Origin of the sequence: Streptomyces sp. NPDC102467 (assembly GCF_044765445.1) — a bacterium.
GTDB lineage: Bacteria > Actinomycetota > Actinomycetes > Streptomycetales > Streptomycetaceae > Streptomyces.
The window spans coordinates 310,138-366,325 of sequence record NZ_JBIWKA010000007.1 but is presented as its reverse complement, the minus strand read 5'-3'; the positions used below and the strand labels follow the sequence as shown (position 1 = coordinate 366,325).

The 56,188-nt window shown below is 69.7% G+C and carries 53 protein-coding genes and 1 pseudogene (1 of these 54 cut by a window edge); 18 read left to right on the top strand and 36 right to left on the bottom strand.

The genetic code is table 11. From position 1 onward, the window contains the following. The 13 genes from ACIREE_RS17030 to ACIREE_RS16970 form a co-directional block, all read right to left on the bottom strand. Positions 1-550 carry the 5' portion of a SigE family RNA polymerase sigma factor gene (locus ACIREE_RS17030; protein WP_404151994.1) on the bottom strand. The gene continues 26 nt to the left of window position 1, outside the view, so only the first 550 of its 576 coding nucleotides appear in the window; the start codon lies at positions 548-550; its stop codon lies off the left edge, out of view. Positions 551-719: 169 nt separating this feature from the next. Next, the gene (gene dapD / locus ACIREE_RS17025; protein WP_404151992.1) at positions 720-1,709 is read right to left on the bottom strand and encodes a 2,3,4,5-tetrahydropyridine-2,6-dicarboxylate N-succinyltransferase; all 990 of its coding nucleotides are present in this window, start codon (positions 1,707-1,709) and stop codon (positions 720-722) included. Positions 1,710-1,794: 85 nt separating this feature from the next. Then, on the bottom strand, positions 1,795-2,331 hold the full coding sequence (locus ACIREE_RS17020; RefSeq protein WP_404151989.1) for a TetR/AcrR family transcriptional regulator: 537 nt from the start codon (positions 2,329-2,331) through the stop codon (positions 1,795-1,797). After that, positions 2,331-2,651 carry a DMT family transporter gene (locus tag ACIREE_RS17015; protein WP_404151986.1) on the bottom strand — a complete coding sequence of 107 codons (321 nt, stop codon included), beginning with the start codon at positions 2,649-2,651 and terminating at the stop codon, positions 2,331-2,333. The genes ACIREE_RS17020 and ACIREE_RS17015 overlap by 1 nt, the downstream gene beginning before the upstream one ends. Before the next feature lie 64 nt (positions 2,652-2,715). Next, on the bottom strand, positions 2,716-4,110 hold the full coding sequence (locus tag ACIREE_RS17010) for a hypothetical protein (RefSeq protein ID WP_404151983.1): 1,395 nt from the start codon (positions 4,108-4,110) through the stop codon (positions 2,716-2,718). 181 nt (positions 4,111-4,291) lie between these two features. Beyond that, complete coding sequence (locus ACIREE_RS17005) at positions 4,292-4,630, bottom strand: metal-sulfur cluster assembly factor (RefSeq protein WP_266720908.1); 339 nt, start codon at positions 4,628-4,630, stop codon at positions 4,292-4,294. Further along, complete coding sequence (sufU, locus tag ACIREE_RS17000; protein WP_404151979.1) at positions 4,627-5,097, bottom strand: Fe-S cluster assembly sulfur transfer protein SufU; 471 nt, start codon at positions 5,095-5,097, stop codon at positions 4,627-4,629. The genes ACIREE_RS17005 and sufU overlap by 4 nt, the downstream gene beginning before the upstream one ends. A gap of 19 nt (positions 5,098-5,116) precedes the next feature. Next, the gene (locus ACIREE_RS16995) at positions 5,117-6,385 is read right to left on the bottom strand and encodes a cysteine desulfurase (protein WP_404151976.1); all 1,269 of its coding nucleotides are present in this window, start codon (positions 6,383-6,385) and stop codon (positions 5,117-5,119) included. After that, on the bottom strand, positions 6,382-7,146 hold the full coding sequence (gene sufC, locus ACIREE_RS16990) for a Fe-S cluster assembly ATPase SufC (protein WP_363194106.1): 765 nt from the start codon (positions 7,144-7,146) through the stop codon (positions 6,382-6,384). Before sufC ends, ACIREE_RS16995 begins: the two co-directional genes overlap by 4 nt. Before the next feature lie 8 nt (positions 7,147-7,154). Then, on the bottom strand, positions 7,155-7,496 hold the full coding sequence (locus tag ACIREE_RS16985; protein WP_404151972.1) for a bifunctional 3-phenylpropionate/cinnamic acid dioxygenase ferredoxin subunit: 342 nt from the start codon (positions 7,494-7,496) through the stop codon (positions 7,155-7,157). Next, positions 7,496-8,677: a Fe-S cluster assembly protein SufD gene (sufD, locus tag ACIREE_RS16980; RefSeq protein ID WP_404151969.1), complete on the bottom strand. Its 1,182-nt coding sequence runs from the start codon at positions 8,675-8,677 to the stop codon at positions 7,496-7,498. Before sufD ends, ACIREE_RS16985 begins: the two co-directional genes overlap by 1 nt. Positions 8,678-8,734: 57 nt before the next feature. Then, a complete protein-coding gene (gene sufB, locus ACIREE_RS16975) occupies positions 8,735-10,159 on the bottom strand; it encodes a Fe-S cluster assembly protein SufB (protein ID WP_404151966.1) in 1,425 nt (474 codons plus the stop codon). Then, positions 10,156-10,932, bottom strand: a complete 777-nt coding sequence (locus ACIREE_RS16970) for a helix-turn-helix transcriptional regulator (RefSeq protein WP_404151963.1) — start codon at positions 10,930-10,932, stop codon at positions 10,156-10,158. The genes sufB and ACIREE_RS16970 overlap by 4 nt, the downstream gene beginning before the upstream one ends. Before the next feature lie 195 nt (positions 10,933-11,127). On the opposite strand from ACIREE_RS16970, the gene ACIREE_RS16965 reads away from it, so the two are divergent. The 4 genes from ACIREE_RS16965 to ACIREE_RS16950 all read left to right on the top strand — a co-directional run bounded on the left by ACIREE_RS16965 (position 11,128) and on the right by ACIREE_RS16950 (position 14,908). Continuing rightward, positions 11,128-11,916 (top strand): aminoglycoside N(3)-acetyltransferase, encoded by a 789-nt coding sequence (locus ACIREE_RS16965; RefSeq protein WP_404151960.1) that lies wholly within the window; start codon positions 11,128-11,130, stop codon positions 11,914-11,916. A 101-nt stretch (positions 11,917-12,017) separates the two neighbouring features. Next, a complete protein-coding gene (locus ACIREE_RS16960; protein ID WP_404151957.1) occupies positions 12,018-12,941 on the top strand; it encodes an ABC transporter ATP-binding protein in 924 nt (307 codons plus the stop codon). Positions 12,942-13,027: 86 nt separating this feature from the next. Continuing rightward, the gene (locus tag ACIREE_RS16955) at positions 13,028-13,825 is read left to right on the top strand and encodes an ABC transporter permease (RefSeq protein ID WP_404151955.1); all 798 of its coding nucleotides are present in this window, start codon (positions 13,028-13,030) and stop codon (positions 13,823-13,825) included. Between the two features lie 75 nt (positions 13,826-13,900). Next, positions 13,901-14,908, top strand: coding sequence for a heme A synthase (locus ACIREE_RS16950; RefSeq protein WP_404151953.1), 1,008 nt, complete (start codon positions 13,901-13,903; stop codon positions 14,906-14,908). A 25-nt stretch (positions 14,909-14,933) separates the two neighbouring features. On the opposite strand, the gene ACIREE_RS16945 is transcribed toward ACIREE_RS16950, so the two are convergent. The 3 genes from ACIREE_RS16945 to ACIREE_RS16935 form a co-directional block, all read right to left on the bottom strand. Further along, on the bottom strand, positions 14,934-16,049 hold the full coding sequence (locus ACIREE_RS16945; RefSeq protein WP_404151950.1) for an amidohydrolase family protein: 1,116 nt from the start codon (positions 16,047-16,049) through the stop codon (positions 14,934-14,936). Positions 16,050-16,161: 112 nt separating this feature from the next. Further along, positions 16,162-16,497, bottom strand: coding sequence for a hypothetical protein (locus tag ACIREE_RS16940; RefSeq protein ID WP_404151947.1), 336 nt, complete (start codon positions 16,495-16,497; stop codon positions 16,162-16,164). Between the two features lie 240 nt (positions 16,498-16,737). Continuing rightward, on the bottom strand, positions 16,738-17,595 hold the full coding sequence (locus ACIREE_RS16935) for a heme o synthase (RefSeq protein WP_404152327.1): 858 nt from the start codon (positions 17,593-17,595) through the stop codon (positions 16,738-16,740). A 461-nt stretch (positions 17,596-18,056) separates the two neighbouring features. Here ACIREE_RS16935 and tkt point away from each other — a divergent pair, with 461 nt between their 5' ends. The 5 genes from tkt to pgl are packed head-to-tail and all read left to right on the top strand — an operon-like array spanning position 18,057 to position 24,689. Further along, positions 18,057-20,144: a transketolase gene (gene tkt / locus ACIREE_RS16930; RefSeq protein WP_404151944.1), complete on the top strand. Its 2,088-nt coding sequence runs from the start codon at positions 18,057-18,059 to the stop codon at positions 20,142-20,144. A 34-nt stretch (positions 20,145-20,178) separates the two neighbouring features. Then, entirely contained in the window at positions 20,179-21,297 is a 1,119-nt protein-coding gene (gene tal / locus ACIREE_RS16925; RefSeq protein ID WP_404151942.1) for a transaldolase, read from the top strand. Between the two features lie 4 nt (positions 21,298-21,301). After that, positions 21,302-22,831 (top strand): glucose-6-phosphate dehydrogenase, encoded by a 1,530-nt coding sequence (gene zwf / locus ACIREE_RS16920; RefSeq protein ID WP_404151940.1) that lies wholly within the window; start codon positions 21,302-21,304, stop codon positions 22,829-22,831. Next, complete coding sequence (gene opcA, locus ACIREE_RS16915) at positions 22,828-23,913, top strand: glucose-6-phosphate dehydrogenase assembly protein OpcA (RefSeq protein ID WP_404151937.1); 1,086 nt, start codon at positions 22,828-22,830, stop codon at positions 23,911-23,913. The genes zwf and opcA overlap by 4 nt, the downstream gene beginning before the upstream one ends. Beyond that, on the top strand, positions 23,910-24,689 hold the full coding sequence (gene pgl / locus ACIREE_RS16910; RefSeq protein ID WP_404151934.1) for a 6-phosphogluconolactonase: 780 nt from the start codon (positions 23,910-23,912) through the stop codon (positions 24,687-24,689). The genes opcA and pgl overlap by 4 nt, the downstream gene beginning before the upstream one ends. Positions 24,690-24,766: 77 nt before the next feature. Here pgl and ACIREE_RS16905 read toward each other — a convergent pair whose 3' ends face one another. The 4 genes from ACIREE_RS16905 to ACIREE_RS16890 form a co-directional block, all read right to left on the bottom strand. Next, entirely contained in the window at positions 24,767-25,237 is a 471-nt protein-coding gene (locus ACIREE_RS16905; protein WP_404151932.1) for a DUF2087 domain-containing protein, read from the bottom strand. 92 nt (positions 25,238-25,329) lie between these two features. Further along, positions 25,330-27,003 carry a glucose-6-phosphate isomerase gene (pgi, locus tag ACIREE_RS16900; protein WP_404151929.1) on the bottom strand — a complete coding sequence of 558 codons (1,674 nt, stop codon included), beginning with the start codon at positions 27,001-27,003 and terminating at the stop codon, positions 25,330-25,332. 141 nt (positions 27,004-27,144) lie between these two features. Next, positions 27,145-27,909, bottom strand: coding sequence for a sugar isomerase domain-containing protein (locus ACIREE_RS16895; protein ID WP_404151926.1), 765 nt, complete (start codon positions 27,907-27,909; stop codon positions 27,145-27,147). A 76-nt stretch (positions 27,910-27,985) separates the two neighbouring features. After that, the gene (locus ACIREE_RS16890) at positions 27,986-28,987 is read right to left on the bottom strand and encodes a BadF/BadG/BcrA/BcrD ATPase family protein (protein WP_404151924.1); all 1,002 of its coding nucleotides are present in this window, start codon (positions 28,985-28,987) and stop codon (positions 27,986-27,988) included. 69 nt (positions 28,988-29,056) lie between these two features. Here ACIREE_RS16890 and ACIREE_RS16885 point away from each other — a divergent pair, with 69 nt between their 5' ends. Further along, positions 29,057-29,926 carry a MurR/RpiR family transcriptional regulator gene (locus tag ACIREE_RS16885; protein ID WP_404151922.1) on the top strand — a complete coding sequence of 290 codons (870 nt, stop codon included), beginning with the start codon at positions 29,057-29,059 and terminating at the stop codon, positions 29,924-29,926. 60 nt (positions 29,927-29,986) lie between these two features. On the opposite strand, the gene ACIREE_RS16880 is transcribed toward ACIREE_RS16885, so the two are convergent. The 10 genes from ACIREE_RS16880 to uvrC form a co-directional block, all read right to left on the bottom strand. Beyond that, the gene (locus tag ACIREE_RS16880) at positions 29,987-30,322 is read right to left on the bottom strand and encodes an RNA polymerase-binding protein RbpA (protein ID WP_003976875.1); all 336 of its coding nucleotides are present in this window, start codon (positions 30,320-30,322) and stop codon (positions 29,987-29,989) included. A 231-nt stretch (positions 30,323-30,553) separates the two neighbouring features. Continuing rightward, positions 30,554-30,784, bottom strand: a complete 231-nt coding sequence (gene secG, locus ACIREE_RS16875; protein ID WP_324766249.1) for a preprotein translocase subunit SecG — start codon at positions 30,782-30,784, stop codon at positions 30,554-30,556. 130 nt (positions 30,785-30,914) lie between these two features. Further along, on the bottom strand, positions 30,915-31,703 hold the full coding sequence (gene tpiA, locus ACIREE_RS16870; RefSeq protein ID WP_404151919.1) for a triose-phosphate isomerase: 789 nt from the start codon (positions 31,701-31,703) through the stop codon (positions 30,915-30,917). Between the two features lie 6 nt (positions 31,704-31,709). Next, on the bottom strand, positions 31,710-32,921 hold the full coding sequence (locus ACIREE_RS16865) for a phosphoglycerate kinase (RefSeq protein ID WP_404151916.1): 1,212 nt from the start codon (positions 32,919-32,921) through the stop codon (positions 31,710-31,712). 115 nt (positions 32,922-33,036) lie between these two features. Then, positions 33,037-34,047 carry a type I glyceraldehyde-3-phosphate dehydrogenase gene (gap, locus tag ACIREE_RS16860; RefSeq protein WP_404151913.1) on the bottom strand — a complete coding sequence of 337 codons (1,011 nt, stop codon included), beginning with the start codon at positions 34,045-34,047 and terminating at the stop codon, positions 33,037-33,039. Between the two features lie 235 nt (positions 34,048-34,282). Beyond that, positions 34,283-37,216, bottom strand: coding sequence for a M14 family zinc carboxypeptidase (locus tag ACIREE_RS16855; protein ID WP_404151910.1), 2,934 nt, complete (start codon positions 37,214-37,216; stop codon positions 34,283-34,285). 252 nt (positions 37,217-37,468) lie between these two features. Continuing rightward, complete coding sequence (whiA, locus tag ACIREE_RS16850) at positions 37,469-38,494, bottom strand: DNA-binding protein WhiA (RefSeq protein WP_404151907.1); 1,026 nt, start codon at positions 38,492-38,494, stop codon at positions 37,469-37,471. Further along, the gene (yvcK, locus tag ACIREE_RS16845) at positions 38,485-39,522 is read right to left on the bottom strand and encodes a uridine diphosphate-N-acetylglucosamine-binding protein YvcK (protein ID WP_404151904.1); all 1,038 of its coding nucleotides are present in this window, start codon (positions 39,520-39,522) and stop codon (positions 38,485-38,487) included. The genes whiA and yvcK overlap by 10 nt, the downstream gene beginning before the upstream one ends. After that, the gene (gene rapZ / locus ACIREE_RS16840; RefSeq protein ID WP_404151901.1) at positions 39,519-40,511 is read right to left on the bottom strand and encodes an RNase adapter RapZ; all 993 of its coding nucleotides are present in this window, start codon (positions 40,509-40,511) and stop codon (positions 39,519-39,521) included. Before rapZ ends, yvcK begins: the two co-directional genes overlap by 4 nt. After that, a complete protein-coding gene (gene uvrC / locus ACIREE_RS16835; RefSeq protein ID WP_404151898.1) occupies positions 40,508-42,703 on the bottom strand; it encodes an excinuclease ABC subunit UvrC in 2,196 nt (731 codons plus the stop codon). Before uvrC ends, rapZ begins: the two co-directional genes overlap by 4 nt. A 278-nt stretch (positions 42,704-42,981) precedes the next feature. Here uvrC and ACIREE_RS16830 point away from each other — a divergent pair, with 278 nt between their 5' ends. Continuing rightward, a complete protein-coding gene (locus ACIREE_RS16830) occupies positions 42,982-43,932 on the top strand; it encodes a hypothetical protein (RefSeq protein WP_404151895.1) in 951 nt (316 codons plus the stop codon). Positions 43,933-43,966: 34 nt separating this feature from the next. Here the strand turns inward: ACIREE_RS16830 and ACIREE_RS16825 are convergent, their stop codons facing one another. Continuing rightward, positions 43,967-44,398 (bottom strand): Rieske (2Fe-2S) protein, encoded by a 432-nt coding sequence (locus ACIREE_RS16825; protein WP_404151892.1) that lies wholly within the window; start codon positions 44,396-44,398, stop codon positions 43,967-43,969. A 374-nt stretch (positions 44,399-44,772) separates the two neighbouring features. Here ACIREE_RS16825 and ACIREE_RS16820 point away from each other — a divergent pair, with 374 nt between their 5' ends. Next, a complete protein-coding gene (locus tag ACIREE_RS16820; RefSeq protein ID WP_404151889.1) occupies positions 44,773-45,705 on the top strand; it encodes a carbohydrate kinase in 933 nt (310 codons plus the stop codon). A gap of 15 nt (positions 45,706-45,720) precedes the next feature. Here the strand turns inward: ACIREE_RS16820 and ACIREE_RS16815 are convergent, their stop codons facing one another. Next, on the bottom strand, positions 45,721-46,578 hold the full coding sequence (locus ACIREE_RS16815; RefSeq protein ID WP_404151886.1) for a helix-turn-helix domain-containing protein: 858 nt from the start codon (positions 46,576-46,578) through the stop codon (positions 45,721-45,723). Between the two features lie 101 nt (positions 46,579-46,679). Here ACIREE_RS16815 and ACIREE_RS16810 point away from each other — a divergent pair, with 101 nt between their 5' ends. Continuing rightward, positions 46,680-47,288 carry a YceI family protein gene (locus tag ACIREE_RS16810; RefSeq protein WP_404151882.1) on the top strand — a complete coding sequence of 203 codons (609 nt, stop codon included), beginning with the start codon at positions 46,680-46,682 and terminating at the stop codon, positions 47,286-47,288. 84 nt (positions 47,289-47,372) lie between these two features. Here ACIREE_RS16810 and uvrA read toward each other — a convergent pair whose 3' ends face one another. Continuing rightward, the gene (uvrA, locus tag ACIREE_RS16805) at positions 47,373-50,453 is read right to left on the bottom strand and encodes an excinuclease ABC subunit UvrA (RefSeq protein WP_404151880.1); all 3,081 of its coding nucleotides are present in this window, start codon (positions 50,451-50,453) and stop codon (positions 47,373-47,375) included. Positions 50,454-50,754: 301 nt separating this feature from the next. Here uvrA and ACIREE_RS16800 point away from each other — a divergent pair, with 301 nt between their 5' ends. The 5 genes from ACIREE_RS16800 (at position 50,755) to ACIREE_RS16780 (ending at position 54,790) form a co-directional block, all read left to right on the top strand. Further along, positions 50,755-51,480 carry a maleylpyruvate isomerase family mycothiol-dependent enzyme gene (locus ACIREE_RS16800; protein ID WP_404151877.1) on the top strand — a complete coding sequence of 242 codons (726 nt, stop codon included), beginning with the start codon at positions 50,755-50,757 and terminating at the stop codon, positions 51,478-51,480. A gap of 9 nt (positions 51,481-51,489) precedes the next feature. Continuing rightward, positions 51,490-52,146: an MBL fold metallo-hydrolase gene (locus tag ACIREE_RS16795; RefSeq protein WP_404151875.1), complete on the top strand. Its 657-nt coding sequence runs from the start codon at positions 51,490-51,492 to the stop codon at positions 52,144-52,146. 132 nt (positions 52,147-52,278) lie between these two features. After that, positions 52,279-53,148 carry an ABC transporter substrate-binding protein gene (locus tag ACIREE_RS16790; protein ID WP_404151872.1) on the top strand — a complete coding sequence of 290 codons (870 nt, stop codon included), beginning with the start codon at positions 52,279-52,281 and terminating at the stop codon, positions 53,146-53,148. Positions 53,149-53,204: 56 nt separating this feature from the next. Beyond that, complete coding sequence (locus ACIREE_RS16785; protein WP_404152324.1) at positions 53,205-54,026, top strand: amino acid ABC transporter permease; 822 nt, start codon at positions 53,205-53,207, stop codon at positions 54,024-54,026. Continuing rightward, complete coding sequence (locus ACIREE_RS16780) at positions 54,023-54,790, top strand: amino acid ABC transporter ATP-binding protein (RefSeq protein WP_404151869.1); 768 nt, start codon at positions 54,023-54,025, stop codon at positions 54,788-54,790. Before ACIREE_RS16785 ends, ACIREE_RS16780 begins: the two co-directional genes overlap by 4 nt. Positions 54,791-54,847: 57 nt before the next feature. On the opposite strand, the gene aroQ is transcribed toward ACIREE_RS16780, so the two are convergent. The 3 genes and pseudogenes from aroQ to ACIREE_RS16765 all read right to left on the bottom strand — a co-directional run bounded on the left by aroQ (position 54,848) and on the right by ACIREE_RS16765 (position 56,070). Then, entirely contained in the window at positions 54,848-55,321 is a 474-nt protein-coding gene (gene aroQ / locus ACIREE_RS16775; protein ID WP_404151867.1) for a type II 3-dehydroquinate dehydratase, read from the bottom strand. A 103-nt stretch (positions 55,322-55,424) separates the two neighbouring features. Then, positions 55,425-55,697 (bottom strand): annotated as a pseudogene (locus ACIREE_RS16770) (ionic transporter y4hA); the annotation flags it as partial. Between the two features lie 64 nt (positions 55,698-55,761). After that, a complete protein-coding gene (locus tag ACIREE_RS16765) occupies positions 55,762-56,070 on the bottom strand; it encodes a hypothetical protein (protein ID WP_404151864.1) in 309 nt (102 codons plus the stop codon). Positions 56,071-56,188 lie beyond the last annotated feature (118 nt).

Genomic DNA, 56,188 nt, shown 5'->3' with positions numbered 1-56,188 from the left:
AGTCACGGGACGGCGGCTGCTCGCCGTCGGCAGGGCCGAGCGCGGCCAGTTCGGGCGCGAGCCCTCGCAGCCGGGCCAGGGAGCGGTGGGTGGTGGAGCGCACGGTGCCGACGGAGCAGCCGAGCAGGCGGGCCACGTCGGCCTCGGGCAGGTCCTCGAAGTAGCGCAGCACCAGCACGGTGCGCTGGCGCGCCGTCAGCCGGGCGAGCGCCGCGAACAGCACGACGCGCAGTTCCGCGGACGAGGTCCCCCCGTCACCCGCGGCGGCGTCGGGCACCTCCCCGTAACTCACCTCGCGGCGCGGCCACTTCAGCCGCCACCGGCTGACCTGTTGCCGGTAGAGGACCTGGCGCACGTACGCCTCCGGGTCCTCGACGCGGTTCCACCGCCCCGCGACCTTGATCAACGCGTTCTGCAGCAGATCCTCACCGGCGTGCCGGTCACCGCCGCAGAGCAGTACGGCCGTCTTCAGCAGCGCCGACGACCGGTTCGCCACGAACTCCCGGAAACCGTCCGCGCTCTCGCCGCGTGCACCACGTACCGCATCCATCGCCACCTTCACTTCCCCGTCGTTGTCATGCACCCTCTGCCTTTGATGACGCGCACGACGTGCCCCCGCTATGCCACCCCGGCGAGAAAAATCTTCTTGCCCACGAGAAAGCGGTCCGCCCCGGGTCACCCCGGCGCGGACCGCTCTCGCCTGCTGACGTGCGGCAGCCCTAGTTGTGGCTGTGCAGCACCTCGTTGAGGCCGCCCCACACCGCGTTGTTCGGGCGGGCCTCGACGGTGCCGGTCACCGAGTTGCGGCGGAAGAGGATGTTCGAGGCGCCGGACAGCTCGCGGGCCTTGACGATCTGCCCGTCGGGCATGGTGACGCGGGTGCCCGCGGTGACGTACAGACCGGCCTCGACCACGCATTCGTCGCCGAGCGCGATGCCGACACCCGCCTCGGCGCCGACGAGGCAGCGCTCGCCGATGACGATGCGGACGTTGCCGCCGCCGGACAGCGTGCCCATGGTGGAGGCGCCGCCGCCGATGTCCGAGCCGTCGCCGACCACGACACCGGCGGAGATGCGGCCCTCGACCATGGAGGTGCCGAGCGTGCCCGCGTTGAAGTTCACGAATCCCTCGTGCATGACCGTGGTGCCCGCGGCGAGGTGCGCGCCGAGCCGGACGCGGTCGGCGTCGGCGATGCGCACGCCCTTGGGGGCGACGTAGTCCGTCAGGCGCGGGAACTTGTCGATGGAGGTGACCTGGAGGTGCAGGCCCTCGGCGCGGGCGTTCAGCCGCACCGTCTCGACGTCGTCGACGGCGACCGGGCCGAGCGAGGTCCAGGCCACGTTGGCGAGCAGGCCGAACAGGCCGTCCAGGTTCTGGCCGTGCGGCTGGACCAGGCGGTGGCTGAGCAGGTGCAGCCGCAGGTACGCGTCGTGCGCGTCCAGCGGCTTGTCGTCGAGGGAGGCGATGACCGTACGTACGGCGATGATCTCCACGCCGCGGCGGGCATCCGGGCCGATGGCCTTGGCGGCGCCTTCGCCGAGCAGTTCCACGGCCCGGTCCGCGGAGAGCTTCTCCGTGCCGGCCGGGCCGGGCTCGCCCTCAAGGGCGGGCGCGGGGAACCAGGTGTCGAGAACAGTGCCGTCGGCAGTGACAGTGGCAAGGCCTGCGGCGACGGCGCCGGTGGAACGAGTAGCAGTCGTATCGGTCATGTGGGCAACCTAACCGGCCCGGGGTCACCGAGGCCAACCAGCCGCGGCCCCGTCTCAGGTGGCGGGCCTGTGCCATAGGACCCTTCTACGGAATCAGCCGCGCCAGCATCTCCCGCGCGTACCCGGCGTCGTACTCCCCGCCGGTGAGCAGCACCTGCAGACAGATGCCGTCCATCAGCGCGACCAGCGCGCAGGCGGTGACCGGGTCGGTGCGTTCGGCGAGGGGGCCGGCGAGTTCCTGGCACCATTCGTCGGCGACGGCGCGCAGCGCGGGGCGGCGCAGCGCGGCGAGGTACAGCTCGTACTCCAGCTCCACGCCGACCCGGTCGCCGGCCAGCCACTCGCCGAGCAGTCCTGCCAGTTCGCCCGCGAGGTCGACGGCCGGGTCCTGGAAGGCGCCGCGCGCCGCGACGACCTTGGCGAACCCCTCGTTGGCCTGCCGCAGCGCGGCCACCATCAGCTCGTCGAGCGTCTTGAAGTGGTACGTCGTCGAGCCCAGCGGCACATCCGCCTCGGCGGCGACGCTGCGGTGGCTGAGTCCGGCGATTCCCTTCTCGCCCACCACTCGGATCGCCGCGTCGATGATCCGCTGGCGCCGCTCGGGGTCGTAGCGCCGCGGCATCAGTGCGCCCCGCCCAGGTTCAGCAGCACGACGCCGCCGATGACGAAAACGATTCCGGCGACCTTCGTGAAGCTGAGCCCCTCGCCGAGGAAGAGCATGCCGATCGCGGCGATGACGGCCGTGCCGGCACCGGCCCAGATCGCGTACGCGGTACCGATCTGCACGGTCTTCAGGGTCTGCGCGAGCAGCGCGAACGCGATCACGTAACCGGTGACGGTGACCAGCGAGGGCCAGAGCCTGCTGAACCCCTCGCTGTACTTCATGGCCGTGGTGGCGGCCACCTCCGCGGCGATGGCGCCGGCCAGCAGGACATATCCCATGCGTACGAGTGTACATATCGTTGCGTACGCCTGTACACAGAGCCGCCCGCCGACCGGTGCCGCGTCAGCCCACCGTGAACAGGGCCGCGCGCGACTTCTTCCACTCGTCGTGGTCGAGGTCCTTGGCCTCGGTGCCGTCGCCGTACAGGTCGGCGGAGCCGTCATCGGTGATCAGCTGCACCCGGCCGCCGGACGTGGCCAGATCGGGCACGGAGACGACCGACTCCCAGCCGCCCGGGTCGCTGGCCGGCAGGTCGAGGCGCTTGACCGGGGCGTGCCCGGCGACGCCGTCCCACTGGTAGAGCGCGTACGGGTCGGAGTTGTCGTCGGCGGCCCAGCTGCCGGCCAGGATCAGGTACTGGTTCGCGGCGTTCTTACGGATGTCACGTACGGCGAGACCGCCCAGATCGAGCTCGATGGGCGTTCCGAACACCGGGGCCGAGCCGCTCGCCAGCACCTTGTCGAAGTTGGTGACGGGCACGATCAGCCCCTTGCCGCCGTCCTTCGGCGGCACGAGCGGGGCCCGGAAACCGAGGTACGCGGTGGTCGTGGAGCCGGGCGCGAACTCCAGCCCTTCCACGTTGAACCCGTCGATCTGCTTGGGGGCCTGGCCGTCCTCGGTCCCGGCGGCGAATCCGTACCGGTCCCCGTTGCCCTCGTCCCAGTCGACGAGCTTGTCGCGCAGCTTCTTGTAGGCGTGCGCGTACGTCAGCGTGGTGGAGGCGCCGGAGCCACCGACCGTCGTGGTGAAGACCGTGTTGCGGTCCGCCTTGTACTCGCCGTCCTTGTTGTTGCCGAGCGAGCCGGTCCAGTAGATGAGGTTGCCGACACGCGTGGCGCCCTCGATGTCGATCTCCTTGTCGGCGTCGACCTTGGAGGACATGTCCCAGGTCTTCACCGGCGCCCCGGACACCGAACCGTTGTACAGGCGCAGCACGTTGGACTCGTCGTCGGCGACGACGACATAGCCGCCGCCCACGTCCACGGCGGCGGACGCGTCGCTGGAGCCGGTGAAGTACCGCGCGCCGGCGGAGTCCTGCACGGCGGCCGACGCGGCGAAGTGCAGCGTGGTGGTCGCCGAGGCTCCGCCGCTGCCCGCCACCTTCAGCGTCAGGTCGGTGTAGCCCCGGCCGCGCGCGGCGACGGAGACGGTGCGGGTCGCGCCGGTGCCGCTGACGGTCACGTCCCCGGCCTGGGCCACCGACGTCTTGCTGCTGGCCGAAGCCGTCACGGTGAGCGCCGAGGCGTCGGCTCCGCTCTGCGCGACGCTCACGGTCACCGTCGGGTCGCCGGTCGCGCCGACGGCCCCGCTGAGGTAGGCGGCCGAGAGCTTGATCGTCGGGGTGGCCGAACCGGCCGCGCCCGCCGGGAAGTTGCTGCCCAAAGCGGCCAGGGTCAGCAGACCACCGGCAGCGGCGGTGACGGCCGCGCGACGCGAACGCGGTATGTGGAGCGGCACTGGGTCCCCTTCGACGACGTGGTGTCGACCGGAACGTTCCGCTCGCCGCACCAACGCCGGGTGTCGGGCGCATGTACGCGAACCGAACACCGTCGGGCACGACGAAGGGCCCCGGCGGAAACCGGGACCCTTCACCACACCTGAGACGTGCGTACCCAGGCTTACTGCTCAGACGTTCCGCTCAGACGTTGAAGCCGAGCGCCCGCAGCTGCTCGCGCCCGTCGTCCGTGATCTTGTCCGGGCCCCACGGCGGCATCCAGACCCAGTTGATCCGCAGCTCGTTGACGATGCCGTCGGTGGCGGACTTGGCCTGGTCCTCGATGACGTCGGTCAGCGGGCACGCCGCCGACGTCAGCGTCATGTCGATCGTCGCGATGTTCGCGTCGTCGACGTGGATGCCGTAGATCAGGCCCAGGTTCACGACGTCGATGCCCAGCTCGGGGTCGACGACGTCGTACAGCGCCTCGCGGACCTCCTCCTCGGAGGCCGGCTTCATCTCCACTGCTGTGCTGTCACTCATGCGGTCTTCGCCTCCTCCGCGAAGGCTTGAGCCGTCGCGTCCTTCCACGCCATCCAGCTCAGGAGGGCGCATTTCACTCGGGCCGGGTACTTGGAGACTCCGGCGAACGCGACGGCGTCCTCCAGAAGCTCCTCCATCGAGTCGTCCGGCTCGATCTGTCCCCTGGACTGCATCAGCTCCAGGAAGGTCTCCTGGACCTTCTGCGCGTCCGACAGCTCCTTGCCGACGAGCAGGTCGTTCAGCACGGAGGCCGAAGCCTGGCTGATGGAACAGCCCTGGCCCTCGTAGCTGATGTCCTCAATGGTCGCGGTGTCGTCGCCGAAGGCGTACTTCACACGCAGCGTGATCTCGTCGCCGCACGTCGGATTGACGTGATGCACTTCGGCGTCGCCGTCCCGCAAGCCCCGCCCGTGGGGGTGCTTGTAGTGGTCCAGGATGACTTCCTGGTACATGGAATCCAGCTTCATCAGTGACCCGTCCTGCCCGCTACCCGAAGAAGTTCCGTACGTGCTCCAGGCCGTCGACCAGAGCGTCGATCTCGCCGGGCGTGGAGTACAGATAGAACGACGCTCGCGTGGTCGCAGGAATTCCGTACCGCAGGCAGACCGGCCGAGCGCAGTGGTGTCCGACCCGGACCGCGATGCCCTCTTCGTCGAGCACCTGGCCCACGTCGTGGGGGTGGATGTCGCCGAGTGTGAAGGAGATCGCGGCGCCTCGGTCCTCGGCCGTGGTCGGGCCGATGATCTTGAGGTCCGGGACTTCGTGGAACCGCTTCACGGCATATTCGGTGAGCGCCTGCTCGTGCCGCAGGACGTTCTCCATGCCGATGGCGCTCAGGTAGTCGATCGCCGCCCCGAGGCCGATGGCCTGCGAGATCGGCGGCGTACCCGCCTCGAACTTGTGCGGCGCCGGAGCGTACGTCGACGAGTGCATCGACACGGTCTCGATCATCTCGCCGCCGCCGAGGAACGGCGGCAGGTCCTCCAGGAGCTCCTGGCGTCCCCACAGCACGCCGATGCCCGTCGGGCCGCACATCTTGTGGCCGGTGAAGGCCACGAAGTCGGCCTGCAGCGCCTGCACGTCGAGCGGCATGTGCGGCGCGGCCTGCGAGGCGTCGATGAGGACGAGCGCGCCCACCTCCTGGGCGCGGCGCACGATGGCCTCGACCGGGTTGTGGGTACCGAGGATGTTCGACACGAGGACGAACGAGACGATCTTCGTCTTCTCGGTGATGACCTCGTTGATGTTGCTCAGGTCGAGGCGGCCGTCGTCGGTCAGGCCGAACCACTTCAGCTTCGCGCCGGTGCGCTGCGAGAGCAGCTGCCACGGAACGATGTTGGAGTGGTGCTCCATCTCCGTGATGACGATCTCGGTCTCGTGATCGACCTTGTACGGCTCGTCGGCCCAGCCCAGCATGTTGGCGACCAGGTTGAGCGACTCCGAGGCGTTCTTCGTGAAGATGACCTCGTCGCGGCTCGGCGCGTTGATGAACGCGGCGACCTTGTCGCGCGCGCCCTCGTAGAGCGCCGTGGCCTCCTCGGCGAGGACGTGCACGCCACGGTGGACGTTGGCGTTGTGCTGCTCGTAGTACTCGTTGAGCACGTCGAGCACCTGGCGCGGCGTCTGCGAGGTCGCCGCGTTGTCCAGGTACACGAGCTTCTTGCCGTCGTGGATCGTGCGATCCAGGATCGGGAAGTCCTTGCGGATCGCCTCGGTGTCGAGGAGGCCGGTAAGCCCCTGGTGGGCCACTGTCACGCGGATACGCCACCCTTCGTGTACTTCTCGTAGCCCTCGGCCTCGAGGGTGTCGGCCAGCTCGGGGCCGCCGGACTCGACGATCCTGCCCGCCGAGAAGACGTGCACGAAGTCCGGCTTGATGTAGCGCAGGATGCGCGTGTAGTGCGTGATCAGCAGGGTGCCGACCTCACCGGTCTCACGGACGCGGTTGACACCGTCCGAGACCTGGCGGAGGGCGTCGACGTCGAGACCGGAGTCGGTCTCGTCGAGGATCGCGATCTTCGGCTTGAGGAGCTCCATCTGGAGGATCTCGTGGCGCTTCTTCTCACCGCCGGAGAAGCCCTCGTTCACGTTGCGCTCGGCGAAGGCCGGGTCCATCTGGAGCGTCTCCATCGCGGACTTGACCTCCTTCACCCAGGTACGCAGCTTGGGCGCCTCGCCGCGGATCGCGGTGGCCGAGGAGCGGAGGAAGTTGGACACCGAGACGCCGGGGACCTCGACCGGGTACTGCATGGCCAGGAACATGCCGGCGCGGGCGCGCTCGTCGACGGACATCTCGAGGACGTCCTCGCCGTCGAGGGTGACGGTGCCCTGCGTGATCGTGTACTTGGGGTGACCCGCGATGGAGTAGGCGAGGGTCGACTTGCCGGAGCCGTTCGGGCCCATGATGGCGTGCGTCTCGCCCTGCTTCACGGTGAGGTCGACACCCTTGAGGATCTCCTTCGTGGCGTTGTCGGCCTCGACGGTGACGTGCAGGTCTCGGATTTCAAGCGTTGCCATGGGTTGCCTCAGGACTCCTGGGTGAGGGGGGCGCGTACGTCGACGAAGACGCTGCCCCCTTCGATGTGTACGGGGTATACGGGGACCGGACGCGTCGCGGGAAGGCCGGACGGCTTGCCGGTGCGGAGGTCGAAGGCGGAGCCGTGCAGCCAGCACTCGATCTGACAGTCCTCCACCTCGCCCTCGGAGAGCGACACGTTCGCGTGGCTGCAGATGTCGTTGATCGCGAACACCTCGCCCTCGGTACGGACGACCGAGACCGGCGTGCCGTCGAGTTCCACCCGCTTGGGGGTGTCCTCCTCCAGCTCGCTCAGCCCGCAGGCGCGCACGAACGTTGCAGGGTCAGTCATCAGACCGACGCCTCCAGCTCGGTCGCGATCTTGGCGAGCAGGCGCTCCTCGATGTCCGGGACACCGATCTGCTGGACCAGCTCGGCGAAGAAGCCGCGCACGACGAGGCGGCGCGCCTCGTCGGCGGGGATGCCGCGGGCCATCAGGTAGAAGAGCTGCTCGTCGTCGAAGCGGCCGGTGGCGGAGGCGTGACCGGCGCCGACGATCTCGCCGGTCTCGATCTCCAGGTTCGGCACCGAGTCGACACGGGCACCGTCGGTCAGAACCAGGTTCCGGTTCATCTCGTACGTGTCCGTGCCTTCGGCGGCGGCCTCGATGAGGACGTCACCGATCCACACGGCGTGCGCGCCGTCGCCCTGGAGCGCGCCCTTGTAGACGACGTTCGACTTGCAGTGCGGCATGTTGTGGTCGACCAGGAGGCGGTGCTCCTGGTGCTGGCCCGCGTCGGTGAAGTACAGGCCGAACAGCTCGGCCTCGCCGCCGGTGGCGGCGTACGTGACGCGCGGGTTCAGCCGGACGACGTCACCGCCGAAGGTGACGACGACGGACTTGAACGAGGCGTCGCGGCCCACCAGCGCGTTGTGCTGCGCCACGTGGACGGCCTTGTCGTCCCAGTCCTGGACGGAGACGACGGTCAGCTTGGCACCGTCCCCGAGCAGGTAGTCGACGTTGGCGGCGAGCACCGCGTCACCGGTGTGGTCGAGGATGACCACGGCCTCGGCGAACGCGCCCAGCTCGATGACCTGGTGCCCGTAGGCCACGCCGCCCTCGCCGTGCACCCGGATCCGGATCGGCTCGGTGAGCACCGTCTCCTTGGGCACGGAGACGACGGACGCCTGCTCGAACGACGAGTACGCCTGTGCGGCGACGCGGTCGACGGGCTTGCCGGCCTTGCCGATCCGCGCGTCGTCCCGGCCGACGGCCGCGACGGAGACGCCGGCCGGCGCCTCCACGTCGACCTTGACGCCGGTGCCGGTGGCGGTGGCGGTGCCGTCGTGCAGCCCGCGCAGCCGCTCCAGCGGCGTGAACCGCCACTCCTCCTCGCGGCCGTGCGGGACCGGGAAGGCCTCGACGTCGTAGGAGGGGGGCGCGCTCATGCGCGTGGCGACGGTCGACTCGGCGGCCACCGCGATCGTTCCGGCGGTCGTGGAGCCCACCGGGATGTTCTGAGCCTCAGCCATGGCTGTCGTAGCGCTCGCTTTCTTACGTAAGTGGCTTGATGGAGGGGGCGGAGGGGCTCAGCCCACCGAGCCTTCCATCTGCAGCTCGATCAGCCGGTTGAGCTCGAGCGCGTACTCCATGGGCAGCTCCTTGGCGATCGGCTCGACGAAGCCGCGCACGATCATCGCCATGGCCTCGAACTCGCTCAGGCCGCGGCTCATCAGGTAGAAGAGCTGGTCCTCGGAGACCTTGGAGACGGTCGCCTCGTGGCCCATGGAGACGTCGTCCTCGCGGACGTCGACGTACGGGTACGTGTCGGAGCGGGAGATGGTGTCGACGAGCAGCGCGTCGCACAGCACGTTCGACTTCGATCCGGCGGCGCCCTCACCGATCTCGACGAGACCGCGATAGGACGTACGGCCGCCACCACGTGCCACGGACTTCGACACGATGTTGGACGACGTGTTCGGCGCCATGTGGACCATCTTGGAGCCGGCGTCCTGGTGCTGGCCCTCGCCCGCGAAGGCGATGGACAGGGTCTCGCCCTTGGCGTGCTCGCCCATCAGGTAGACCGCCGGGTACTTCATGGTGACCTTGGAACCGATGTTGCCGTCGATCCACTCCATGGTCGCGCCCTCGTACGCCACGGCGCGCTTGGTGACCAGGTTGTAGACGTTGTTCGACCAGTTCTGGATGGTCGTGTAACGGCAGCGGGCGCCCTTCTTGACGATGATCTCGACGACCGCGCTGTGCAGGGAGTCGCTCTTGTAGATCGGCGCGGTGCAGCCCTCGACGTAGTGGACGTAGGCGTCCTCGTCGACGATGATCAGCGTCCGCTCGAACTGGCCCATGTTCTCCGTGTTGATACGGAAGTAGGCCTGGAGCGGGATCTCGACGTGCACACCCTTCGGCACGTAGATGAAGGAGCCACCCGACCACACGGCGGTGTTCAGCGCGGCGAACTTGTTGTCGCCGGCCGGGATGACGGTCCCGAAGTACTCCTTGAAGAGCTCCGGGTGCTCCTTCAGAGCGGTGTCGGTGTCGAGGAAGATGACGCCCTGCTCCTCCAGGTCCTCGCGGATCTGGTGGTAGACGACCTCAGACTCGTACTGGGCCGCGACACCGGCGACGAGACGCTGCTTCTCCGCCTCGGGGATGCCGAGCCTGTCGTACGTGTTCTTGATGTCCTCGGGCAGGTCCTCCCAGGACTCCGCCTGCTTCTCCGTGGAGCGCACGAAGTACTTGATGTTGTCGAAGTCGATCCCGGAGAGGTCCGAGCCCCAGTTCGGCATGGGCTTCTTGCCGAAGAGCTTGAGGCCCTTGAGGCGGAGCTTGGTCATCCACTCCGGCTCGGACTTCTTGGAGGAGATGTCCTTGACGACGTCCTCGTTGATACCGCGCTTGGCAGAGGCACCGGCCTTGTCAGAGTCTGCCCAGCCGTATTCGTACTTGCCCAGGCCCTCGAGCTCGGGGTGGGCAGTCTCCTCGATGGGGAGAGTCATGCGGGGTTCCTCCCGGCGGTGCGTGCAGATGCGTTGGTAACGGTCTTCGGGGTGTTCTTCGGCGCGCTCTTGGGGATGAACGTCGTGCAGACGCCGTCGCCATGAGCGATCGTGGCCAGCCGCTGCACGTGCGTGCCGAGGAGCTGCGAGAACATCTCCGTCTCGGCCTCGCACAGCTGCGGGAACTGCTCGGCGACGTGGGCGACCGGGCAGTGGTGCTGGCAGAGCTGCTCGCCCTGCTGCGGGATGGGCGCGCTGCGCGCCGTAGCAGCGTACCCGTCCGCGCTCAGCGCTTTGGCCAGGGCTTCGGTCCGCCCGCCGGCCGGTGCGCCCTCCACCGCCGCGCGGTAGGCCTCGGCCTGCGCGGCGAGCCGGGCGCGGGCGAAGGCGACGACCGCCTCGTCCCCGCCAGGCTGCTTCTGGATCCAGCGGATCGCGTCCGCGGCCAGCTTGTCGTAGGACTGGTCGAAGGCGTCACGGCCGCAGTCGGTCAGCGCGAACACCTTGGCGGGACGGCCGCGCGTACGCGCTCCGTAGACCCGCTGCTCGCGCGCCACGACCACGTCATCGGCCACGAGGGCGTCGAGGTGGCGGCGGACCGCGGCCTGGGTGAGGCCGAGGCGCTGCGCCAGATCGGCGACCGTGGACGGGCCGTGGTCCAGGATGGAACGCGCGACCCGGTTGCGCGTCGAGCGGTCCGAGCGCAGCCCTGTCGCGAGCTCTTCCTGAGGGGCCCCCATGGGTGCCTCCTGAGCCTCGCCGACGTTTTTCACAACGCCATTGTTGCGTAATTCCTCAGACCCTGACAAGCGGACGGATGATCGACCCCCGGTGCCGTACATCACTTAGGTGAACCTAAGTAGGCATACGGCGTGACCTGCGGAAACGATCTCTGATCGATCAGGGTGCCCTTACCGCGGACCGTAAATACGTGGCGCCCGAACAGCTCCGCCGGGACACTGCCGACCATGCCCGCACCCCTTCCGACCGGCCCACTCGTCACCCGCGCCTCGCTCGCGTGGGACCTTCGCGCACTCGGTGTCAAGACCGGCGAGACCCTGCTCGTGCACTCCTCGCTCAGCAGCCTCGGCTGGGTCAACGGCGGGCAGGTCGCCGTCGTCCAGGCCCTCCTCGACGCGCTCGGCGAAAACGGCACATTGGTGGTGCCCGCGGAGTCCGGGGACCTCTCCGATCCCGCGATGTGGAGCGACCCTCCGGTGCCGGAGGAGTGGTGGGAGACGGTCCGGGCGACCATGCCCGTCTACGACCCGCCGACCACGCCCACCCGCTCCGTAGGGGTGATTCCCGAGGCCGTACGCACCTGGCCCGGCGCCCTGCGCAGCGCGCATCCCCAGACATCGTTCGCCGCGCTGGGCCCGCGCGCCGCGGAGATCGTCGAGGGCCACGCCGCGGACTGCCGGCTCGGCGAGCGCAGCCCGCTGGGCCGTCTGGAGGAACGGGGCGCGCGCGTGCTGATGCTCGGCACCGGCTACGGCGCGTGCACCGGCTTCCATCTGGCCGAGTACCGCGTCCCGCACCGCATGGAGGACGCGGGGCGGCCGGGCCCCGCCGGCTGGGAGCACGTCACCGAGGTGGCGATCAGCGCCGACCGCTTCGACGAGCTCGGCGCGGCCTTCGAACGGGACATCCCCGTCGTGCTCGGCCGGGTCGGCGCCGCGCAGACCCGCCTGTTCCCGCTGTCGGACGCGGTGGCGTACGCGGAGAAATGGCTACCCGTGCACCGCCCGCGCCTTTAGGGCCGCGCTGAGCCCGGTCACCCCGGTCACCCCGGTCACCCCGGTCACCCCGGCCGACCCGGCCGCCCGGGGCTCGCGGTCCGTCCCTAGACTTGCTCACCATGCGAAGCGAGCCCGTCGTCCGGATCACGAGTCTGGTGAAGCGGTACGGAAACAAGACCGCGGTCGACGGCCTCGACCTGGAGACCGGCCCCGGCATCACGGCCGTCCTCGGCCCGAACGGTGCGGGCAAGACCACCACGATCGAGACCTGCGAGGGCTATCGCAGGCCGGACTCCGGCACCGTCCGTGTCCTCGGCCTCGACCCGGTCAAACAGGCCGCCGAGCTGCGCCCCCGGATCGGCGTGATGCTGCAGTCCGGCGGCGTCTACTCGGGCGCCCGCGCCGACGAGATGCTGCGCCACATCGCGAAGCTGCACGCCCACCCGCTCGACGTGGACGCCCTCATCGAGCGCCTGGGGCTCGGCAGTTGCGGCCGCACCACGTACCGGCGCCTGTCCGGCGGTCAGCAGCAGCGCCTCGCCCTCGCGATGGCCGTGGTCGGCCGGCCCGAACTGGTCTTCCTCGACGAGCCGACCGCGGGCCTCGACCCGCAGGCCCGCCGCGCCACCTGGGAACTGGTCGGGGACCTGCGCGCCGACGGCGTCTCCGTCATCCTCACCACGCACTACATGGACGAGGCCGAGCAACTCGCCGACGGCGTCGCGATCGTCGACGCCGGCCGGGTCATCGCCCAGGGCTCCCCCGAGCAGCTGTGCCGCGGCGGCGCCGAGAACACGCTGCGCTTCACCGGCCGCCCGGGACTCGACGTGGCCTCGCTGCTCAAGGCCCTGCCCACCGACTCCGCGGCCGCCGAACTCACCCCGGGTTCCTACCGCGTGTCCGGCAAGATCGACCCCCAGCTCCTCGCGACGGTCACCTCCTGGTGCGCCCAGCACGGGGTGATGCCGGACAAGATCTCCGTCGAGCGGCACACCCTCGAAGACGTCTTCCTCGAACTGACCGGCAAGGAGCTGCGCGGATGAGCACGGATCCGACCTCACCGGCCGGGGGTCCGGGGGTTGCCCCCGGGAAGACACAGCCTCGAACTGACCGGCAAGGAGCTGCGCGGATGAGCACGACCGATCCGACCGCCGCGCGGACGGGCGCCGGTACGTACGCCCCCCGCCCCGGAGCGGCACCGCTGCCCCGCATGATCGCCACGCAGGCCGCGCTCGAGACGAAGATGCTGCTCCGCAACGGCGAACAGCTCCTTCTCACGGTCGTCATCCCCACCCTCCTGCTGGTCCTGTTCTCCGCGGTCGACATCGTCGACACCGGCTCCGGGAAAGCGGTCGACTTCCTGACGCCGGGCATCCTCGCGCTCGCCGTGATGTCGACGGCCTTCACCGGCCAGGCCATCGCGACGGGCTTCGAGCGCCGCTACGGCGTCCTCAAGCGGCTCGGCGCCTCACCGCTCCCCCGCTGGGCCCTGATGGCCGCCAAGACCCTCTCGGTCCTGGTCACCGAGATCCTTCAGGTCATCCTCCTCACCGCCATCGCGCTCGCCCTGGGCTGGTCCCCGCACGGCAACCCCTTCGCCGTGTTCCTCCTCCTGGTCCTCGGCACCGCTGCCTTCTCCGGTCTCGGTCTGCTCATGGCCGGCACGCTCAAGGCGGAGGCGACGCTCGCCGCGGCCAACCTGGTCTTCCTGCTCCTTCTGGTCGGCGGCGGCGTCATCGTGCCGCTCGACAAGTTCCCCGACGCCGCCCAGTCGGTACTCGGCCTGCTGCCCATCTCCGCGCTCTCCGACGGCCTGCGCGACGTCCTCCAGCACGGCGCCGCGATGCCCTGGGGCGACCTGGGCATCCTCGCCGTCTGGGCGGTCGTGGGGCTTGGCGCTGCGGGGCGCTTCTTCCGCTGGGAGTGAGAGGTCGCGTAACGGACGTCACAGATGGCCCACTTACGTCCCCCTCGTGAAGGCGTGCACAAGCGGCCCCCTACGATGGGGCCCGTGCCCAACGTGACCCGCGCCGACGCCGTCCAGGCGATCCGTAATCCGCTCGCCTTCATCGCCGAGCGCTGGACTCCCACGCAGCGGACCGTCCAGCGAGCGGCCCTCTCCGCCGTCGTCATGACGGTGGTCATCGTCGTGACCGGCGGCGCGGTGCGTCTGACCGGGTCGGGCCTCGGCTGCCCGACCTGGCCCAAGTGCACCGACCAGTCGCTGACCGCGACGAGCGAGATGGGCTTCCACGGAGCCATCGAGTTCGGCAACCGCATGCTTACGTACGTCCTGTGCGCCGCGGTCGGCTGGGCGATCATCGCGGCCCGCTCCCAGAAGCCGTGGCGGCGCTCGCTGACCCGGCTCGGCTGGACCCAGTTCTGGGTGGTCATGGGCAACGCGGTGCTCGGTGGCATCGTCGTCCTGGTCGGCCTCAACCCGTACACGGTCGCGGCCCACTTCATCCTCACCACCGCCCTGCTCACGATCGCCGTGCTGATGTGGCAGCGCACCCGCGAGGGGGACACGGAGCCGCGCCCGCTGGTCGGCGCGGCGATCAAGCAGCTCGTCTGGTTCCTGGTCGTGGCGTCGGCTCTGCTCATCGCGGTCGGCACGGTCGTGACCGGCGCGGGCCCGCATGCCGGTGACTCCAGCGACGTCCACCGGATGCCGCTGGACTGGGAGACGGTCGCCAAGGGACACGCGGTCCTGGCCTGGATCGTGGTGACGCTGACCTTCGCCCTCTGGTTCGTCCTGAAGGCCGTCGACGCCCCCAAGGGCCCGCTGCACCGCACGCGCGACCTGTTCCTGATCCTGCTCGCCCAAGGCGTCATCGGGTACGTCCAGTACTTCACGGACCTGCCCGAGATCCTGGTCGGCCTGCACATGCTCGGCTCTGCGCTGGTGTGGATCGGCGTCCTGCGCGTCGTCCTGTCGCTGCGTGAGCGCCCGCACGCGGCGGTGGGCCTCCCGGCTCAGGCGGACCCGGAACTCTCCACCGTCGTCTGACCCGCCTCGCCGTGACCGCCCTGCTTCACACCCTGACCTCGACCCCGTAGACCCGCTGGGCCGTTCCCGCGGCGATCATCGACGCCACCCGCTGCGCGTCCCCGAGGGACCACGCCCCTTCCGCGACCCAGCCCCCGAGCACCCGGCCCAGCGCGTCGCGGAACAACCGGGCGCCGACCACGTGCAGTTCCGGGATGCCGCGGGCCCCGCTGGAGAAGAGCAGCTTGCCGAACGGGGCCAGTTCGAGGATCTCCGCGAGGACCGCGGCGGCCCGGGCGCCGGTGCGGGCGAGGGCCGGGCCCAGATCGGCGTAGACATGAGGGAAGATCCCGGCCAGATGAGCGGCGTGCCGGTGGTACGGGTAGCCGTGCAGCAGGATCAGGTCGGTGCCGAGTCCGGCCGTGGCCCGCGCGAAGTCCGTCAGCAGCACCGGGTCCGTGCGGTCGATCCGCAGCCCCGGTTCGCCGAGCCCGGCGTGCAGTTGGAGCGGTCGGCCCGACGCCACCGCGATCCAGAGCAGATGGCGCAGCAGCACCGGATCCGTCAGGGGCCCGCCCACCGTACGCCCGGCGAGCCAACGGCCTGCCGCGCCCCGCACCTCTCCGGGACCCGGCGGCTGCGGCGCGAGGGCGAGTCCGTGCCGTACGCCCGCGACCGAGGTGAAGGCGACCGCGCCGGCGGCCGCGGCGTGCACCGATTCGGCGAGGTTCGCGAGGAAGGACTCGACGGTCCCGGATGTGTCGGCGACCTGCTCGGCGAGGAGTTCGAGGCGGACGATCTCGTGCGCGTCCGCCTCTCCCGCCCGGGCCATCTCGTCGGGCCCGGTCAGGTCACCGGGCAGCCCCGTGTCCACGAGGTACGTGGTGATGCCGCTGCCGCGCAGGAGCCGCCGGCCCGCTTCCATGACCCCGAGTTCACGGCGCCTGGCCAGGTAACGGGCGGGCGCGCAGTGGGGTTCCAGGCCGAGGAGCGGCGGACACCAGCGGCGTACCGCGAACCCGGTCTGGGTGTCGAAGAAGGTGGTGCCGGCGGCGGGCGGCCCCTCGCCGCGGCCGAGGTGGGCCTCGAACGTGCCGAGGCCCAGTTCCGTACGCAGCACCCCGTGGCAGTACTGATCCACCAGGGACGGCGTTTCGATCATCCGGGGCTCCCGTTGACGGACCTGCTCCTACTGTCCTAACGGGTGAACGGGCGCCGGGTGTTGCTCCACCGCGGCTCGTACACCTGCGCCCATGGCCACCGAATGCCCGCTGTCAGCCGCCGAGCTGGATGCCCGCCATGCGCTTCCACTCGTACGGGCCGGTCTCCACCTTCGCGGCGAAGTCGCCGTCGAAGTCCTCGTGGATCGTGATGCCGGCCTTCTCGACGGCCTTCTGCGCGACCTCGTACGTGGTGGCCACCAGGTCACCCCAGCCGCCGTCCTCGCCGACGAGGACGATGCGGGTGCCGCGCTCGCCGATGTACGCCAACTGCCCCTCGGCGCCGCCGTGCGCCTTGGCGAACGCGCCGATCTCCTTGGCCAGCCTGGCCGCCCGGCGCTCGTCCTTCGCCGCCCCGCGGGGCGCCTCAACCGCTTGAGTCTCTGCCATGGACAGGATGCTACCGACGAGTAGCGAAACAAGCGATGGGTGGGGGGGGGGGGGGGGGGGCCCCCCCCCCCCCCACCCCCCCCCCCCCCCCGGGGGGCCCCCCCGGGGGGGGGCCCCCCCCCCCCCCCCCACAAACCCACGGCCCCCCCCCCGCCCCCCCCCCCCCCCCCCCCGCGGGGGGGGGGGGGGGCGGCGGCCCCCCCCCCCCCCCCCCACCCATCGGAGACGCCCGCGGGGGCCTCAGCGCAGGAAGGGGTCCACCGCCACCGCTACGAAGAGCAGCGAGACATACGTGATGGACCAGTGGAACAGCCGCATCTCCTTGAGCTTCCCGCCCGTGATCTCGGCCTTGGCGCGGTTCTGCAGCCCGTGCGCCTCCCACAGCCAGAAGCCGCCCGACAGGAGCGCGACCGCCGTGTAGAACCAGCCGGTGTAGCCGAGCGGCGTCAGGAGCAGGGAGACCCCGACCATCAGCCAGCTGTAGACGACGATCTGCCGCGCGACCACCTTGTTGGAGGCCACGACCGGAAGCATCGGAACGCCCACGCGCGCGTAGTCGTCCTTCACCTTCATGGACAGCGGCCAGTAGTGCGGCGGCGTCCAGAAGAACATGACCAGGAACAGGATGACCGGCGCCCACGACATGGAGTCGGTGACCGACGACCAGCCGATCAGGACCGGCAGGCAGCCGGCGATGCCGCCCCACACGATGTTCTGCGACGTACGCCGCTTCAGGATCATCGTGTAGACGACCACATAGAAGAGCAGCGCGCCCAGCGACAGCCAGGCCGACAGCCAGTTGACCGCGAAGCCGAACAGCAGCGTGGAGATCACCGCGAGGGAGATGCCGAAGACCAGGCACTCCTTCGGGCTCACCATGCCGGTGACCAGCGGCCGCTGCGACGTGCGGTCCATGAGGGCGTCGATGTCGCGGTCGTACCACATGTTCAGCGCGTTGGCGCCGCCCGCGGAGAGGTAGCCGCCGAGGCAGGTGATCAGCACCAGCTTCAGGTTCGGCACGCCCTGCTCGGCGAGGAACATCACCGGAACGGTGGTGATGAGCAGAAGTTCGATGATCCGTGGCTTGGTCAGCGCCACGAATGCCTTGACGCGGGCCCCGAACGGCCGCTGGCCCCGGCTGCTGCTCGTGCTGCTCGTCCCGAGCGCTCCCGGTGGACGGGATTCGACGGCCGTCACGCACACCCCTGACAAAGACTCCAGCGAGCCCCAAGCAGTCCACTTGGATGTGAAGTACCGGTAAAGGCCCGCGCGTACCACGCCACTGTAGACGTTGCCTATACCTCGCCCTTCGTGGGGGTGGGGTCGTGTTGAGGGCCTCCTCCAGATGAGCTTTCACGCTCCCGGATGAGCCCCCGGATGAGCGGCTCCGTATTCACGTGAGGAACAGCGTCGATCCTTGTCAGGAGGCGGATCGAGCGGAGTCCCGGCAGTCTGGAATGACTCGAAAGAATGCTTGTTGCAGCAAGGGTAGGCTCGACAACGGCCGGTGAGACCGACATCACCGGTAATAGACATGTAGAGAGGAGCCCTGACTCAGGGTGAGCATCAAGCCGACCACCACTGACCTCGAGTGGACCGATGTGGACCAGCGGGCCGTTGACACCGCTCGCGTCCTGGCCGCCGACGCCGTACAGAAGGTCGGCAACGGCCATCCCGGTACGGCGATGAGCCTGGCCCCGGCCGCGTACACCCTCTTTCAGAAGGTGATGCGACACGACCCGGCGGACGCCGACTGGGTCGGCCGGGACCGGTTCGTCCTGTCCGCGGGCCACTCGTCCCTGACCCTCTACATCCAGCTCTACCTGGCCGGGTTCGGCCTGCAGCTGGACGACCTGAAGTCGTTCCGGACGTGGGGCTCCAAGACCCCCGGCCACCCGGAGTACGGCCACACCACCGGCGTCGAGACGACGACGGGCCCGCTGGGCCAGGGTGTCGCCAACGCGGTGGGCATGGCCATGGCCGCCCGCTACGAGCGTGGTCTGTTCGACCCGGAGGCCGCCGCGGGCACCTCCCCGTTCGACCACTTCATCTACGCGATCGCCGGCGACGGCTGCCTCCAGGAGGGCATCTCCTCCGAGGCGTCCTCGCTCGCGGGCCACCAGAAGCTCGGCAACCTGGTCCTGCTGTGGGACGACAACCACATCTCGATCGAGGGCGACACCGAGACCGCGGTCTCCGAGGACACCTGCAAGCGCTACGAGGCGTACGGCTGGCACGTCCAGCGTGTCGCCGCGAAGCCGGACGGCGACCTCGACCACGAGGCGATCTACAACGCCATCGAGGCGGCCAAGAAGGTCACGGACAAGCCGTCCTTCATCGCCATGCGCTCGATCATCGCCTGGCCCGCCCCGAACGCGCAGAACACCGAGGCCGCGCACGGCTCGGCGCTCGGCGACGACGAGGTGGCCGCCACCAAGCGCGTGCTGGGCTTCGACCCCGAGAAGACCTTCGAGGTCTCCGACGAGGTCATCGAGCACACCCGCAAGGCCCTCGACCGCGGCGCCCAGGCCAAGGCCGAGTGGGACAAGTCGTTCCAGGAGTGGCGCTCGGCCAACCCGGAGCGCGCAGCCGAGTTCGACCGCATCAACGCGGGCGAGCTGCCGGCCGGCTGGGAGGAGAAGCTCCCGGCGTTCGAGGTGGGCAAGGGCGTCGCGACCCGTGCCGCGTCCGGCAAGGTCCTCCAGGCGCTCGGCCCGGTCATCCCCGAGCTGTGGGGCGGCTCCGCCGACCTCGCGGGGTCGAACAACACGACGATCGACAAGACGTCGTCGTTCCTCCCCGTGGGCAACACGCTGCCGGAGGCCGACCCGTACGGCCGCACGATCCACTTCGGCATCCGTGAGCACTCCATGGCCGCGGAGATGAACGGCATCGCGCTGCACGGTCACACGCGCATCTACGGAGGCACGTTCCTGACGTTCTCCGACTACATGCGCAACGCCGTGCGCCTGTCGGCCCTGATGCACCTGCCGGTGACGTACGTGTGGACGCACGACTCCATCGGTCTCGGCGAGGACGGCCCGACGCACCAGCCGGTCGAGCACCTGGCCTCGCTGCGCGCCATTCCGGGACTCAACGTCGTCCGTCCCGCGGACGCCAACGAGACGGTCATCGCCTGGCGCGAGGTCCTGCGCCGCGGCAAGAAGGAGTACGGCAAGAGCGCGCCGCACGGTCTGGCCCTGACGCGTCAGGGTGTGCCGACCTACGAGGCCAACGAGGACACCGTCAAGGGCGGCTACGTGCTCGTCGAGGCCTCCAAGGAGACCCCGGACCTCATCCTGATCGCCACCGGCTCCGAGGTGCAGCTCGCCGTCGAGGCGCGCGAGACGCTGGAGACCGAGGGCGTCGCCACGCGTGTCGTGTCGATGCCGTGTGTCGAATGGTTCGAGGAGCAGGACCAGGGGTACCGGGAGAGCGTCCTGCCGCCTGCCGTCAAGGCGCGGGTCGCTGTCGAGGCCGGGATCGGTCTGACCTGGCACAAGTACGTCGGGGACGCCGGTCGCATCGTGTCGCTGGAGCACTACGGTGCTTCCGCGGACGCCAAGGTGCTCTTCAAGGAGTTCGGTTTCACCGCCGAGAACGTGGTCGCCAAGGCCCGGGAATCCCTCGCCGCGGTTCAGCGCTGACGCCCGTACACGACCTGTAGGAGATGCATTTTCCATGACAGACGCACTGAAGCGCCTCTCCGAGGAGGGCGTCGCGATCTGGCTGGACGACCTGTCGCGCAAGCGGATCACGTCCGGCAACCTCGCCGAACTGATCGACCAGCAGCACGTCGTGGGCGTCACCACCAACCCGTCGATCTTCCAGAAGGCGATCTCGGAGGGTGACGGCTACGACCAGCAGCTCGCCGACCTCGGCGCCCGCAAGGTCACCGTCGAAGAAGCCATCCGCATGATCACGACAGCGGACGTCCGCGACGCCGCCGACATCCTGCGCCCGGTCTTCGACGCGACCGGGGGCCAGGACGGCCGGGTGTCGATCGAGGTCGACCCGCGGCTCGCCCACAACACGCACTCCACGGTCGCCGAGGCCAAGCAGCTGGCGTGGCTGGTGGACCGGCCGAACACGCTCATCAAGATCCCGGCGACCAAGGCGGGCCTGCCCGCGATCACCGAGGTCATCGGCCGGGGCATCAGCGTCAACGTCACGCTGATCTTCTCGCTCGAGCGCTACCGCGAGGTCATGGACGCCTACCTCGCCGGTCTGGAGAAGGCCAAGGCCGCGGGCCTGGACCTGTCCAAGATCCACTCCGTCGCGTCCTTCTTCGTGTCCCGCGTGGACACCGAGATCGACAAGCGGATCGACGCCCTCGGCACGGACGAGGCCAAGGCGGCGCGCGGCAAGGCCGGCCTGGCCAACGCCCGGCTCGCGTACGAGGCGTTCGAAGAGGTGTTCAGCAGCGACCGCTGGGCCCCGCTCGACAAGGCGCAGGCCAACAAGCAGCGTCCGCTGTGGGCCTCGACCGGCGTCAAGGACAAGGCGTACAAGGACACCCTGTACGTCGACGAACTGGTCGCCCCTGGCACGGTGAACACCATGCCGGAGGCCACCTTGGAGGCGACGGCCGACCACGGCCAGATCACCGGCAACACGATCGCGGGCACGTACGACCAGGCCCGCAGGGAGATCGAGGCCGTCGAGAAGCTCGGCATCTCCTACGACGAGGTCGTGCAGCTCCTGGAGGACGAGGGCGTCGACAAGTTCGAGAAGTCCTGGACCGACCTGCTCAAGTCGACCGAGGCGGAGCTCAAGCGCCTCGCCCCTTCGGAGGGCTGAAACCTTGACCGCACACGGAGCCAACCCGCTCCGTGACGCCGCAGACCGACGGCTCCCGCGCATCGCGGGGCCGTCGGGTCTGGTGATCTTCGGCGTCACGGGCGATTTGTCACGTAAAAAGCTCATGCCTGCTGTGTACGACCTTGCCAACCGGGGCCTGCTCCCCCCGGGCTTCTCACTGATCGGGTTCGCCCGCCGCGACTGGGAGGACGAGGACTTCGCCCAGGTCGTGCACGACGCGGTCAAGCAGCACTCCCGGACGCCGTTCCGTGAAGAGGTCTGGCAGCAGCTCATCCAGGGGATGCGCTTCGTCCAGGGCAACTTCGACGACGACGACGCCTTCGAGACCTTGAAGGCGACGATCCAGGACCTGGACAAGTCGCAGGGCACGGGCGGGAACTTCGCGTTCTACCTCTCCGTACCCCCGAAGTTCTTCCCCTTGGTCGTGAAGCAGCTGAAGGAGCACGGCCTGGCGGACGCGCCCGAGGGCTCGTGGCGGCGTGCCGTCATCGAGAAGCCCTTCGGTCACGACCTCGCGTCGGCCAAGGACCTGAACGCGATCGTGCACGAGGTGTTCGACCCGGACCAGGTGTTCCGGATCGACCACTACCTCGGCAAGGAGACCGTCCAGAACATTCTGGCGCTCCGTTTCGCCAACCAGATGTTCGAGCCGATCTGGAACCGGTCGTACGTCGACCACATCCAGATCACGATGGCCGAGGACATCGGCATCGGCGGCCGCGCCGGCTACTACGACGGCATCGGCGCAGCCCGCGACGTCATCCAGAACCACCTCCTTCAGTTGATGGCGCTGACCGCGATGGAGGAGCCCGCCTCCTTCGACGCGGACGCGCTCGTCGCCGAGAAGGCCAAGGTGCTCGGCGCCATCAGGCTGCCGAAGGACCTCGGCAAGGACACGGTGCGCGGCCAGTACGCGGCCGGGTGGCAGGGCGGCGAGAAGGCCGTGGGGTACCTCCAGGAAGACGGCATCGACCCGAAGTCGAAGACCGACACGTACGCGGCCGTCAAGCTGGAGGTGGACAACCGCCGTTGGGCGGGGGTGCCCTTCTACCTGCGGACCGGCAAGCGACTCGGCCGTCGCGTCACCGAGATCGCCGTCGTCTTCCAGCGCGCCCCGCACTCCCCCTTCGACCACACGGCGACGGAGGAGCTGGGCCAGAACGCGATCGTGATCCGCGTCCAGCCGGACGAGGGCATCACGGTCCGCTTCGGCTCGAAGGTGCCGGGCACGTCGATGGAGATCCGGGACGTCTCGATGGACTTCGCCTACGGCGAGTCCTTCACCGAGTCGAGCCCGGAGGCGTACGAGCGGCTGATCCTGGACGTGCTGCTCGGCGACTCCAACCTCTTCCCGCGCACGGAGGAGGTCGAGCTGTCCTGGAAGATCCTCGACCCGATCGAGAACTACTGGGACAAGCACGGCAAGCCCGCGCAGTACCCGTCCGGCACGTGGGGGCCCGCCGAGGCGGACGAAATGCTCGCACGAGACGGACGGAGCTGGCGCCGGCCATGAAGATCGACCTTACGGACACCACCTCCAGCAAGATCAACAAGGCACTGGTGAAGGGCCGCCGCGCTGTCGGCACCCCTGCCGTCGGCATGGTGCTGACCCTCGTCATCGTCACCGACGAGGAGAACGCCTACGACGCCTTGAAGGCGGCCAACGACGCGTCGCGCGAACACCCCTCGCGCACGCTCGTCGTCATCAAGCGCGCCGCCCGCTCCCCGCGTGACCGCACGAAGTCGCGGCTCGACGCCGAGGTGCGGGTCGGCGTCGAGGCGGGCACCGGCGAGACGGTCGTGCTCCGCCTCTACGGCGAGGTCATCAACCACGCCCAGTCGGTCGTCCTGCCGCTGCTGCTCCCGGACGCCCCGACGGTCGTGTGGTGGCCCGTGGACGCCCCGCTGGACCCCGCGCAGGACCCGCTGGGCGCACTCGCCCAGCGCCGCGTCACGGACACGTACGCGGCCGAGCAGCCGATCCACGAGCTGGAGGCCCGCGCGGCGTCCTACTCGCCCGGCGACACGGACCTGTCCTGGACCCGGATCACGCCGTGGCGCTCCATGCTGGCCGCCGCCCTCGACCAGGTGACGTGCGCCGTCACGTCGGCCGAGGTCGAGGGCGAGGAGTTCAACCCGAGCTGCGAGCTGCTGGCGATGTGGCTCGCGGACCGGCTCGACGTGCCCGTGCGGCGCTCGCTCTCGCCGGGTCCCGGCCTGACCGGTGTCCGCCTGGACTCCACCTGCGGCCCGATCGTCCTCGACCGGGCCGACGGCATCCTGGCCACGCTCTCCATCGAGGGCCAGCCGGACCGTGCGGTCGCGCTCAAGCGTCGTGAGACGTCCGAGCTGATCGCCGAGGAGCTGCGGCGCCTCGACCCGGACGACACGTATGCGGCCTCGCTGCGGTTCGGCGTGGACCGGCTGCACGAGCCCGCCGAGCAGTTGACGGAGCCTTCCGAGGCACCGGCGAAACCGGCTTCCGCACCGGCAGCGAAGGCTTCCCCGGCGGCGAAGCAGGCCACGGCCAAGAAGGCGCCTGCCAAGAAGGCGCCTGCGAAGAAGGCTCCGGCCAAGAAGGCGGCGGCGAAGTGAGCACGGCACCGCAACTCGTCGTCCATCGCGACAAGGAGCTGATGGCGCAGGCCGCCGCGGCCCGGCTGATCACCAAGATCGTCGACGCCCAGGCCGCCCGCGGTTACGCCTCCGTCGTCCTCACCGGCGGCCGCAACGGGAACGGCCTGCTGGCCGCGCTCGCGGCGGCGCCCGCCCGGGACGCGATCGACTGGAGCCGCCTCGACCTGTGGTGGGGCGACGAGCGGTTCCTGCCGGACGGCGACCCCGAGCGCAACTACACACAGGCCAAGGAGGCACTGCTCGACTCGGTGCCGCTCAACCCCGACCGCGTGCACCCCATGCCCGCGTCGGACGGCCCCTACGAGCCGGACGCCGCGGCCGAGGTGTACGCGGCCGAACTCGCCACGGCCGCGGGGCCGGAGGACCACGGCCCCGTGCCGACCTTCGACGTCCTGATGCTCGGCGTCGGTCCGGACACGCACGTCGCGTCGCTCTTCCCCGAGCTGCCCGCGGTCCGCGAGACGGAGCGCACCGTGGTCGGTGTGCGGGGCGCCCCCAAGCCGCCGCCCACCCGCATCACGCTCACGCTCCCGGCGATCCGGGCCGCGCGCGAGGTATGGCTGCTCGCCGCGGGCGAGGACAAGGCGAAGGCGGCCGCGATCGCCCTGTCCGGCGCGGGCGAGATCCAGGCGCCCGCGGCGGGCGCGTACGGCCGCTCGCGCACTCTGTGGCTGCTGGACACGGCCGCGGCGTCGCAGTTGCCGCCGGAGCTGTACCCGCCGGCTGTCGCGTAACGGCGCCCTACGTCCCTACGTAAAGCCCTGTACGTGAGCAGCATGCGTAAGGCCCCGCATCCTTAGGATGCGGGGCCTTACGCATGCTGCGGGACCCGGTAGTCGGATCCGTCCTTCTCCCGTACGAGCAGGCCGTCGATGACGCAGTAGCGGCGCAGGGCGGCGGTGTCGTCGTGGACGGTGCGCAGCGCCGCGTTGATCTCCCGCTCGCTGTACGTGCGGTCGGCGTCGAAGAGGGTGTCCGTGAGATGGACGAGGAGTTCATGGCGCACGGTGGGCCGGACCGGGATCGCGGTCAGCCGGCCGCGGGCGAAGAAGCCGGTGAGGTGGCGCGGAACTCCCGTGCTGGGCTCGGGCGTCCGGGCGCGGCGGAACACCTCGGGCCCGGCGCGCAGCGACCCGTCGTCGAGCCGCTCGACGAGTCCGGCGGAGATGAGTCTGCCCAGGTGCTTGCGCGCCGCTGGGGAGTCGGCCTCGCGCGGTGGCAGCTCGTCGAGCACTATGCGCGCGTAAAGCCTGAGTCGTTCGGGGTCTGCGAGGGCCGACATGAGCTGATCCACAGAGGTGCCTCCCGGCTGGGTCACGGACGGGCAGTCTCACCCGCCGGGCGGCGCCCCCGCATCCGATTAAGGACCTTGCCCTAACCCGAGCGTCCGCGCAGCGCGCGGTACTTGGCGACGAGCGCCTTGGTCGATTCGTCGAGTCCCGGCACCTCCACGCCCTCCGTCAGGGCCGGTTCGACGCGCTTGGCGAGGACCTTGCCCAGCTCGACGCCCCACTGGTCGAAGGAGTCGATGTTCCAGACGGCACCCTGCACGAACACCTTGTGCTCGTAGAGGGCGACCAACTGGCCGAGCACGGACGGCGTCAGGGACTTCGTGAGGATCGTCGTCGTGGGGTGGTTGCCCTTGAACGTCTTGTGCGGCACCAGTTCCTCGGGCACGCCCTCCGCGCGCACCTCGTCCGGTGTCTTGCCGAACGCCAGCGCCTGGGTCTGCGCGAAGAAGTTGGCCATCAGCAGGTCGTGCTGGGGGACGAGGCCCGGCTCCAGGTCCGCGACGGGTTCGGCGAAGCCGATGAAGTCCGCCGGGATCAGCTTCGTACCCTGGTGAATGAGTTGGTAGTAGGCGTGCTGACCGTTCGTGCCGGGGGTGCCCCAGACCACCGGGCCGGTCTGCCAGCCGACCTCCTCGCCGTTTCGTTGCACATACTTGCCGTTCGACTCCATGTCGAGCTGCTGCAAGTAGGCGGTGAACTTCGACAAGTAGTGGCTGTACGGCAGCACGGCGTGCGACTGGGCGTCGTGGAAGTTGCCGTACCAGATGCCCAACAGACCCATCAGGAGCGGCACGTTCGACTCGGCGGGCGCGGTGCGGAAGTGCTCGTCGACGAGGTGGAAGCCGTCGAGCATCTCGCGGAAGGCGTCGGGCCCGATCGCGATCATCAGGGAGAGGCCGATGGCGGAGTCATACGAGTAACGTCCGCCGACCCAGTCCCAGAACTCGAACATGTTGGCCGTGTCGATGCCGAAGTCCGACACCTTCTCGGTGTTGGTCGACAGCGCCACGAAGTGCTTGGCGACGGCTTCGTGACCTGCCCTCAGCCCGGTCAGCAGCCAGTCGCGCGCGGACGTCGCGTTGGTGATCGTCTCGATCGTGGTGAAGGTCTTCGAGGCGATCACGAACAGCGTCTCGGCCGGGTCGAGGTCCCGTACGGCTTCGTGCAGGTCGGCCCCGTCGACGTTCGAGACGAAGCGGACCGTGAGGTCGCGGTCGGTGAAGGAACGCAGCACCTCGTACGCCATCGCGGGGCCGAGGTCGGAGCCGCCGATGCCGATGTTGACGACGTTCTTGATGCGCTTGCCGGTGTGGCCCGTCCACTCGCCGGAACGGACCCGGTCGGCGAACGCGGCCATCTTGTCGAGCACCGCGTGCACACCCGGCACCACATTCTCGCCGTCGACCTCGATCACCGCGTCGCGCGGGGCACGCAGCGCCGTGTGCAGCACGGCCCGGTCCTCGGTCGTGTTGATCTTCTCGCCACGGAACATGGCGTCCCGCAGACCGAAGACGTCGGTCGCGGCGGCCAGCTCGCGCAGCAGACGCAGCGTCTCGTCCGTGACCAGGTGCTTGGAGTAGTCGATGTGCAGATCGCCGACGTCGAGCACCAGGCCCGAGCCGCGCGCCGGGTCCGCGGCGAACAGCTCGCGCAGCTGCACGTCGCCCAGTTGCTCCCGGTGCTTGGCCAGCGCCTGCCACTCGGCCGTCTGGGTGAGCCGCGCGCGGCCCTCTGCGCCTGCTTCGAACGCGTTCATCTCGGACTTCAGCTGCCTCTCGTACGTGCGTACGTGCCTTGCCCCGCTGCTCCGACCAACCTAATCGATCAGCGGCCGGTATGAGCGGTCTGTCCGAAGCGTGCGCGGCCGTGCGGGCGGTCAGGCCTCAAAGACAGGCTCTCAGTGGCCGCCGCGGTGCAGGCGTCCCGCGTAGTGGTCCTCCAGGCGGCCGTTGCGCTCGAAGCCGCCGGGCAGGTTGGCGGAGACGTAGACCGGGGGTTCATGGCCCTCGGCGACCAGCCGGGCCACGGCCTCTGCCACGACCATCTGCACGAGCAGCGCCGAGGTGATGGTGGAGACGCCGCAGAGCCTGCCTCCGTCGGGCAGCGGCAGGATCGCGTCACCGGTGGGCGCGCAGTTGTCCAGGACGACATCGGCGAGGTCGGCGAGGCGGCTGCCGCTCGCGTGCAGGGCCGGGACGGAGCGCGTGTGCTCCAGGGAGGTGAGGGCGATCAGTGGGTGGCCCTTCTCCTTGACCAGCAGGGCCATGTCGACGATGGAGTTGTTGACGCCCGAGTTCGAGATGATCACGAACAGGTCCTGCGGGCGCGGGGTGCTCAGTTCGTACAGGCGGGCGGCGAGGCCGGGGCGCCGCTCCAGCAGGGGGTCGGCGAGCACCGAGCGGTCCTCGCCGCCGCGCAGCACGAGGTCGTGCAGCGCGACGTGGGTGGTGGGGATGAGGCCGCCCGCGCGTCCCGAGATCTCCAGCGCGGTGGCCTGCGAGTGGCCGGTGCCGAAGGCGTGCACCACGCCGTCGGCGGCGACGCGGTCCGCGATGAGCCCGGCCGCCGCGGCGACGCCCTCCTTGTTCGTCGTGACGGCGCGCTCGACGTGCTCGCGCACCTGGTCCGCCAACTCGTCCGCGCCGAGCCGCTGTTCGGTCATGACCTTGACCACCTTCGGTTCATTGATTCAATTTATGTACTGCTCGCTGAGAGATTGAACCAAGCCGATGGCACCGTCAAGACCTCCCCGACGTTTCGGCGATCAACAGTCGGGCCAGCTCCACCGCGCCACCGACGCCGTCCGGCACGGACGTGCACCGCAGACCCATCGGCTCCACAGCCACGCGCAGCCGCTCCCCCAACGGACCTCCGGGGCCGAGGAGCCCGCCCGTGACGACCAGCGACTCGCCGGGGGCGGGGTCCAACGCCTGGACGGTGTCGGCCAGTTGGTCGGCCGCCTCGGTGAGCAGGGAGCGCGCCCACCTGTCCCCGCGCTCCGCCGCCGTCACCACCAGCGGACTCAACTCGGCCAGGACCACCGGGCGTTGCGCGTACGCCCAGACCGCGATCACCTGCTTGAGCCGATGCCGCCCGCCCCAGTCGAGCGCGGGGTCGGCGCGCCCCGGCACCACCCGGTCCAGCACGAGCGTCACCAGCGGCCCCCACTCCGCCCGGCCGTCCACCGCCCGCAGCGCGCCGCGCAATGCCTGCCGCCCGAGCCAGAAGCCGCTGCCGGTGTCGCCGAGCAGCCAGCCGTCCCCGTCCACGACGCGCACCGTGCGCCGCCCGGCCACCCGGGCCGCGGCCGCGCCGGTCCCCGCGATCAGCACGAGCCCGTCGGCCGGGGCGCCGGGGCCCGAGGCGCAGGCCACCTCCACGTCGCCGTACACGCGCAGCGCCGCGCCGTCGGCGCCCAGGCGGGCCAGCGCCTCGGCCAGACACTCCTCGGCGACGCCGCGTCCGCGCTCCGAGCCGCCGGCCTCCCCCGCCCCGGCGAACCCGCCGACGACCCCGGCCACCGCGCCGCGCAGCGCGCCGGGCACGGCATCCGTCAGCGCCTGCTCCAAGTGCCGGACCAGCGCGGGGCGTTCGACGCTCAGCGCGTTGCCCGGACCGCCGTGCCCGACGCCCACGACCCGGCCGCCCGCGTCGACGCACCGTGCCCGCACCCGGGTGCCTCCGGCGTCGATACCGACGGCGAGCGGAGCGGCGTACTGATCGATGGATTCAGAGAGCACACCGCATGATGATTGATAGATTCAGCAACCGACAAGACCAGCCACCACCACCGGCGCCGGGAGACACTCATGATCACAGCCCGGATCCGCTCCGAACTGCCCACCCTCAGCGGCTCGTTGCGCAAGGTCGGCGTCTACGTACTGGCCGACCCCGCCGCGGTCGCGGAGACCTCGGCGGCCGACCTGGGGCGCCGTACCGGCACCTCCCAGGCCACCGTCACCCGGTTCTGCCAAGCGCTCGGCCTGGAGACCTATCAGCGGCTGCTGCTCGAACTCGCCAAGGAGCAGGGCGAGGACGACCGCGGCGACCCAGAGCGCCCCCTGGGTCCCGACATCGGACCGGACGACGACCTGGAACACCTGATCTCCGTCGTCGCCCACGCGGATCTCCAGGCGCTGCGCAGCACCCGCGACCAACTGGACCGCACCGCCATCGAAGCGGCAGCCCAGGCACTCGCCAGGGCCCGCCGCATCGACGTCTACGGGGTGGGCGGCTCGGGCATCCTGGCGCGCGAGACGGAGGCGCGTCTGTTCGGCATCGGGATGCCGGCCCGCGGCTGGACGGAGGTGCACGCCGCGGAGACCTCGGCGGCTCTGCTGACGCCGGCGGACGCGGCCGTGGCGCTCTCCCACTCGGGCCGCACCCGAGAGGTCCTGGGCCCGCTGCGGCTCGCCGCGGAGCGCGGCGCCACGACGGTCGCGGTCACCGGCGACCCGCGCTCGCCCGTGGCCCAGGCGGCCGCGGTGCACCTGACCTGGACGGCCGCGGAGACCAGCTTCAGGCGCGGGAGTTTCGGCGCCCGCCACTCGGCACTGCTGATCCTCGACTGCCTCTACGCGCGCGTGGCGCAGCTGACCTACGAGCGGGCGACCGCGTCGATCGCGCTCACGGCACACATCTCCGAGGAACACGCGGCCCGGCCACGCCGCCGTTCGTGATCATCGCGGCGGAACAGAACCGGCCGGGTGCCCTTGGGGCGCCCGGCCGGTTCTCGACTCTCAGATCTCGCCCCGCAGTTTCGCGAGCGCCTCGGCCAGGATCGCCTCGCCGTCCGCGTCGCTGCGCCGCTCCCGCACGTACGCGAGGTGCGTCTTGTACGGCTCCGTTCGCGGCGGGTCCGGCGGATTGTCCCGGTCCTGCCCGGCAGGGAAGCCGCAGCGCGGACAGTCCCAGGTCTCCGGCACCTGCGCGTCGGAGGCGAAGCTCGGCTGCGTCTCGTGCCCGTTCGAGCACCAGAAGGAGATGCGCAGGCGCGGCGCGGACTCGCCACGCTCGGCCTCGCCCATCGGCCCCGCCCCGACCCGACTTCCTCGGATCGCGTTGCCACTTGCCACGGTCGTAACTCCCTGCGTGATGGTGCCGCGAAGCGTGTCGGCGTCCCGCTTCGCCGCGGAGCGCATCAGTCTACGTAAGGCCCAACGCGCGTCCAGTGGTTGGAGTTACCTGCCCTCCCCTAGACGCAAGCCCCATGATAGGCGGCGCTGTTGGGCGCGTACCGGACATGGGGCCTTACGTGAGCTCTGTGCAGTTGTGACGGGTCGGACCGAAGGCTCGGCGTAGGAAGGTCAGTTGTTGATCTTCATCAAAATGCCGAGCACCACGATGCACGCGAACCAGAGCAGACCGAGCACGATCGTGATCCGGTCCAGGTTCCGCTCGGCGACCGATGAGCCACCGACGGAGGACTGCATGCCGCCACCGAACATGTCGGAGAGGCCGCCACCCTTTCCCTTGTGCATGAGCACAAGGAGCATCAGCAGCAGGCTGAAGACGATCAGGGCGATCGAGAACCCCATAACCACGGCTGGACCAACTTCCTCGGACTGATTCGGACGACGGGGCCGAGGCTCGTAAGAACAGCCTCGGCCCCGTCAGGGTACGTCGTATCGCCGCTAGCGCATACTCACAGGTCGCGCCACTCGGGAATCACTGCTCGTGGAAGCGGACGATCTTGACGAACTCGTCGGTGTCCAGGGAGGCACCACCGATCAGGGCGCCGTCGATGTCCGGCTTGCCCATGATCTCCGCTACGTTGCCGGACTTCACGGAACCGCCGTACTGGATGCGGACCTTGTCGGCCACGTCCTGCGAGTACAGCTCGGCGAGCTTGCCGCGGATCGCCGCGCAGACCTCCTGCGCGTCGTCGGCGCCGCACACCTTGCCGGTACCGATGGCCCACACCGGCTCGTACGCGATGACGATGGTCTCGGCCTGCTCGGCGGGCAGGTCCTTGAGGCCGCCCTCGACCTGCGCGAGCGTGTGGGAGACGTGGTTGCCCGCCTCGCGCACGTCCAGCTCCTCGCCGACGCACAGGATCGGGGTCAGGCCGTGCTTGTAGGCGGCCTTCACCTTGGCGTTGACAAGTTCGTCGCTCTCATTGTGGTACTGCCGCCGCTCGGAGTGGCCGATCGCGACGAACGTGCACTTGAGCTTGGCGAGCATCGGGCCCGAGATCTCACCGGTGTACGCACCGGAGTCGTGCGCCGAGACGTCCTGGGCGCCGTACTTGATCTTGAGCTTGTCGCCGTCGACCAGCGTCTGCACGGAGCGCAGGTCGGTGAAGGGCGGCAGGACGGCGACCTCGACGGCCTCGTAGTCCTTGTCGGCGAGGGCGAAGGCGAGCTTCTGGACGTGCGCGATGGCCTCGAGGTGGTTGAGGTTCATCTTCCAGTTGCCGGCCATCAACGGCGTGCGGCCCTGTACGGGAGCGGTCATGCGGGGTCAGTCCTCCAGTGCGGCGAGACCGGGCAGCGTCTTGCCCTCGAGGTACTCGAGGGAGGCGCCGCCGCCGGTCGAGATGTGGCCGAATGCCTTCTCGTCGAAGCCCAGGGTACGGACGGCGGCGGCGGAGTCGCCGCCGCCCACCACGGTGAAGCCCGGGGAGTCGAGGAGGGCCTGGGCGACCGCTTTGGTGCCCTCGGCGTAGTCGGGGTGCTCGAAGACGCCCATCGGGCCGTTCCAGAAGACGGTCTGCGCGTCGGCGAGCTTCGAGGCGTACAGCGTGCCGGACTCCGGGCCGATGTCCAGGCCCATCTGATCGGCGGGCATGGCGTCCGCGGCGACGGTGGTGGCGTCGGTCGGGGCCTTCGTCTTGAGGTCGGGGAACCCGGGCGCGACCACGACGTCCACCGGCAGCACGATCTCCACGCCGTTCTTCTCGGCGCGCTGAAGGTACTCGGTCACCGCCGAGAGCTGGTCCTCCTGGACGAGCGAGGTACCGACCTCGTAGCCCTTGGCCTTGAGGAACGTGAAGACCATGCCGCCACCGATGAGCAGCCGGTCGGCCTTGCCGAGCAGCTGGTCGATGACGGCCAGCTTGTCGGAGACCTTGGCGCCGCCGAGCGCGACCACGTAGGGGCGCTTGACGTCGTCCGTGAGCTTCTTCAGGACGCCGACCTCGGTGGCGATGAGGAACCCGGCGTAGTGCGGCAGCCGGGCCGGAAGGTCGTACACGGAAGCGTGCTTACGGTGCACCGCACCGAAACCGTCGCCTACGTAGACATCGGCCAGTGCCGCGAGCTGATCGGCGAACTCGCCGCGCTCGGTGTCGTCCTTGCTCGTCTCCCCCGCGTTGAAGCGCAGGTTCTCGATGACGGCGACCTGACCCGGCTCCAGGCCGTTCACGGCGTCGTGCGCGGCGGGGCCGACCGTGTCCTGGGCGAACGCGACCGGCTTGCCCAGGAGTTCGGCGAGGCGCTCGGCGGCGGGCAGCAGGGAGAACGCGGGGTCCGGGGCGCCCTTGGGACGGCCCAGGTGGGAGGCGACGACCACCTTGGCGCCCGCGTCGGCCAGCGCCTTGACGGTGGGCAGGACGGCGCGGATACGGCCGTCGTCGGTGATCAGGCCGTCGGACAGCGGGACGTTGAGGTCGGCGCGGACGAACACCCGCTTGCCGTCGACCCCTTCGGCGAGAAGTTCCTCAATGGTCTTCATGACTGGACTCCTAGTGAGGCTGTGAGGCTGACGCGCGAAGGGCCCGGACCGACGCGCGGCGTCGCGCGGGTCCGGACCCTTCGCTCACATCGAGATGCCTTGCTGCTCCAGAACTCTAGAGCTGACCACCGACGAAGACCGTCAGGTCCACGAGGCGGTTGGAGTAGCCCCACTCGTTGTCGTACCAGCCGAGGATCTTCACCGACGTGCCCTCCTGGACCATGGTCAGGGAGGAGTCGAAGGTGCAGGACGACGGGTCGCTGACGATGTCCGAGGACACGATCGGGTCCTCGGTGTACGTCAGGAAGCCCTTGAGGTCACCGTCATCGGCGGCCTTCTTGAACGCGGCGTTGACCTCGTCCTTGGTGACCTCGCGCTGCAGCGTCACCACCAGGTCGGTGGCGGAACCGGTCGGGACCGGGACGCGCATCGCGATGCCGTCGAGCTTGCCCTTGAGCTGCGGCAGGACCAGGGCGGTGGCCTTGGCGGCACCCGTCGTGGTCGGAATGATGTTCTCGGCGGCGGCGCGGGCGCGGCGCAGGTCCGAGTGCGGGAAGTCCAGGATGCGCTGGTCGTTCGTGTACGCGTGAACCGTCGTCATCAGGCCCTTGACGATGCCGAAGTTCTCGTCGAGAACCTTGGCCATCGGCGCCACACAGTTGGTGGTGCAGGAGGCGTTCGAGATGACGTGGTGGTTCGCCGCGTCGTACTTGTCCTGGTTGACGCCCATCACGATCGTGATGTCCTCGTCCTTGGCCGGAGCCGAGATGAGGACCTTCTTGGCGCCACCGGTGATGTGCTTCTCGGCGTCGGCCTTCTTGGTGAAGATGCCGGTCGACTCGATGACGATGTCGACTCCCAGCTGGCCCCACGGAATGTCGGCGGGGTTGCGCTCGGACAGCACCTTGATGGTGTGGCCGTCGACCGTAATGGTGTCTTCTGTGTGCGACACCTCGGCCTTGAGACGGCCCAGGATGGTGTCGTACTTAAGAAGGTGCGCGGTGGTCGCAGTGTCACCCAGGTCGTTGACAGCCACGATCTCGATGTCCGCACCCTGCTCAAGCAGCGCGCGGAAGTAGTTACGACCGATGCGGCCAAAGCCGTTGATGCCTACGCGGATCGTCACGAACCGATCTCCTCGTTGGTACGCCGGATTCGACGCCGGCGAGATGTATTGGGATGTCCCCGACCGCCTCCGACCCTACCTCCCATAAGGGCTTGGGGTGACATCGAGTGGTTCCAGGTATGACACAGCGGCCCGTACTCGCCAGTAACGTACGGACCGCTGCATATTTCCCGCGTATTTCAGGGTCGTTCAGGGGCTTTCAGTACCGTTCAGAGCCGCTCAGCCCCACGGCCACTCAGTCGCTAATTGAGCGCAGGGCCTTTCCGATGAGCGCATTTCGATCGGCGGTCGTAGTGACGTGTTCCAGGCCGAATCCGAGGAGAACGCTGTCGGGAGTACTGATCGCCCCGTACGTCGTGAAGAGGTCCTGGGCGCGCGCCCAGTCCTCGACGGCGGCCGGGCTCCCCTCGGGTGGTCCCGGGACCTGCCAGACGCCGAGGGACGTCTCGAAGTCCTCGTTCTCCCTGACCTGTCCTCCGATGACGACGGCCGCGTTGTCGGCGCGCACTCCCTCGCCCCCGGTGCCGGGGTCGGACACGTAGCTGAGCGACACCTCCACGTTCTTGCCCGCGTAGGCGCTCAGGTCGTACGTGACGGTCTTCCAGTCGTCAGAGGAGCCCGTGAGGCTGTTCCAGGCCCCGGAGGTGCCGTAGTTCTTGCAGGCGGCACCGTCGGGCGTCAGGTAGCGCTTGAGGGACGGGTGGTCCTCGATGAGGAATCCGGCCTCGCACTCGGTGGGTACGGCGTTCGTGGTCTGCCCCTCCTTGTCCGGCAGGGTCGTCCAGTCCTCGGCGCCGAGGATGTGCGCTTCCAGGAGTACGTGGTCGTAGCCGGACTCGGTGTCCCACAGCAGCTGCGTGCGCAGGGCAGGCTGGTCGGCCGCGGTGACGCCGGTGAGGTCGACGGTGCGGGTCAGGCGCTTGTAGGCGTCGTCCGTGTGCACGGCTGCGGCCATCCCTGCGCCTTCGTACTGACCGGCCCCGGCGCTCTTGAACTGCGGCAGGGTGGCCGAGGTGGCCTCGTACAGGCCGGCGCCGCCGAGCGGGTTGCCGGGCGCGTCACCGAGGGTGGCGGTGAGCCCGGCGAGCGCGCCGGAGCCCTCGAACCGGGTGGCGACCGGTGCCGCCGTGCGCGAGTAGGCGCCCAGGTAGTACTGGCTGAAGTCGTTCGTCGTGGTGTCGCCGATGTCGACGGAGCCGCCCGCCTTCTCGCCGGCCTCGATCAACTTGCCGCCCTCGTTCAGGAAGTCGCGCAGGGCGAGCTGCGTGGCGAGGCCGGGACGGTCCGCGCCCGTGTAGTGGACGACGGTCTTGAAGTGGTCGAGAACTCCGAGCGCGTCCGGCACACCCTGCGTGGCGACGTTCCAAACAGCGGCCTTGTGGCCGTCCGCCTTGAGCGCGTCTACGTATGCCGCTGTTTGCTGCCCTGTGGCGTCGTTTTCCGCGAGGACAAGAGTGTCGGCCTTCGGACGCTCCGCGACCGTGTACGTGAAGTGGTCACTGGAAGTGCGCTTTCCGGATTTCGTGCGACCCGTGAACCACACCTCTACCTTGTCGCCCACATCGGCGTCCTCGACCTTCGCCCTATAGGCGTCGAAGTGGAGATTGTCCTCGCCTCCGTAGGTCTCTCCCCCCTTCCAGGCGCGCAATTCCTCGTCGTGCGAACGGCCGCCATTGAGGCGGTAGTTCAGCTCCTTGTCGCGCACGGACTTACGGGCGACCACGGAGACTTCCTGATCGCCGCCGCGCGCGTACGAGGTCGAGAAGGTCGCAGGGGTGAAGTCGGGCGCGTCCAGACCGACCGAGGACGACGGCTGGTCCGGGTGCGAGGCGGTCTCCGCGACGGAGAGGGCGAAGGGGATGTTCTTCGCGAACTCGTCCTGGATGAGCTTCTCGTCGTCCGGGAACGTGAAGATCGACGCGCAGTCCTGAGGCCGCCAGGCGTCGTCCGGGTCCACGTTCGAGGCGGTCTGGCACGTGCTCATCTCGGGCGTGAACATCGAGACGCCGTTCACATTGGCCGCGTGTCCGTCGGCCTCGCCGTTGGTCGTGTACAGCTCGGAGGAGACCTGCGGGTGGTAGCCGGGGATCGCGGAGTTCTCCGGGGTTCCGGCGAGCGCCTTGTAGAGCACGTCGTCGGGGGTCGGCGTGGCGACCTGCCAGCCCACTCCGTAGAGCAGCAGCTCGGCGGCGGAGTGGTAGTTGATGGCGTAGTCGAAGCCGACCCGCTTCTCGAAGGCGTCGAGGGCCTTGGTCTCGGGCTCGGAGTTCGGGCTCGCGCCGCGATAGGTCTCGCTGGCGGTGCGCGGCGACGAACCCTCGTCGTCGTAACCCCACTTGTAGGCGAAGTTGCGGTTGAGGTCGACTCCGTCGCCGGTGGTGTACGCGCCGTCCCCGTTCACGTCGCGCATGTTCTTGCGCCATTGCCGGTTGCCGTCCGGGTCGAACGTCCAGTCGTAGCCATCGGGATTGGCCGACAGGACGAACCACAGCTCCGTGGAATCGACGATCTTCTTAATACGCCGGTCCTTGGCGTAGTTGTCCACGTAGTAGTGCATCAGGCGCCGGGTCATTTCCGGAGTGATCCACTCGCGCGCGTGCTGGTTGGACATGTAGAGGACCGACGGCTTGACGCCGTCCTTGGTCTTCTTGGCGCCCTTGCTGACTTTCAGCGCGAGAATGTCCTGGCCCTGGAGCGTCTTGCCGATGGAGACGACCTTGGTGAGGTCGGGGTGCTCCTGGCCGGTGCGGACGATCTCGTCCTGGAGGTTCCCCTTGCCGCTGTACGGGCGGAAGACGCCCTCGTCCGCGGCCTCGACGCGCGCCTCGGCCTTGGCCGTCAGCCGGTGTTCGGTGACCTTCACGCCCTTGTCGCGCAGCGCTCCGGCCTGCTGGTCGGTGAGGTAGACCTCGACTTCGGCGGTGCCCTTCTCGGGCACCTGCTCGGCGAGTTCGGGGCCGTCCTGGCCGGCCTGGAGGAGCAGCGGGATCTGCTCCTTCGACACGTCGGCGCGGAACACCTTGACGGCGTCCGCGCCAGGGTTCGCGCTCGCTGTACTTCCACTCTCCGTACTTCCGCTCTCCGCCTGGGCGACGGGCGTGAGTGCGGCCCCTCCAACTCCCAGGACAAGTGCTCCGACAGCGAGGATCGATCTCGCTCTTCGTCTCATGAGCCCCCCTTGCGGTGGTCTGCCGCGGTCGTGGCGTGCTGCCACAGAAGCGAACAGCCGCCAGACTCATGACAGTTCATGGTCAAGTCAAGGGGGTCTCGCGTCACCTTCAGAGGTGGCAAAAAGCCGGTGGTGGCCCCCTTCAGGGGTGCCACCACCGGCTTGTCGACGCATCCAGGACGTACCCGGTACGCGCCTAAGACGCACTATAGGGACGTATGTACGACGTCCCTATGGCGTACGTCCAGCGGCTCAGCTCGCCAGGTTGTCCGCCATCTCCCGCGCCATCTCGTCCGTCAGGTCCTCCGCGAGCTCCTCGGTGAGGCTCGACTCCGTGCCCGGGATACCGAGGTCCTGCGCCCGCTTGTCCGCCATGGCGAGCAGGCGCCGGATGCGGCCCGCGACCGCATCCTTGGTCAGCGGCGGGTCGGCGAGCGCGCCCAGTTCCTCCAGGGAGGCCTGCTTGTGCTCCATGCGCAGGCGTCCGGCGGCCGCGAGATGCTCGGGCACCTCGTCGGCGAGGATCTCCAGAGCGCGCTGCACACGGGCGCCGGCGGCGACGGCCGCGCGGGCCGAGCGGCGCAGGTTCGCGTCGTCGAAGTTCGCCAGGCGGTTCGCGGTGGCGCGGACCTCGCGGCGCATCCGCCGCTCCTCCCAGGCCAGCAACTGTTCGTGTGCGCCCATCCGGGTGAGCAGCGCGCCGATCGCGTCGCCGTCGCGGACGACCACGCGGTCCACGCCGCGCACCTCGCGGGCCTTCGCCGCGATGGAGAGCCGACGGGCGGCGCCGACCAGGGCCAGCGCGGCCTCCGGGCCCGGGCAGGTCACCTCGAGCGAGCTGGAGCGGCCGGGCTCGGTGAGCGAGCCGTGTGCCAGGAAGGCGCCGCGCCAGGCCGCCTCGGCGTCGCAGGTGGCCCCCGAGACCACCTGCGGCGGAAGCCCCCGGATCGGTCGGCCGCGGCCGTCCACCAGGCCCGTCTGGCGGGCCAGCTGGTCGCCGCCCGCGACTACTCGTACGACAAAACGCGAGCCGCGGCGGAGTCCGCCGGGCGCCATCACGATCAACTCCGAGCTGTGTCCGAAGATCTCCAGAATGTCCCGCTTGAGCCGCCGTGCGGCCATCGCGGTGTCCAGCTCCGCCTCGATCACGATGCGGCCGCTCACCAGGTGAAGGCCGCCCGCGAACCGCAGAATCGCCGAGACCTCGGCCTTTCTGCAGCAGGTTCGGGTGACGGGGAGCCGGGAGATTTCGTCCTTCACCGCTGCCGTCATCGCCATGGGCCGATCCTTCCATGCATCCGAAAAATACGGTCGTACGCGGCGGCCAACAGCTCCGGATCGTGCCTCGGAGTCCCGTCGGGCCTGGCTACCGGCGCCAGCTCGACCGCGGCACCGAAGCGCTCCTTGGCGGCGTCGGTCAAAGACTCGCGATCGGGCACGGCGGCCTCGTCGGCCAGCACCACGTCCAGGGCGAGTTTAGGGGCGTGTCGTCCCAAAACCTCCAAATGACGCTGCGGTGAGAACCCATCGGTTTCTCCGGGTTGCGGCGCGAGGTTGAGCGAGAGGACCCGGCGGGCCTTCGTCTCGACGAGTGCGTCCATCAGTTCGGGTACGAGCAGATGGGGGATCACGGACGAGAACCAGGAACCGGGGCCGAGCACCACCCAGTCCGCGTCGAGCACCGCGGCGACCGCCTCGGGCACCGCCGGCGGGTCGTGCGGCACCAGGTGGACGGATTGGACCTCGCCGGGCGTGAGCGCCACGGTGGCCTGCCCGCGCACCGTCTCCACGTCCTCCGGCCGGGCCGGATCGTGCCCCTTGACCAGGGCCTGGAGCTCCAGCGGCACCGCGGACATGGGCAGCACGCGCCCGTGCGCGCCGAGCAGCTTGCCGACCAGGTCCAGGGCCTGGACATGATCGCCGAGCTGCTCCCACAGGGCGACGATCAGCAAATTGCCGACCGCGTGTCCGTTCATTTCCCCGGGCGACTGGAAACGGTGCTGGATGACGCGGGCCCAGGTCTGGCCCCAGTCGTCGTCGCCGCACAGCGCCGCGAGGGCTTTGCGCAGGTCCCCGGGCGGAAGCACGCCCAGCTCGTCGCGGAGGCGACCGCTGGAGCCGCCGTCGTCGGCGACCGTGACGACGGCCGTGAGGTCGCCCGTGATCCGGCGCAGCGCGGCCAGGGACGCCGACAGGCCCATGCCGCCGCCGAGGGCGACGACCTTGGGCGTGGCGCCCTTGCGGAGCCTGGGCGGTGAGCTTCTGCGGCCGATCCTGCTGGTGAGCCGCAGCGTACGTCCTGTCATTCGCGGCCCATGTCGCGGTGGACGACCACGGTCTCCACGCCCTGCGAGGCGAGTCGGGCTGCGAGCTTCTCCGACGTGGCGACGGAGCGGTGCTTACCGCCCGTACAACCGACGGCGATGGTCACGTAGCGCTTGCCCTCGCGGCGGTAGCCCGCCGCGATCAGCTGGAGCAGCTCGGTGTAGCGGTCGAGGAACTCCTTGGCGCCGGGCTGCGAGAAGACGTAGTTCGAGACTTCTTCGTTGAGTCCGGTGAAGGGGCGCAGCTCCGGGACCCAGTGCGGGTTCGGCAGGAAGCGCATGTCGACGACGAGGTCGGCGTCGACGGGCAGGCCGTACTTGAAGCCGAACGACATGACGGTGGCCCGCAGCTCGGGCTCCTCCTCGCCCGCGAACTGGGCGTCCATCTTGGCGCGCAGCTCGTGCACGTTCAGGCTGGAGGTGTCGATGACGAGGTCGGCGTCGCCGCGCAGCTCGCGAAGGAGCTCACGCTCGGCCGCGATGCCGTCGACGATGCGGCCGTCGCCCTGGAGCGGGTGCGGGCGCCGTACCGACTCGAAGCGGCGCACCAGTGCCTCGTCGGAGGACTCCAGGAAGACGATGCGGCGCGTGACGTGCTTGGACTCCAGGTCCGCGAGGGACTCCCGGAGGTTGTCGAAGAAGCGCCTGCCCCGTACGTCGACGACGACCGCGATCCGCGCCACGTTGCCCTGCGAGCGGGCGCCGAGCTCCACCATGGTGGGGATCAGGGCCGGCGGCAGGTTGTCGACGACGAACCAGCCGAGGTCCTCCAGGCACTTCGCCGCGGTGGAACGGCCCGCGCCGGACATCCCGGAGATGATCACCAGCTCGGGGATGGCGGTGTCCGGGGTGCTCGGGGTGTCGTTGGTCGTACCGGTGCTCACCTGTGCTCCGTGTTCCGCTTGTGCGGGGCTGTCCGCCGTACCGCTCGTGGCGCTGGTGGCGCTGCTCTCGTGATCCTGCTCGCTCATGGCTCCTGCCCCCGTCGTTCTTCCGAGGCTCCCGTGCTGACGGGCTCCTCCGCGGGGCGCGCGTCCGTCGCGTGCTCCGTGGCGTGCTCTGCGCCGACGTGTTCTTCGTCGGTGGGTTCTGCGTCGGTGTGCTTTTCGGCCGTGGGTTCTGCGTCGGTGTGCTCTACGGCCGTGGGTTCTGAGTCAGTGTGCTCTTCGGCCGTGGGTTCTTCGTCTTCCATGATCTCTCCGGTGGCTGTGTTCACCGCGGGCGCCGCAGGTGCCGCCTGAGCGAAAGCCGCCACAATCGTCTCGGCCGTCTTGCGGCCTATGCCGGGAACCTCGCAGATCTGGTCGATTGTGGCGGACCTGAGCCGCTTCACCGAACCGAAGTGCTTGATGAGCGCCTGTTTGCGCGCGTCGCCGAGGCCCGGCACCTCGTCCAGAGGGCCTGCTCTGAAGCGCTTGGCCCGCTTGGTGCGCTGGTAGGTGATCGCGAAGCGGTGGGCCTCGTCACGGACGCGCTGGAGGAGATAGAGGCCCTCGCTGGTGCGCGGCAGGACCACCGGGTCGTCCTCGTCCGGCACCCAGACCTCTTCGAGGCGCTTGGCGAGGCCGCACACCGCGATGTCGTCGATGCCCAGCTCGTCCAGGGCCCGCTTGGCCGCCGCGACCTGCGGCTGACCGCCGTCGACCACGACGAGCTGCGGCGGGTACGCGAACCTCTTGGGGCGGCCGTCGTCCTCGGTGAGGCTGGACTCGACCGGCCCGTCCTCGTCCGCCGACTCGGCGTCGGACCACTCCCCCGACTTCTCCTGCGCGGCGAGGTAGCGCTTGAAGCGGCGCGTGATCACCTCGTGCATGGAGCGGACGTCGTCCTGGCCCTCGAAGCCCTTGATCTGGAAGCGGCGATATTCGCTCTTACGGGCGAGGCCGTCCTCCAGGACCACCATGGAGGCCACTACGTCGTCGCCCTGGAGGTGCGAGATGTCGTAGCACTCGATGCGCAGCGGGGCGCTGTCCAGGTCGAGGGCCTCGGCGATCTCCTCCAGGGCGCGGGAGCGCGTGGTGAGGTCGGAGGCGCGCTTCGTCTTGTGCAGGGCGAGCGCGTGCAGCGCGTTCCTGTGCACCGTCTCCATGAGCGCCTTCTTGTCGCCGCGCTGCGGGATGCGCAGCGACACGCTCGACCCTCGACGCTCGGTGAGCCAGGCCTGGACGGGCTCCAGGGGGTCGGGCAGCGCCGGGACGAGGACCTCCTTGGGGACGGAGTCCCCGGTCTCCTCTCCGTAGAGCTGCTGCAGCGCGTGCTCGACCAGGTCACCGCTGGTGACCGCCTCGACCTTGTCGGTGACCCAGCCGCGCTGACCGCGGACGCGTCCGCCGCGCACGTGGAAGATCTGGACGGCGGCCTCCAGCTCGTCCTCCGCGAGGGCGATGAGATCGGCGTCGGTGGCGTCCGCGAGGACGACCGCGCTCTTCTCCATGGCTTTCTTCAAGGCCCCGATGTCGTCACGGAGGCGCGCCGCGCGCTCGTACTCCATGTCCTCGGCGGCCACCGCCATGTCCTTCTCCAGGCGGCGGATGTACGTGCCGGTGCGGCCGGCCATGAAGTCGCAGAACTCCTCGGCCAGTTCGCGATGCTCCTCGGGGGTGACGCGGCCCACACAGGGGGCCGCGCACTTGCCGATGTAGCCGAGGAGGCAGGGGCGGCCGGTCCGGGTCGCGTTCTTGAACACGCCCGCCGAGCAGGTGCGGACCGGGAAGACGCGCAGGAGGAGGTCCACGGTGTCGCGGATCGCCCAGGCGTGCCCGTACGGCCCGAAGTAGCGCACGCCCTTCTTCTTCTGACCACGCATCACCTGAACACGCGGGAACTCCTCGTTCATCGTCACCGCGAGATACGGGTAGCTCTTGTCGTCGCGGTATTTGACGTTGAACCGCGGGTCGTACTCCTTGATCCAGGAGTACTCCAGCTGCAGCGCCTCGACCTCCGTGGACACCACGGTCCATTCCACGGAGGCGGCCGTGGTGACCATGGTGCGCGTGCGGGGGTGCAGATTCGCCAGGTCCTGGAAGTAGCTCGCCAGTCGCTGGCGCAGGCTCTTCGCCTTTCCGACGTAGATCACCCGGCGGTGCTCGTCGCGGAACCTGTACACCCCTGGGGAGTCGGGAATCTGTCCCGGCTTGGGGCGGTAGCTGGAGGGGTCGGCCATGTCAGACACCCTACTGGCGGGGTGTGACAGTGCGGCGTGCCCGGCGCCGGTGGGGCCGGTCACTCCGAGGCCGCGCCGAGATCGGCCCGGGAGCCCGGCGCCCGGGTCCGACCTGGTCCGACCCGGGCGGGCGAGCCGCGGACGACCGTATCCGGACGCGATGACGCGCATTGAACCTTGTCGAGTGCAGGTCAACACGCTTCAATGCCGGGTGACTTGGGGCGGGCAGGACGCCGTACGGATGTGACCCACTCACGCGCAAAGAGGCAGGAGGCCGGATGCGGCTAGGCGAACGGCACAAGGAAGCGGCACAGACCCCGACCCTGGAGGCGGCCCTGCGCACCGGCCCCTTCCACCTCGCTCTGCGGGCCGCGATCGCCGCCCGGCGGCTGCCCCTGCACCGGGTCCAGCACCATCTCTCGCGCCAGGGCATCACGGTCGGCGTGACGAGCCTGAGCTACTGGCAGCAGGGCGCCCGGCGTCCGCAGCGCCCCGAGTCGATGCGGGCCGTACGCGCCCTGGAGGCGATCCTCGAACTGCCCGAGGAGTCCTTGATCCGGCTGCTCGGCCCGACCGGGGACGCCGTCACCCCTCGGCGGCTCGCGGCTTGCTCGTACCGCTCGCTGGTCGAGGCATCCGGGGTGCTGGAGCGCCTGCTCGCGGAGGTGGAGTCACCGCTGGACGGCGGTCTGCACACCGTGGGACAGCATGAGCGGGTACGGATCGGGCCCCGCAAGGAACTGCTCGGCAAAGATTCCCAGCACATAGTGAGAGCGCACCGCGACGGGGTGGATCGCTATGTGGCCATTTACCACGGCGACCCCGGATGCTCGCCGCACGACGTGACGGTGCATGCCTTGGAGAACTGCCGTACAGGGCGCGTGCGCTGGGACGCCGAAGCGGGGATCCTGGTGGCGGAGCTGCTCTTCGACGCACAGCTGCGGACCGGCGACACCCACCTTTTCCGCTACGGCTTCGAGGACGGCACGGCCGGCGCCTCGACCGAGTACCTCCGTGGGTTCGGCGTCGCGGGCGGGCAGTACGCGCTCCAGATCCGCTTCGCCGACGACACGCTGCCCGTGCGCTGCCACCGCTTCGCCCAGCAGTCGACGGCGGCGCCACGCGCCGGCCGCAAGGAGCTGGCACTGAGCGGCCGCCACCGATCGGTGCACCTGGTGGAACCACAGGTGCGCGCGGGGCTGCTGGGGATCAGCTGGGACTGGGAGTGAGCCGTCCCCGCCGCTAGGAGGGGGTTGTCTCCGCTTATTTCTGCGGGTCCGCGACGATCTTGCCGCCCTCGACCTGCACCGAAAGCTCTTCCAGCGGCTCGGTCGCCGGCGCGTGCAGCACCTTGCCGGTCGTCGCGTCGAACTTGCTGCCGTGGCAGTTGCACGTCAGCTCCGTGCCTTTCAGCATCGCGATCGGGCAGCCCGCGTGGGTGCAGATCGTGCTGAACGCCTTGTAGCCGCCGTCCTTGGTGCGGCTGACGACAACGTGCTCGTCCTTGTAGAGCTTCGCCCCGCCCTCGGGCACCTCGTCGGCCTTGCCCAGGTCGACCGGCGCGGTGGGCGCGGCGGCCGCGCCGCCGCCGGAACCGGTCGAACAGGCGGTCAGGCCGAGCCCGGCCGTCCCCGCGACGGCGGCGCCGCGCAGGGCGGTGCGGCGGGAGATGCGGGAGGAGGTCGTGCCGGGCATCTGGACTCCACAAGAGGCGCTGTTCCCTGGAACAGGATCGAGGCAGGGATGAGAGAAAGGACGAGAGAAAGGGGCGAGAGAAAGGGGCGAGGCTGGAGTGAGGCAGGGGTGACAGATCAGACGATACCGGCGAGGAATCGGACGCTTCCCAGGCCCCCTGCCGAATCGAGCGCTTCGCAGGACCCCTGAGGGATCGAGCTTCCTCGGTGCCCCGCCGACCCGGGCGCGCTGCCCGATCCGGTCGCTCCACGTGCCCGTATCGGCGCCGGACGTGCCCGGGTCGGGGGCGCGTGCCGCCCCGCGCGCCATCAGGCTCTAGCCTGCCTTCGGCACCCGCCCCGGGGCTCCGTACCACCCGTCCGAGAGGAACCATCGTGATCGTCGTCGCCGGAGAGGCCCTGATCGACCTCGTCCCGCTCGCCGCGGCCCCCGACGACGGCCCGGCCGACGCGCTGCCCCCTCTCGCGCCCCGGCTCGGCGGCGGACCGTACAACACGGCGGTCGCGCTCGGCCGGCTCGGCTCCGCCGTCGCCTTCTGCTCACGCGTGTCCCGCGACGCGTTCGGTGAAGCCCTGCTCGACGGGTTGCGGACAGCCGGCGTGGACGTGGCCCCGGTACAGCGGGGCGACGAGCCGACGACGCTGGCCGTCGCGTCCATCGGGGCGGACGGCTCGGCCGGCTACTCCTTCTACGTGGAGGGAACCGCCGACCGGCTCTTCACGGTGCCGGACGCGCTTCCCGCGGGCACGCGCGCGGTGTCGTTCGGCACCTGCTCCCTGGTCCTGGAACCGGGGGCGACCGCCTACGAAGAGCTGATGCGCTCGGCCGCCGCGCAGGGCGTGTGCACCGCGCTCGACCCGAACATCCGGGCCGGCCTGATCCCCGACGCGGACGCCTACCGGGCCCGCTTCAAGAGCTGGCTGCCGACCACCACGGTCCTCAAGCTCTCCGAGGAGGACGCACAGTGGCTCGGCGGTACTCCCCGGGAGTGGCTGTCCGCCGGTCCCGCGGCCGTGGTGATCACTCGCGGCGGCGACGGGCTCACCGTCTTCACGCAGGACGGCGGTGAGCACTCCGTCCCGGGTGAGCGAGTGGAGGTCGTGGACACGATCGGCGCCGGCGACACCGTCAACGCGGCGCTGCTGCACGGCCTGTCGCAACAGGACGCCCTGTCCCCCGCTGCGGTCGCAGGCTTGAGCGGCGACAGCTGGGCACGGCTGCTGCGGTTCGCCGCGCGAGCGGCGGCGATCACCTGCTCGCGGGCGGGTGCGGAGCCTCCGTACGCGTCCGAGGCAGGCGAACTGTGACGGCCCCTGACGGGCTCACCCGTTGACCGCGCGGAGCGTTCCCGGGGTCCGGCCGTTGAGGCGATCCAGCGCCGCCGACGTGGCCTCGTCGGCGGGAAGGTGGACCAGGATCGTCTGGCCGTCGGCGTCCGGCAGGGACAGCGACTCGTACGACAGGCGCAGGGGGCCGACCTCGGGGTGGACCACCAGATCGTGCCCGCCGCGCCGGGGAAGGGTGGGCGAAGCGGCCAGCCGGTCGGCGAACGGCGCCCCGGCAGTGACTGTCAACTCGTCGATGAGCGCCGCGACTTGGGGGTCCGGGAGCGGCGCCCCCTGCCGGAACCGGGCCATTTGGTCATCGGCGACCCGGTCCCAGTCGGGATGGACGGTCCGGGCCCGCTCGTCGGTGAACAGGTACCGCACGACGTTCGGCTGATCAGCGTCCAGGATGCCGAGCGGAGCGGCGAACCGGGCGTATCCGGCGGTGTGGGCGAGGATGTCGCCGACCCAGTTGACCAGGACCGCGGGTGTGGGCTCCAGACGGTCGAGGAGGGCGCGGACAGTGGGCCGCACGGCGTACGACGGGGCCGTGGCGCCCGAGCAGAACACGGCGTCCGCCCCGCTCGCCTTGGCGAGGCGGCGCAGCAGCAGCCGCTCGCCCGTGTCGAGCCGCAGCGCGTCGGCCAGGGCGCCGAGGACCGAGGGCGAAGGGTTGCGGTCCCGACCCTGCTCGAGGCGGGTGAGGTACTCGGAGCTGACGCCGGCGAGCGTGGCCAGCTCGGAGCGGCGCAGCCCGGGCGTACGGCGTCGCGCTCCGGCGGGCAGGCCCACATCCGCAGGCGCGACCGCTTCCCGGCACGCGCGCAGGAACGTTCCCAACTCGTTGTCACCCACTCCCTGAACGTATCAATGCGACAGGTGGCGGATCGTGGCCCTGTCACTACCAGTCTCGGCCCGGCCTCCCTCAACTGCCGCCGGGAGCACAGGGTTGACGCATGGCTGACGACCTCTCGACCACTGTGAATTCGACGACTTCGACGACTTCGACGAATTCGACCGCCGCGCTGCCGCTCGCGCCCGGCGCCTGGACGCTGGACCCGCTGCACTCGGCGGTGAACTTCACGATCCGGCACCTGGGGATCGCGAAGGTGCGCGGCCGCTTCACGCAGTTGGAGGCGGACCTGCACGTGGGCGAAACCTTGGCCGACGTGCGGGTGTCGGCCACCATCGCGCTCGCCTCGATCGACACGGGCAATGCCGATCGTGACGCCCACACCCGCTCGGCGGACCTGCTGGACGTGGAGCGGCGTCCGACCATGACCTTCCGCTCGACGGAGGTGAGCGGTGCGGACGAGGACTGGTCCATGGAGGGCGAGTTGACCATCGGTGACGTGACCCGGCCGGTGACGCTCGACGTGGAGTTCGGCGGGGTCGTCGATTCGCCGGCGGACGGGCAGCGGCACGCCGGGTTCGAGGCGACGGGTGAGATCCGGCGCGGCGACTTCGGCCTCGATTTCGGCGCGGGTTTCCTTGGTGATGTTGTCAAGCTTCAACTGGACATGCAGTTCGTGGAGCCTCGTGAACCGCAGGGCCAGGCCGGCTGATCAGTGAACGGACTGCGCCCCGCGGGAAGTTCCCGCGGGGCGCAGTTTTTTCACGGAACGTGACCGCTCGCTTACGGTTGCCCGTCAGGCCTTACGGGCCCGGGTGGCCGTCTTCTTCGCGGCGGGCTTCTTCGCGGCGGGCTTCGTGGCCGCGGTCTTGGCCGGCTTGCCGGTCTTGGCCGTCGACTTGGCGGACGTCGCTGTCGACTTCTTCGCGGTCTTCGCCGAGGCCGTCTTCTTGGCAGGGGCCTCGACGGCCGCCACGGTCTTCTTCGCCCTGCTCTTACGGGCGCGGGTGGCGGGCACCGACGCGTCGCTGACCCGGTCGGCACCGAGGACGTCGCGCAGGAACTTGCCGGTGTGACTCGCCGGTACGGACGCGACCTGCTCGGGGGTGCCCTCGGCGACGACGATGCCGCCTCCGTTACCACCCTCGGGGCCCATGTCGACGACCCAGTCCGCGGTCTTGATGACGTCCAGGTTGTGCTCGATGACGATGACCGAGTTGCCCTTGTCGACGAGACCGGACAGCACCGTGATGAGCTTGCTGATGTCCTCGAAGTGCAGACCGGTGGTCGGCTCGTCGAGCACGTAGACCGTGCGCCCCGTGGAACGCTTCTGCAGCTCGCTCGCCAGCTTCACCCGCTGGGCCTCACCGCCGGACAGGGTCGGTGCGGACTGCCCGAGGCGGACGTAGCCGAGACCCACGTCGTTCAGCGTCCTGAGGTGGCGGGCGATCGCGGGGACTGCCTCGAAGAAGGCGAGGCCCTCCTCGATCGGCATGTCCAGCACCTCGGCGATGGACTTGCCCTTGTAGTGGACGTCCAGGGTCTCCCGGTTGTAGCGCGCGCCGTGGCAGACCTCGCACGGGACGTACACGTCCGGCAGGAAGTTCATCTCGATCTTGATCGTGCCGTCGCCCGAGCAGTTCTCGCAGCGGCCGCCCTTGACGTTGAAGGAGAAGCGCCCCGGCAGGTAGCCACGGACCTTCGCCTCCGTGGTCTCGGCGAAGAGCCTGCGGACGTGGTCGAAGACGCCGGTGTACGTCGCCGGGTTCGACCGGGGCGTACGACCGATGGGCGACTGGTCGACGTGCACGACCTTGTCGACGAGGTCGTCGCCCTCCACGCGCGTGTGACGGCCGGGAACGGACCGCGCCCCGTTCAGCTCCCGTGCCAGGTGCGTGTACAGGATGTCGTTGACCAGCGTGGACTTACCGGACCCCGAGACTCCGGTGACGGCCGTGAGGACACCGAGCGGGAAGGACACGTCGATGTCCCGCAGGTTGTTCTCCTTGGCTCCGTGCACGGTGAGGTGGCGCGTCGGGTCCACGGGGCGCCGGATGTCCGGAACGGGGATGGCCCTCTTGCCCGACAGGTACTGGCCGGTCACCGACTCCGCGTTGCTCAGCAGCTCCTTCAACGGGCCACTGTGTACGACCTTGCCGCCGTGCTCGCCGGCGCCGGGGCCGATGTCGACGACCCAGTCGGCGACCTTGATGGTGTCCTCGTCGTGCTCGACCACGATGAGCGTGTTGCCCATGTCACGCAGCCGGACGAGCGTCTCGATCAGGCGGTGGTTGTCGCGCTGGTGGAGACCGATGGACGGCTCGTCCAGGACGTACAGGACACCGACGAGTCCGGAGCCGATCTGGGTGGCGAGCCGGATGCGCTGGGCCTCGCCGCCGGAGAGGGTGCCGGCCGCCCGGTTCAGCGACAGGTAGTCGAGGCCTACGTCGACGAGGAAGCGGAGCCGCTCGTTGACCTCCTTCAGGACGCGCTCGGCGATCTTCTTGTCGCGCGCGTTCAGCCGGAGCTTGCCCAGGAAGTCGGCGCAGTCGCTGATGGACATGGCCGAGACCTCGGCGATGGACTTCTCCATCACCGTGACGGCCAGGACGATCGGCTTGAGGCGCGTGCCCTCACAGGTGGGGCAGGGCACCTCGCGCATGTAGCCCTCGAAGCGCTCACGGCTCGTGTCCGACTCGGCCTCGCTGTGGCGGCGCTTGATGAACGGCACGGCGCCTTCGAAGGGCGTCGTGTACACGCGCTCCCGCCCGTACCGGTTGCGGTAGCGGACCTCGATCTGCGTCTTGTGGCCGTAGATGAGCGCCTTCTTGGCGCGCTGCGGCAGTCCGGCGAACGGGATGTCCGTACGGAAACCGAGAGCGTCGGCGAGCGCCCCGATGAGACGGCCGAAGTAGTCCTTGGTGTGGCCGTGCGACCACGGGTGGATGGCGCCCTCGTCGAGCGACTTGTCCTCGTCGGGAACGATCAGGTCGGGGTCGACCTCCATGCGCGTGCCGATACCCGAGCAGTCGGGGCAGGCGCCGAAGGGCGAGTTGAAGGAGAAGGAGCGGGGCTCCAGCTCTTCGAAGGACAGGTCGTCGTGCGCGCAGTACAGGTGCTCCGAGTACATGCGCTCGCGCTCGGGGTCGTCCTCGGGGAGGTCGACGAAGTCGAGCACGACCATGCCGCCGGACAGGCCGAGCGCGGTCTCCACGGAGTCGGTCAGGCGGCGCTTGGCGGAGTCCTTCACGGTGAGGCGGTCGACGACCACCTCGATGGTGTGCTTCTCCTGCTTCTTCAAGGTCGGCGGCTCGGACAGCTGGATCGTCTCGCCGTCCACGCGCGCGCGGGAGTAGCCCTTGGTCTGCAGGTCTGCGAACAGGTCGACGAATTCGCCCTTGCGCTCGCGCACCAGCGGCGAGAGGACCTGGAAGCGGCTGCCCTCGGGCAGTTCCAGGACCTTGTCGACGATGGCCTGCGGCGACTGGCGCGCGATGGGGCGGCCGCACTCGGGACAGTGCGGCTTGCCGATGCGCGCGAAGAGCAGGCGCAGATAGTCGTAGACCTCGGTGATGGTGCCCACCGTGGAGCGCGGGTTGCGCGAGGTCGACTTCTGGTCGATCGAGACGGCCGGTGAGAGGCCCTCGATGAAGTCGACGTCCGGCTTGTCCATCTGGCCGAGGAACTGGCGGGCGTACGAGGACAGCGACTCGACGTAGCGCCGCTGCCCCTCGGCGAAGATCGTGTCGAACGCGAGCGAGGACTTGCCGGAGCCGGACAGACCGGTGAAGACGATGAGGGAGTCGCGCGGGAGGTCGAGCGAGACATTCCGGAGATTGTGCTCGCGCGCGCCACGGACGATGAGACGGTCGGCCACGCCGGTCCGTACCTTTCTTGGGAGAAGTGACAGGGGCGGGGCCCCCGTCTCACGAGGTCTGACTCTCGAGGACGACCCTGGAGAACTCCGCGGGGAAGCTCCCGGGGAAATCCTGAGAAGACTGTCGTTTTGAAGACTAGGGGGAGCCACTGACAGCGCCGGTTCGGTTCCCGTGGTTGGTAACAAACCCGGACTACCAAGAATGCCCGATGCCGCGATCGAGCTTATAGCACGTACATTCGATTACGGCATGATGTCGGCCACCTTCACCCGAACGTGTGGCGCAGCTATCGTCTGCGCCATGAGTGATCATGTGCGCGACCTGGCGTCTGTACGCGAAGCGACCGACCGGCTGCTCGCCGCGGTCGACACCCTGGACAACGCAGCTGTGACCGACCCGTCACGGCTTCCGGGGTGGAGCCGCGGCCACGTGCTCGCCCACCTCGCCCGGAACGCGGACGCGCTCGTCAATGTCCTCGCCGGCCGGCCCATGTACGACAGCGCCGAGGCGCGCGACGCCGACATCGAGCGGGACGCCCCGCGCGCGCTGCGCGCCCAGATCGACGACGTACGCGAGAGCGCGCAGCGCTTCCAGAGCGTCGGGGCCGTCGATGCGGACTGGTCACGCACAGTAGAGCTGCGCAACGGCGTCAAGGACATCGCCTTCCATGTGCCCTTCCGGCGCTGGGCCGAGGTCGAGCTGCACCATGTGGACCTCGGTATCGGTCACGAGCTGGAGGACCTGTCGGCGGAGTTCACCCAGCGGGAGATCGACTTCCTCGCGAAGCGTTTCCGCGACCACCCGGGCCTGGCGCCCCTGCTGATCAAGCAGGACGACGGCCGGTTGATCTCCACCGGTGCGGTGCAGGCCCTCTCCGTGAAGGAGATCGAGGACGGCGCGGTCCCGCCGCTCGGCGTGGTCGTCACAGGCCGCCAGCCGGACCTGCTGGGGTGGCTGTCGGGACGTAGGGACGGCGCGGCCCTCTCCGTGGACCGGGGCTCCCTGCCCGCGCTGCCCCCGCTATAGGCTGAGCGCATGACGTACAGCGGAGCGGTGAAGGTCGGCGGCGCGGCGGACGTGCACGAGCTGCAGGACCTGATGATCTCCAAGGTCGCGGTCGGGCCCATGGACAACAACGCCTATCTGCTGCGGTGCCGCGCGACCGACCAGCAGCTGCTGATCGACGCGGCGAACGAGGCCCCGACGCTGCTCCGCCTCATCGGTGACGACGGCATCGCGGCCGTCGTCACCACACATCAGCACGGGGACCACTGGCAGGCGCTCGCGGAGGTCGTTCAGGCCACTGGCGCGCGCACGTACGCGGGGCGCGAGGACGCCGAGGGCATTCCGGTGCCGACGCAGGTCGCCGTGGACGACGGTGACGCCATCGAGTTCGGCCGGATCACCCTCACGGCCCGCCATCTCGTCGGCCACACCCCCGGTTCCATCGCGCTGGTCTACGACGACCCGCACGGGCACCCGCACGTCTTCACCGGCGACTGCCTCTTCCCGGGCGGTGTCGGCAACACGCGCAAGGATCCGGAGGCGTTCGCGAGCCTCATCGAGGACGTGGAGACGAAGATCTTCGCGCCGCTCCCGGACGAGACCTGGGTCTACCCCGGGCACGGGGGCGACACGTCGTTGGGGGCCGAGCGGCCGCACCTTCAGGAGTGGCGCGCGCGGGGCTGGTGACCCGAGGGCCCTCATGGGCCAACACAGGGGCGCCGGGCGGCTGTTCACAAGAATGCAACGTCTGTTCCCAGGATGCGGACAGTTGTCGGGCTGACCTCGACAGACCGGCCTGTGCGCTGCCAGTCTCCCGCCATGTCTCTCGCCCACCGCGCCGCGCGCCTCGCCGTCTGCTCCGCCGTCGTCCTCGTCGCCGCGGCCTGCGCCCCCGAGCCCGAGAAGAAAGCCGCGGACCAGCCCGCCACGGCCGCCTCCTGCGCCCCTGGAAAGCTGGCCACGGTGGCGTCCGGGAAACTCACCGTGGGCACCGACAAGCCCGCCTACGCGCCCTGGTTCGTCGACGACGACCCGGCCGGCGGCAAGGGCTTCGAGTCGGCGGTCGCGTACGCCGTGGCGAAGCGGCTCGGCTACGGTCCGGACCACGTGGCATGGCAGACCGTGCCGTTCAACAGTTCCTTCGCCCCCGGAGCGAAGAAGTTCGACTTCGACATCAACCAGGTGTCGATCAGTGACGCCCGCAAGAAGGCCGTGGCGTTCTCGTCCGGCTACTACGACGTGCGGCAGGCAGTCGTCGCCCTGAAGTCGTCCAAGGCCGCGAAAGCGAAGACCGTCGCCGACCTGAAGGACGTGAAGCTGGGCGCTCAAGTGGGTACCACCAGCCTGGACTTCATCGACGACCTCGTGAAGCCGACCCAGAAGCCGGCCGTCTACCAGAAGAACGACTACACCAAGTCCGCCCTGAAGAACGGCCAGGTGGACGCCATCGTGGTCGACCTGCCGACCGCGTTCTACATCACCGGCGCCGAAGTCACCGACGCCAAGGTCGTGGGGCAGTTCGAGAACACGGCCGGGACACCCGAGCAGTTCGGTCTCGTCCTCGACAAGGAGAGCGGGCTGACGTCGTGCGTGACGGGCGCCGTGGATGCCCTCCGTAAGGACGGCACACTCGCCGCCTTGGAGAAGAAGTGGCTGTCGGACGCCGTCGACGCACCGGTGCTCAAGTGACCGTCCAGAAACAGCTGTCCGCCGCCGAGGACGCGTACGTTCCCTCCGAGCGACGTATGGCGCGCGAGCGCTACAAGCGCGGGCGCACGCGTCGGGCGACCGGCCTGGCGGCGCTCAGTACTCTGGTGACGGGCGGCGTCCTGTTCGCCGTCATCGTCGGCTCCCCCGGCTGGGAGCGCACGAAGGAGACCTTCTTCAGTGCGCACTACGCGCGCGTGGCGTTGCCGCAGGTCCTCGAGGGACTCTGGCTCAACGTACGGCTGTTGCTGGTGTGCGGAGCGTGCGTCCTCGTCCTCGGGATGCTGCTCGCTCTCGCGCGGACCTTGCGCGGCCCCGTGTTCTTCCCGCTGCGCGCTCTGGCCACGGCTTACACGGACTTCTTCCGTGGACTGCCGCTCATCATCTGCCTGTTGATGGTTATCTTCGGAGTGCCCGCGCTCCGTCTCCAAGGGGTGACCACCGACCCGGTCGTCCTTGGTGGCGTCGCCCTGGTCCTCACGTATGCGGCCTACGTCGCCGAGGTGTTCCGCGCGGGAATCGAGTCGGTCCACCCCTCGCAACGGGCCGCCGCACGCTCCCTCGGGCTCAACCATCGTCAGACGCTGCGCTACGTAGTGCTGCCTCAGGCGGTACGCCGCGTGGTGCCGCCTCTGCTGAACGACATGGTGTCGCTCCAGAAGGACACCGGTCTCGTGTCGATCGGCGGTGCGGTGGACGCCGTGTACGCGGCGCAGATCATCGCCGGCAAGGACTTCAACTACACGCCTTACGTAGTCGCGGGTCTGGTTTTCGTCGCTCTCACCATCCCCATGACCCGCTTCACCGACTGGGTGACGGCCCGTATGGACCGGCGCCGGGCACAAGGAGGTCTCGTATGACCGAGCCGGTGCAGCGCAGCGAACCCGTGCTGCGCATGGAGTCCGTACGCAAGACGTTCGGCGGCTCGGTGGTGCTGCGCGACGTCGACCTTGAGGTGGCACAGCACACCGTGACCGCACTGATCGGCGCCTCCGGGTCCGGCAAGTCGACGCTGCTGCGCTGCGCCAACCTCCTGGAGGAGATCGACGACGGGGCGATCTGGCTCGACGGCGAGGAGATCACCGACCCGCGTACGGACGCGGACGCCGTGCGGCGGCGGATCGGTGTGGTCTTCCAGGCGTACAACCTCTTCCCGCACATGACCGTCCTGGAGAACGTCACGCTCGCCCCGCGCCGGGTGCACGGCGTCGCGCGGGAGGAGGCCGAGGAGCGGGCCAGGGGGTTGTTGAAGCGTCTCGGGCTCCACGAGAAGGCCCTGGAGTACCCCGACCGGCTCAGCGGCGGCCAGCAGCAGCGTGCGGCGATCGTGCGGGCGCTCGCCGTACGGCCGCGGCTGCTGCTCCTCGACGAGATCACCGCGGCCCTCGACCCGGAGCTGGTGGGCGAGGTCCTCGACGTCGTGCGCGATGTGAAGGGCGAGGGCATGACCATGGTGCTGGCCACCCACGAGATGAGCTTCGCCCGCGAGGTCGCCGACCAGGTGTGTTTCCTGGAGGGCGGGGTGGTGCTCGAACGCGGCGCGCCGGAAGCCGTGTTCGGGGATCCGCAGCAGGAACGTACGCGACAGTTCCTGCGACGGATCGTGGATGCGGGCCGCCTGTAAGCGCGTTTTGCGCTTCCAAGTGCCTGCTTCCTCAGTGCCTTGCGCCTCCCCAGCGCTTTACGCTTCCGCGATGCCCGGCGCGGCCAGGGCTGCGACCCGCTCCACTCCGAACGCGTAACCCTGCACGCCGCATCCGGCGATCACGCCGTCGGCGCGCAGCGACACGTAGGAGTGGTGCCGGAACTCCTCGCGCTGGTGGATGTTGGAGATGTGGACCTCCACCACGGGCAGCCCGTCACAGGTGTTGAGGGCGTCCAGGATCGCCACAGACGTGTGCGAGTAGGCGGCCGGGTTGATCACGATGCCGACGTGCCGCTCGCGCGCCTCGTGGATCCAGTCGACCAGTTCGCCCTCGTGGTTGGACTGCCGGAAGTCCACCGTGGCGCCGTGGGCGGCGGCGGCCTTGGCACACAGGGCCTCGACGTCGGCGAGGGTGTCGTGGCCGTAGATCTCCGGCTGCCGCTTGCCGAGCAGATTCAGGTTCGGGCCGTTCAGGACCAGGATCGGCGCGGTGGCGAGGGTGTGCGGCACAAGGACCTCCGTACGTCGGGCGGATGCTCCTTGAGGGTCTATCACGGGGGATGCCGGCGGCCGAGGCCTGTCTCGGCCCCTGGAGGCCGCTTCGTGCGTCCCGCCCTCTGTCGGCCATCGGGGTGACGGTGAGCGCGACCTCGCTGATCGTGACGGCGACGGCCAGGACCAGCGAGCCGAACGGTTCGCCGACGCGGTGGGCGATGACCTCCGCGTGGTGCACGGCCGCGAGGACGGATCCCGCGAGGACCACCGAGACGACGGCGACGAGGACGCCCGGCAGGTCGCGCCCCCACGTGCACGCGAGCCGCACGACCGCCGGCACCGGGACGGCGACGGTCCAGCGCGTGGCCAGTGCCCGGAGTCCGGTGATCATGCCCTCGATGGTGCCCGGGGCGGGGCGCCACTGCGGCGCCGCGTCAGTGCCCGTTCGCCGGGCCTCACTTCAGCTCGCGCACGTCCTTGACGTCGCAGTTGACGAAGGCCGGTGGCCGCGTGCACAGCTCTGTCAGCTGTTCGTTCAGCCGGGCGACCTCGGGACGTTCGTTGTTGCGCATCGCGTCGTCGTACGACGTGAACTCGAGGATCGCGAGATAGCGTCCGGGCTGCTCACGGTCCTGGAGCAGGATGCGGTGCGTGGGGCCGCCCGGCTCTCCTGCCATCTGCTCCTCGAACCGGTCGAGCAGGCTCTTCAGCTCGTCGAAGCGCCGGGTCTCGAAATCGACGAGCTGGGCGAACTTCTGGCTCATGGGGTCCTCCCCCCCGGGCCGGGGGGGCCCCGCGGGGGGCCGGTTATGGCGCCACCCAAGACCCGGGGGGGGGGGGGGGCGCCGCGCGCGCGGCGCGCCCCCCCCGGGGGGGGTGGTG

Bases quoted from the DNA above. Each gene is read 5' to 3' on its own strand.
- secG (WP_324766249.1), bottom strand. From the start codon at position 30,784: ATGGGGTTCTCGATCGCCCTGATCGTCTTCAGCCTGCTGCTGATGCTC.
- ACIREE_RS16985 (WP_404151972.1), bottom strand. From the start codon at position 7,496: ATGACTGACCCTGCAACGTTCGTGCGCGCCTGCGGGCTGAGCGAGCTG.
- whiA (WP_404151907.1), bottom strand. From the start codon at position 38,494: ATGGCGATGACGGCAGCGGTGAAGGACGAAATCTCCCGGCTCCCCGTC.
- ACIREE_RS16785 (WP_404152324.1), top strand. From the start codon at position 53,205: ATGGCGCGCGAGCGCTACAAGCGCGGGCGCACGCGTCGGGCGACCGGC.
- ACIREE_RS16955 (WP_404151955.1), top strand. From the start codon at position 13,028: ATGAGCACGACCGATCCGACCGCCGCGCGGACGGGCGCCGGTACGTAC.
- sufD (WP_404151969.1), bottom strand. From the start codon at position 8,677: ATGGCTGAGGCTCAGAACATCCCGGTGGGCTCCACGACCGCCGGAACG.
- ACIREE_RS16795 (WP_404151875.1), top strand. From the start codon at position 51,490: ATGACGTACAGCGGAGCGGTGAAGGTCGGCGGCGCGGCGGACGTGCAC.
- ACIREE_RS16940 (WP_404151947.1), bottom strand. From the start codon at position 16,497: ATGGCAGAGACTCAAGCGGTTGAGGCGCCCCGCGGGGCGGCGAAGGAC.
- ACIREE_RS16810 (WP_404151882.1), top strand. From the start codon at position 46,680: ATGGCTGACGACCTCTCGACCACTGTGAATTCGACGACTTCGACGACT.
- ACIREE_RS16965 (WP_404151960.1), top strand. From the start codon at position 11,128: ATGCCCGCACCCCTTCCGACCGGCCCACTCGTCACCCGCGCCTCGCTC.
- yvcK (WP_404151904.1), bottom strand. From the start codon at position 39,522: ATGACAGGACGTACGCTGCGGCTCACCAGCAGGATCGGCCGCAGAAGC.
- ACIREE_RS16800 (WP_404151877.1), top strand. From the start codon at position 50,755: ATGAGTGATCATGTGCGCGACCTGGCGTCTGTACGCGAAGCGACCGAC.
- ACIREE_RS16865 (WP_404151916.1), bottom strand. From the start codon at position 32,921: ATGAAGACCATTGAGGAACTTCTCGCCGAAGGGGTCGACGGCAAGCGG.
- ACIREE_RS16765 (WP_404151864.1), bottom strand. From the start codon at position 56,070: ATGAGCCAGAAGTTCGCCCAGCTCGTCGATTTCGAGACCCGGCGCTTC.
- ACIREE_RS16825 (WP_404151892.1), bottom strand. From the start codon at position 44,398: ATGCCCGGCACGACCTCCTCCCGCATCTCCCGCCGCACCGCCCTGCGC.
- ACIREE_RS16895 (WP_404151926.1), bottom strand. From the start codon at position 27,909: ATGACCGAACAGCGGCTCGGCGCGGACGAGTTGGCGGACCAGGTGCGC.
- ACIREE_RS16945 (WP_404151950.1), bottom strand. From the start codon at position 16,049: ATGATCGAAACGCCGTCCCTGGTGGATCAGTACTGCCACGGGGTGCTG.
- uvrC (WP_404151898.1), bottom strand. From the start codon at position 42,703: ATGGCCGACCCCTCCAGCTACCGCCCCAAGCCGGGACAGATTCCCGAC.
- sufU (WP_404151979.1), bottom strand. From the start codon at position 5,097: ATGAAGCTGGATTCCATGTACCAGGAAGTCATCCTGGACCACTACAAG.
- ACIREE_RS16830 (WP_404151895.1), top strand. From the start codon at position 42,982: ATGCGGCTAGGCGAACGGCACAAGGAAGCGGCACAGACCCCGACCCTG.
- ACIREE_RS16855 (WP_404151910.1), bottom strand. From the start codon at position 37,216: ATGAGACGAAGAGCGAGATCGATCCTCGCTGTCGGAGCACTTGTCCTG.
- ACIREE_RS16905 (WP_404151932.1), bottom strand. From the start codon at position 25,237: ATGTCGGCCCTCGCAGACCCCGAACGACTCAGGCTTTACGCGCGCATA.
- opcA (WP_404151937.1), top strand. From the start codon at position 22,828: ATGAAGATCGACCTTACGGACACCACCTCCAGCAAGATCAACAAGGCA.
- ACIREE_RS16950 (WP_404151953.1), top strand. From the start codon at position 13,901: ATGGGGCCCGTGCCCAACGTGACCCGCGCCGACGCCGTCCAGGCGATC.
- tal (WP_404151942.1), top strand. From the start codon at position 20,179: ATGACAGACGCACTGAAGCGCCTCTCCGAGGAGGGCGTCGCGATCTGG.
- ACIREE_RS16780 (WP_404151869.1), top strand. From the start codon at position 54,023: ATGACCGAGCCGGTGCAGCGCAGCGAACCCGTGCTGCGCATGGAGTCC.
- pgi (WP_404151929.1), bottom strand. From the start codon at position 27,003: ATGAACGCGTTCGAAGCAGGCGCAGAGGGCCGCGCGCGGCTCACCCAG.
- sufC (WP_363194106.1), bottom strand. From the start codon at position 7,146: ATGGCAACGCTTGAAATCCGAGACCTGCACGTCACCGTCGAGGCCGAC.
- tpiA (WP_404151919.1), bottom strand. From the start codon at position 31,703: ATGACCGCTCCCGTACAGGGCCGCACGCCGTTGATGGCCGGCAACTGG.
- dapD (WP_404151992.1), bottom strand. From the start codon at position 1,709: ATGACCGATACGACTGCTACTCGTTCCACCGGCGCCGTCGCCGCAGGC.
- ACIREE_RS17005 (WP_266720908.1), bottom strand. From the start codon at position 4,630: ATGAGTGACAGCACAGCAGTGGAGATGAAGCCGGCCTCCGAGGAGGAG.
- ACIREE_RS17015 (WP_404151986.1), bottom strand. From the start codon at position 2,651: ATGGGATATGTCCTGCTGGCCGGCGCCATCGCCGCGGAGGTGGCCGCC.
- ACIREE_RS17020 (WP_404151989.1), bottom strand. From the start codon at position 2,331: ATGCCGCGGCGCTACGACCCCGAGCGGCGCCAGCGGATCATCGACGCG.
- ACIREE_RS16885 (WP_404151922.1), top strand. From the start codon at position 29,057: ATGATCACAGCCCGGATCCGCTCCGAACTGCCCACCCTCAGCGGCTCG.
- rapZ (WP_404151901.1), bottom strand. From the start codon at position 40,511: ATGAGCGAGCAGGATCACGAGAGCAGCGCCACCAGCGCCACGAGCGGT.
- ACIREE_RS16960 (WP_404151957.1), top strand. From the start codon at position 12,018: ATGCGAAGCGAGCCCGTCGTCCGGATCACGAGTCTGGTGAAGCGGTAC.
- sufB (WP_404151966.1), bottom strand. From the start codon at position 10,159: ATGACTCTCCCCATCGAGGAGACTGCCCACCCCGAGCTCGAGGGCCTG.
- ACIREE_RS16790 (WP_404151872.1), top strand. From the start codon at position 52,279: ATGTCTCTCGCCCACCGCGCCGCGCGCCTCGCCGTCTGCTCCGCCGTC.